The 49,760-nt window shown below is 62.9% G+C and carries 34 protein-coding genes (1 of these 34 running past the window's edge); 11 read left to right on the forward strand and 23 right to left on the reverse strand.

Annotated elements, in window-relative coordinates; genetic code table 11:
• Nucleotides 1-8, forward strand: partial view of an amino acid ABC transporter ATP-binding protein gene (locus tag ASD00_RS30470; protein WP_025425237.1) — the final stretch only. The gene continues 754 nt to the left of window position 1, outside the view; only the last 8 of its 762 coding nucleotides appear in the window; its start codon lies beyond the left edge, outside the window; its stop codon occupies nucleotides 6-8.
• A 314-nt stretch (nucleotides 9-322) separates the two neighbouring features.
• Here ASD00_RS30470 and pyc read toward each other — a convergent pair whose 3' ends face one another.
• Together pyc and ASD00_RS30480 are read right to left on the reverse strand one after the other, a co-directional pair.
• Complete coding sequence (gene pyc / locus ASD00_RS30475) at nucleotides 323-3,781, reverse strand: pyruvate carboxylase (RefSeq protein WP_057210878.1); 3,459 nt, start codon at nucleotides 3,779-3,781, stop codon at nucleotides 323-325.
• A 115-nt stretch (nucleotides 3,782-3,896) separates the two neighbouring features.
• Nucleotides 3,897-4,637: an autoinducer binding domain-containing protein gene (locus ASD00_RS30480; RefSeq protein ID WP_057210879.1), complete on the reverse strand. Its 741-nt coding sequence runs from the start codon at nucleotides 4,635-4,637 to the stop codon at nucleotides 3,897-3,899.
• 388 nt (nucleotides 4,638-5,025) lie between these two features.
• Between ASD00_RS30480 and ASD00_RS30485 the strand changes: the two genes are divergently transcribed.
• Together ASD00_RS30485 and ASD00_RS30490 are read left to right on the forward strand one after the other, a co-directional pair.
• Entirely contained in the window at nucleotides 5,026-6,783 is a 1,758-nt protein-coding gene (locus ASD00_RS30485) for a glucan ABC transporter ATP-binding protein/ permease (protein ID WP_025425240.1), read from the forward strand.
• Between the two features lie 349 nt (nucleotides 6,784-7,132).
• Complete coding sequence (locus ASD00_RS30490; protein ID WP_025425241.1) at nucleotides 7,133-7,435, forward strand: hypothetical protein; 303 nt, start codon at nucleotides 7,133-7,135, stop codon at nucleotides 7,433-7,435.
• A gap of 248 nt (nucleotides 7,436-7,683) precedes the next feature.
• Here ASD00_RS30490 and opgC read toward each other — a convergent pair whose 3' ends face one another.
• The 3 genes from opgC to ASD00_RS30505 form a co-directional block, all read right to left on the reverse strand.
• Entirely contained in the window at nucleotides 7,684-8,841 is a 1,158-nt protein-coding gene (gene opgC / locus ASD00_RS30495) for an OpgC domain-containing protein (protein ID WP_025425242.1), read from the reverse strand.
• A 212-nt stretch (nucleotides 8,842-9,053) separates the two neighbouring features.
• On the reverse strand, nucleotides 9,054-17,669 hold the full coding sequence (gene ndvB, locus ASD00_RS30500; protein ID WP_057210880.1) for a cyclic beta-(1,2)-glucan synthase: 8,616 nt from the start codon (nucleotides 17,667-17,669) through the stop codon (nucleotides 9,054-9,056).
• Between the two features lie 370 nt (nucleotides 17,670-18,039).
• Nucleotides 18,040-18,933, reverse strand: coding sequence for a LysR family transcriptional regulator (locus ASD00_RS30505; RefSeq protein ID WP_025425244.1), 894 nt, complete (start codon nucleotides 18,931-18,933; stop codon nucleotides 18,040-18,042).
• 113 nt (nucleotides 18,934-19,046) lie between these two features.
• Between ASD00_RS30505 and ASD00_RS30510 the strand changes: the two genes are divergently transcribed.
• Genes ASD00_RS30510 through ASD00_RS30525 form a run of 4 tightly spaced genes read left to right on the forward strand, consistent with a single transcriptional unit; the run spans nucleotide 19,047 to nucleotide 24,684 of the window.
• Complete coding sequence (locus ASD00_RS30510; protein ID WP_025425245.1) at nucleotides 19,047-20,447, forward strand: VOC family protein; 1,401 nt, start codon at nucleotides 19,047-19,049, stop codon at nucleotides 20,445-20,447.
• A 10-nt stretch (nucleotides 20,448-20,457) separates the two neighbouring features.
• Nucleotides 20,458-21,879, forward strand: a complete 1,422-nt coding sequence (locus tag ASD00_RS30515; protein WP_025425246.1) for an FAD-binding oxidoreductase — start codon at nucleotides 20,458-20,460, stop codon at nucleotides 21,877-21,879.
• Nucleotides 21,880-21,909: 30 nt separating this feature from the next.
• Nucleotides 21,910-23,442 (forward strand): aldehyde dehydrogenase family protein, encoded by a 1,533-nt coding sequence (locus ASD00_RS30520; protein ID WP_025425247.1) that lies wholly within the window; start codon nucleotides 21,910-21,912, stop codon nucleotides 23,440-23,442.
• Between the two features lie 9 nt (nucleotides 23,443-23,451).
• Nucleotides 23,452-24,684 (forward strand): pyridoxal phosphate-dependent aminotransferase, encoded by a 1,233-nt coding sequence (locus tag ASD00_RS30525; RefSeq protein ID WP_057210881.1) that lies wholly within the window; start codon nucleotides 23,452-23,454, stop codon nucleotides 24,682-24,684.
• A 182-nt stretch (nucleotides 24,685-24,866) separates the two neighbouring features.
• Here the strand turns inward: ASD00_RS30525 and ASD00_RS30530 are convergent, their stop codons facing one another.
• Nucleotides 24,867-25,415 (reverse strand): cupin domain-containing protein, encoded by a 549-nt coding sequence (locus tag ASD00_RS30530; protein ID WP_025425249.1) that lies wholly within the window; start codon nucleotides 25,413-25,415, stop codon nucleotides 24,867-24,869.
• Between the two features lie 149 nt (nucleotides 25,416-25,564).
• On the opposite strand from ASD00_RS30530, the gene ASD00_RS30535 reads away from it, so the two are divergent.
• On the forward strand, nucleotides 25,565-26,902 hold the full coding sequence (locus ASD00_RS30535) for an aspartate aminotransferase family protein (protein ID WP_025425250.1): 1,338 nt from the start codon (nucleotides 25,565-25,567) through the stop codon (nucleotides 26,900-26,902).
• Nucleotides 26,903-26,989: 87 nt separating this feature from the next.
• Here ASD00_RS30535 and ASD00_RS30540 read toward each other — a convergent pair whose 3' ends face one another.
• The 9 genes from ASD00_RS30540 to ASD00_RS30580 all read right to left on the reverse strand — a co-directional run bounded on the left by ASD00_RS30540 (nucleotide 26,990) and on the right by ASD00_RS30580 (nucleotide 36,941).
• A complete protein-coding gene (locus tag ASD00_RS30540) occupies nucleotides 26,990-28,261 on the reverse strand; it encodes a glycerate kinase (protein ID WP_025425251.1) in 1,272 nt (423 codons plus the stop codon).
• Nucleotides 28,262-28,266: 5 nt separating this feature from the next.
• Nucleotides 28,267-28,584 carry a Dabb family protein gene (locus ASD00_RS30545; RefSeq protein WP_025425252.1) on the reverse strand — a complete coding sequence of 106 codons (318 nt, stop codon included), beginning with the start codon at nucleotides 28,582-28,584 and terminating at the stop codon, nucleotides 28,267-28,269.
• A gap of 8 nt (nucleotides 28,585-28,592) precedes the next feature.
• The gene (locus ASD00_RS30550; protein WP_025425253.1) at nucleotides 28,593-30,248 is read right to left on the reverse strand and encodes a GMC family oxidoreductase N-terminal domain-containing protein; all 1,656 of its coding nucleotides are present in this window, start codon (nucleotides 30,246-30,248) and stop codon (nucleotides 28,593-28,595) included.
• 107 nt (nucleotides 30,249-30,355) lie between these two features.
• Nucleotides 30,356-31,135 (reverse strand): 3-ketoacyl-ACP reductase, encoded by a 780-nt coding sequence (locus tag ASD00_RS30555; RefSeq protein WP_025425254.1) that lies wholly within the window; start codon nucleotides 31,133-31,135, stop codon nucleotides 30,356-30,358.
• Nucleotides 31,132-32,631, reverse strand: a complete 1,500-nt coding sequence (locus tag ASD00_RS30560) for a GMC family oxidoreductase (protein WP_025425255.1) — start codon at nucleotides 32,629-32,631, stop codon at nucleotides 31,132-31,134. The genes ASD00_RS30555 and ASD00_RS30560 overlap by 4 nt, the downstream gene beginning before the upstream one ends.
• A gap of 6 nt (nucleotides 32,632-32,637) precedes the next feature.
• Nucleotides 32,638-33,753 carry a sn-glycerol-3-phosphate ABC transporter ATP-binding protein UgpC gene (ugpC, locus tag ASD00_RS30565; RefSeq protein WP_025425256.1) on the reverse strand — a complete coding sequence of 372 codons (1,116 nt, stop codon included), beginning with the start codon at nucleotides 33,751-33,753 and terminating at the stop codon, nucleotides 32,638-32,640.
• Between the two features lie 4 nt (nucleotides 33,754-33,757).
• Nucleotides 33,758-34,639 carry a carbohydrate ABC transporter permease gene (locus tag ASD00_RS30570; protein ID WP_025425257.1) on the reverse strand — a complete coding sequence of 294 codons (882 nt, stop codon included), beginning with the start codon at nucleotides 34,637-34,639 and terminating at the stop codon, nucleotides 33,758-33,760.
• Complete coding sequence (locus ASD00_RS30575; RefSeq protein WP_025425258.1) at nucleotides 34,636-35,517, reverse strand: sugar ABC transporter permease; 882 nt, start codon at nucleotides 35,515-35,517, stop codon at nucleotides 34,636-34,638. The genes ASD00_RS30570 and ASD00_RS30575 overlap by 4 nt, the downstream gene beginning before the upstream one ends.
• Nucleotides 35,518-35,696: 179 nt before the next feature.
• Nucleotides 35,697-36,941: an ABC transporter substrate-binding protein gene (locus ASD00_RS30580; RefSeq protein WP_025425259.1), complete on the reverse strand. Its 1,245-nt coding sequence runs from the start codon at nucleotides 36,939-36,941 to the stop codon at nucleotides 35,697-35,699.
• Between the two features lie 304 nt (nucleotides 36,942-37,245).
• On the opposite strand from ASD00_RS30580, the gene ASD00_RS30585 reads away from it, so the two are divergent.
• Nucleotides 37,246-38,310, forward strand: a complete 1,065-nt coding sequence (locus ASD00_RS30585; protein ID WP_025425260.1) for a LacI family transcriptional regulator — start codon at nucleotides 37,246-37,248, stop codon at nucleotides 38,308-38,310.
• A gap of 202 nt (nucleotides 38,311-38,512) precedes the next feature.
• Here the strand turns inward: ASD00_RS30585 and ASD00_RS30590 are convergent, their stop codons facing one another.
• Genes ASD00_RS30590 through ASD00_RS30610 form a run of 5 tightly spaced genes read right to left on the reverse strand, consistent with a single transcriptional unit; the run spans nucleotide 38,513 to nucleotide 44,458 of the window.
• The gene (locus ASD00_RS30590; protein WP_025425261.1) at nucleotides 38,513-40,021 is read right to left on the reverse strand and encodes an aldehyde dehydrogenase family protein; all 1,509 of its coding nucleotides are present in this window, start codon (nucleotides 40,019-40,021) and stop codon (nucleotides 38,513-38,515) included.
• Nucleotides 40,021-40,800, reverse strand: a complete 780-nt coding sequence (locus ASD00_RS30595; RefSeq protein ID WP_057210883.1) for an enoyl-CoA hydratase/isomerase family protein — start codon at nucleotides 40,798-40,800, stop codon at nucleotides 40,021-40,023. Before ASD00_RS30595 ends, ASD00_RS30590 begins: the two co-directional genes overlap by 1 nt.
• A complete protein-coding gene (locus ASD00_RS30600) occupies nucleotides 40,793-42,412 on the reverse strand; it encodes an acyl CoA:acetate/3-ketoacid CoA transferase (RefSeq protein WP_025425263.1) in 1,620 nt (539 codons plus the stop codon). The genes ASD00_RS30595 and ASD00_RS30600 overlap by 8 nt, the downstream gene beginning before the upstream one ends.
• Before the next feature lie 4 nt (nucleotides 42,413-42,416).
• Nucleotides 42,417-43,418: a Gfo/Idh/MocA family oxidoreductase gene (locus tag ASD00_RS30605; protein ID WP_025425264.1), complete on the reverse strand. Its 1,002-nt coding sequence runs from the start codon at nucleotides 43,416-43,418 to the stop codon at nucleotides 42,417-42,419.
• Entirely contained in the window at nucleotides 43,415-44,458 is a 1,044-nt protein-coding gene (locus ASD00_RS30610) for a LacI family DNA-binding transcriptional regulator (protein ID WP_025425265.1), read from the reverse strand. Before ASD00_RS30610 ends, ASD00_RS30605 begins: the two co-directional genes overlap by 4 nt.
• A gap of 317 nt (nucleotides 44,459-44,775) precedes the next feature.
• On the opposite strand from ASD00_RS30610, the gene ASD00_RS30615 reads away from it, so the two are divergent.
• Nucleotides 44,776-45,948, forward strand: coding sequence for a dihydrodipicolinate synthase family protein (locus ASD00_RS30615; RefSeq protein WP_025425266.1), 1,173 nt, complete (start codon nucleotides 44,776-44,778; stop codon nucleotides 45,946-45,948).
• A gap of 65 nt (nucleotides 45,949-46,013) precedes the next feature.
• Here the strand turns inward: ASD00_RS30615 and ASD00_RS40520 are convergent, their stop codons facing one another.
• The 3 genes from ASD00_RS40520 to ASD00_RS30625 form a co-directional block, all read right to left on the reverse strand.
• On the reverse strand, nucleotides 46,014-46,151 hold the full coding sequence (locus tag ASD00_RS40520; RefSeq protein WP_156408076.1) for a hypothetical protein: 138 nt from the start codon (nucleotides 46,149-46,151) through the stop codon (nucleotides 46,014-46,016).
• Between the two features lie 92 nt (nucleotides 46,152-46,243).
• Nucleotides 46,244-48,307: a M3 family metallopeptidase gene (locus tag ASD00_RS30620; RefSeq protein ID WP_025425267.1), complete on the reverse strand. Its 2,064-nt coding sequence runs from the start codon at nucleotides 48,305-48,307 to the stop codon at nucleotides 46,244-46,246.
• A 132-nt stretch (nucleotides 48,308-48,439) separates the two neighbouring features.
• Nucleotides 48,440-49,081 (reverse strand): LysE family translocator, encoded by a 642-nt coding sequence (locus tag ASD00_RS30625; protein ID WP_025425268.1) that lies wholly within the window; start codon nucleotides 49,079-49,081, stop codon nucleotides 48,440-48,442.
• Nucleotides 49,082-49,596: 515 nt separating this feature from the next.
• Between ASD00_RS30625 and ASD00_RS40525 the strand changes: the two genes are divergently transcribed.
• On the forward strand, nucleotides 49,597-49,760 hold a 164-nt coding region (locus tag ASD00_RS40525; RefSeq protein ID WP_244496172.1), incomplete at its 3' end, for an isocitrate/isopropylmalate family dehydrogenase.

Raw genomic sequence — 49,760 nt, forward strand, 5'->3', positions numbered from 1 at the left:
ACATCTGAGCGACGTTTGGGGGCCAATCGCCCGGGTGACTGATAGCGGGCCAGGGTCGGTGGAGGGCGAACTATCTCTCATTCGCCATTCTCCACCCTCTCCTCCGTCATCCTCGGGCTTGACCCGAGGATGACGGAGGAGAGGGTGGAGCTCACCGGCAAGAACTGCGTACCAAGGCGTCTTGAGGCGCGGCGGAGGGCCGTGCTTGCGGCTGGATCCTCGGGTCAAGCCCGAGGATGACGACAGGGATGGCGGCCTATCCCCTCTCACGAAAACGGCCGGACTCACGCCCGGCCGTTTCTATTTATTCTTGCCCGAAACCTCAGGCGCCGAAAACGATCAGCAGGTCCTTGGCATCGATCTGGTCGCCGGCGCGCACCAGAACTTCGGCAATCGTGCCGTCCTTCTCCGCATGCAAGGCCGTTTCCATCTTCATCGCTTCGATCGACAGCAGCACGTCGCCCGCCTTGACCGCCTGGCCCGCGTGCACCGCGACCGTCGAGATCACGCCCGGCATCGGCGCGCCGAGCTGCGTAGCGTTGCCGGCCTCCGCCTTGCGGCGGATGGCGCTGGAAGCACCGCGGTTGCGATCGGGAACCTTGATCGGGCGCGGCTGGCCGTTGAGTTCGAAGAACACCTTGACCATGCCCTTCTCGTCTATCTCGCCCTGGGTCTGGTTGAGAATGACCAGCGTCTTGCCTTTTTCAAGGTCGGCGAACAGCTCCTCGCCCGGCGCCATGCCGTAGAAATAGGCCGGCGTCGGCAGCACGCTGACGGGACCATAAGTCTCCGCCGCCAGCGCATAGTCGGTGAAGACCTTGGGATACATCAGATAGGACGCGAACTCGTAGTCGTTGACCTCGCGTTCCAGCTTCTCTTCGATCGTCTTGCGCTCGGCATCGAGATCGGCAGCTTCGAGCAGCGAGCCCGGGCGAACCACATAGGCCTTTTCGCCCTTCAGCGCCTTCTTCTGCAGGCCTTCCGGCCAGCCGCCCGGAGGCTGGCCGAGGTCGCCCTTCAGCATCGACACAACCGATTCCGGGAAGGCGATGTCCTTGGCCGGGTTCTCGACGTCGGCAACGGTCAGGTCCTGGCTGACCATCATCAGCGCCATGTCGCCGACGACCTTCGAGGACGGCGTCACCTTGACGATGTCGCCGAACATCTGGTTGGCGTCGGCATAGGCCTGCGCCACTTCGTGCCAGCGGGTTTCCAGACCGAGCGAGCGGGCCTGCTCCTTGAGGTTGGTGAACTGGCCGCCCGGCATTTCGTGCAGATAGACTTCCGATGCCGGTCCCTTGAGATCGCTTTCGAAGGCGGCGTACTGATGGCGCACCGCTTCCCAGTAGAACGAGATGCGGCGGATCCATTCCGGATCAAGGCCCGGGTCCCGTTCGGAGCCGCGCAAGGCTTCGACGATCGAGCCGAGGCAGGGCTGCGAGGTGTTGCCGGAGAGCGAATCCATCGCCGCATCGACGACATCGACGCCGGCATCGACGGCAGCCAGAACGGTCGCGGCGGCAATGCCCGACGTGTCGTGGGTGTGGAAGTGGATCGGCAGATCGGTCGCCTCACGCAGCGCCTTGAACAGCACGCGGGCTGCAGCCGGCTTCAACAGGCCAGCCATATCCTTGACCGCGATGATATGTGCACCGGCCTTTTCCAGTTCGGCGGCAAGCGCGGTGTAGTACTTGAGATCGTATTTCGGCCGGGCGGCATTGAGAATATCGCCGGTATAGCAGATCGCCGCTTCGCAGATCTTGTTCTCTTCGGCGATCGCCTCCATCGAGACGCGCATGTTGTCGACCCAGTTGAGGCAGTCGAACACGCGGAAGACGTCGATGCCGCCCCTTGCCGCCTGGCGGACGAAGTATTTGACGACGTTGTCAGGATAATTCTTGTAGCCGACGCCGTTGGCGCCGCGCAGAAGCATCTGCAGCAAGAGGTTCGGCGCATCCTCGCGGATGCGCGCCAGCCGGTCCCATGGATCTTCGGTGAGGAAGCGCATCGAGACGTCGAAGGTCGCCCCACCCCAGCATTCGAGCGAAAACAGATTCGGCAGAGCCCGCGCATAGGTGCCGGCGACACGGGCGATGTCGTAGGTGCGCATGCGAGTGGCGAGCAGCGACTGATGGCCGTCGCGCATGGTCGTGTCGGTGACGAGCACCTGCGGCTGCGCCCTGACCCATTCGGCAAATTTCTTCGGGCCGAGTTGGTCGAGCATCTGCTTGGTGCCCGGCTTGATCTCGCCGCCGATGAACGGCACGACGGGGGCGGCGATCTCATCCGACGGACGCGGACGGCCCTTGGCTTCCGGATGGCCGTTGACGGTAACGTCGGCGAGATAGGTCAGGAGCTTGGTCGCGCGGTCCTGGCGGCGCACCTGCTGGAAAAGCTCCGGCGTCGTGTCGATGAAGCGCGTGGTGTAGGTGTTGTCGTGGAATTTCGAGTGGCTAATGATCGCTTCGAGGAAGGTCAGGTTCGTGGCCACTCCGCGGATGCGGAATTCGCGCAGCGCGCGGATCATGCGCTGGATCGCCTCGTCGGGGTTCGGCGCCCAGGCCGTCACCTTTTCCAGCAGCGGATCGTAGTAGCGGGTGATGACCGCGCCCGAATAGGCGGTGCCGCCATCGAGCCGGATGCCGAAGCCGGTTGCGCCGCGATAGGCAGTGATGCGGCCATAGTCCGGAATGAAGTTCTGCTCGGGATCTTCCGTGGTGATGCGGCACTGCAGCGCGTGGCCGTTGAGGCGGATATTTTCCTGCGACGGCACGCCGGATTCCGGCGTGCCGATGGCATAACCGTCGAGGATGTGGATCTGCGCCTTGACGATATCGATGCCGGTGACCACCTCGGTCACCGTGTGCTCGACCTGGATGCGCGGATTGACTTCGATGAAGTAGAATTTGCCGCTGTCGGCATCCATCAGATACTCGACAGTACCGGCGCCGATGTAGTTAGTCGCCTCGGCAATGCGCTTGGAATAGGCGGCAAGCTCTTCGCGCTGGCTGGCGTTGAGGTAAGGCGCCGGCGCGCGCTCGACGACCTTCTGGTTGCGCCGCTGGATGGAGCAGTCGCGCTCGAACAGATGCACGACGTTGCCGTGGGTATCGCCGAGAACCTGGCTTTCGACGTGGCGGGCACGCTCGACCAGCTTTTCGAGGTAGACCTCGTCCTTGCCGAAGGCGGCCTTGGCCTCGCGCTTGGCTTCCGTCACCTCGCGGGCGAGATCCTTCGGGTCGCGGATCGCGCGCATGCCGCGCCCGCCGCCGCCCCAGGAAGCCTTCAGCATCACCGGATAGCCGATCGCCTCGGCCATCTTCGCCACTTCAGCCATGTCTTCGGGAAGCGGTTCCGTCGCCGGCACGACCGGTACACCGATCGAGATCGCCAGGTTGCGGGCGGCAACCTTGTTGCCGAGCTGGCGCATGGTTTCCGGCTTCGGGCCGATGAAGGTGATGCCGGCCTCGGCGCAGGCCTCGGCGAATTCGGGGCTTTCCGACAACAGGCCGTAGCCCGGATGAATGGCATCGGCGCCGGAAAGCTTGGCGACGCGGATCACTTCCTCGATCGACAGGTAACTCTCGATCGGCCCGAGGTCCCGCGACAGATTCGGGCCGCGGCCGACCTGATAACTTTCGTCCGCCTTGAAGCGGTGCAGCGCCAGTTTGTCCTCTTCAGCCCATATCGCGACCGTTTTCAGACCTAGTTCATTGGCCGCGCGAAACACGCGGATTGCAATTTCGGAACGGTTGGCAACAAGGATCTTCGAAATGGGCAAGTCGGACTCCTCAAGACTTGAAACGCGGGAAATGCTGCACCCGCGAAGTAAAGTATTAGCGGGTCGCGGAATGAAGCGCAATTTCAGAGTCGAGCGGAAATCCGAGAGAAATGGATCAGGAAATGAGCCCCAGCCGGAAGGCGATCGCCACGACGTGGTGACGGTTCTTGCCCTTCAGTTTCTCCTGGATGCCGTTCATGTACCAATCGACTGTGTGACTGGAAATATCGAGCACCTTGCTGATATCGTTCGAGGTCATGCCGTCGGCGAGATAGTTGAGCGCTTCCATTTCGCGCCGCGTCATCTGCACTTCGACACGCGATGCGAGTTCGGCTGAAATCTCCGGATCGGTCAGTTCCAGCAGTTTCCAGAACAGACGCTTGGCAATCTGGTCGAACAGGCTGATTTCAATAGGGCTCAAATCGACGACGCGGCCGCCGACCGTGAGATTGCCCAACAGGCCGCGGCGGCCGTGCACCGGAAAGATGTAACCGTCATAGAGGCCGTGGTTGCGGGCCTCGATCATCATGCTTTCCATGCGCTTGCGATGCGGGTCGGAACGGAAGGCAAACAGTGTGTCGCGCCAGCGGAAGCCGCGCTGGGCGTGACCGAGGTAGCGGATGGTCGGATCGATCACGACAAACTTCTTGCGGATGTAGATCTGCGGCCAGCCTTCCGGCCAGCGACCGGCGAGCAGCAGCCTCAACGGGTTTTCGTGAGGCTTCGGCTGCCTGACGACCCCGTAGAAGTCGAAGCCGCAGCGGTCGAGCAACCGTTCGAACTCCGGTACGATTTCTTCGCGCGTCTTCATCTCTTCGATCAGCGCAAGAAATTGCACAAGCAGCGTGATATTCATGGATCACCTTCCAGGTAGAACACGTGTGCGAGGGCCGGAAACCGGACATGAATGAACCGTTCAGGGGCCATTCATGTTGCACCCGCGATAATTCGACATACCACGCCCGGTCTTGTGCGAAAATCGCGAGAAATCGGAATTGGACGGAAAAGATAGCAGACTATGAATACTCTCGCCAAGCCCAACGACGGGCGAACGGAGTTTCGCTATCAAAACCGCCTCAAGCTCCTGTTTTTCCTAAAATATCGCAAATGACCGTCCCAGAGCGGCCTTGGCGGCCGGCAAATCGCGGCCTCGTGCCCGACGGCCGGAGGTGTTGAGGCGTGACGCATTTGCCGCACGAATGTTTGGTGCGGCGCAAAATCCGGTACCCGGAAGGGGTGAGACAGTGTCATTGTTCCAAGTGTATGCAAGAGCGCTTCAGTATCTTGCGGTTCACAAGTTCCGTGTCTCGGCGATCGTGCTCGCCAACGTCGTGCTCGCCGTCATCACGATTGCGGAGCCGATCCTGTTTGGTCGCATCATCGACGCCATTTCCTCCAAAGGCGCAGTAACGCCGATGCTGCTGATGTGGGCAGGCCTGGGTGTGTTCAACACCGTCGCCTTCGTCCTCGTCGCCCGCGAAGCGGATCGGCTGGCCCATGGCCGTCGCGCCACGCTGCTGACGGAAGCCTTCGGCCGCATCGTCTCGATGCCGCTCTCCTGGCACAGCCAGCGCGGTACGTCGAACGCGCTGCATACGCTGCTTCGCGCCTGTGAAACGCTGTTCGGTCTCTGGCTCGAATTCATGCGCCAGCATCTGGCAACGGCGGTAGCGCTCGTCCTGCTCATCCCGACCGCGTTTGCGATGGATGTACGCCTGTCGCTGGTGCTCGTCGTCCTCGGTGTCTCCTATGTGCTGGTCAGCAAGGCTGTCATGAACCGCACCAAGGAAGGCCAGGCCTCGGTCGAGAACCACTATCACACGGTTTTCTCCCACGTTTCCGACGCCATCAGCAACGTTTCGGTCGTTCACAGCTACAACCGCATCGAAGCCGAAACGCGCGAACTCAAGAAGTTCACCGAACGCCTGATCTCCGCCCAGTTCCCCGTGCTTGACTGGTGGGCGCTGGCAAGCGCGCTCAACCGCGTCGCTTCGACCATCTCGATGATGACGATCCTCGTCATCGGCACCGTGCTCGTCCAGCGCGGCGAACTCGGCGTCGGCGAAGTCATCGCCTTCATCGGCTTTGCCAACCTGCTGATCGGCCGTCTCGACCAGATGAAGGCTTTCGTTACGCAGATCTTCGAAGCCCGCGCCAAGCTTGAAGACTTCTTCCAGCTCGAAGATTCGGTGCGCGAACGCGAAGAGCCGGCCGGTGCGATGGACCTGGGCGCGGTCAAGGGCGAAGTGGAATTCCGCGACGTGTCCTTCGACTTCGCCAACACCACGCAGGGCGTGCGCAACGTGTCCTTCACGGCCAAGGCCGGCCAGACGATCGCGATCGTCGGCCCGACCGGCGCCGGTAAGACCACGCTCGTCAACCTGCTGCAGCGCGTTCACGAACCGCGTGACGGCCAGATCCTGATCGACGGCGTCCATATCGCCAAGGTCACGCGCAAGTCGCTGCGCCGCTCGATCGCCACCGTCTTCCAGGACGCCGGCCTGATGAACCGCTCGATCTGCGAAAACATCCGGCTTGGCCGCGACGACGCGTCGCTCGACGAAGTGATGGCTGCCGCCGAAGCGGCTGCCGCCAGCGACTTCATCGAAAGCCGCAACAATGGCTACGACACCGTCGTCGGCGAACGCGGCAACCGCCTGTCTGGCGGCGAGCGCCAGCGCGTTGCGATTGCCCGCGCCATCCTCAAGAACGCACCGATCCTGGTGCTCGACGAGGCGACCAGCGCGCTCGACGTCGAGACCGAGGCTCGGGTGAAGGATGCGATCGATGCGCTTCGCAAGGACCGCACCACCTTCATCATCGCCCACCGCCTGTCGACGGTGCGCGAGGCCGATCTGGTGATCTTCATGGATCAAGGTCGGATCGTCGAGATGGGCGGCTTCAACGAGCTCAGCCAGAGCAACGGCCGCTTCGCCGCCCTGCTTCGCGCCAGCGGCATCCTGACGGACGAAGACGTCCGCATGAGCCACACGGCGGCCTGAGCCGACGCCTTATAGATCACGCAATGCAAAAGGCCCCGGACCCTCCGGGGCTTTTTTCGTTCATGCCGCTCGCATTGACTTGGCTCTTGCAATCCCGTTCAAGTACTGCGCCGTCGTTTGCTGGACGGCACTGCATGCAGCCGCCATTGGCGTCATGGGTTCTCGGTCAGAACGGCCAGCGAATTCGGCGTTAGCGAAGGCCAGCGAACATCCTTCGGAAGGTAGGTCACGATTGACCGTTTTATTCGATGGTCGGGTCATGGCTGATTATCATCAGTTCTAGCTCGCAGACGCTTCCAACAACCTACATCTCCCATCGAACTGGACAGACGAAGACTTCAAGATCCGAATGCTTGCAGGCAACGATGCGCTGGTCGTCGTGACTGCTCGGAACAGGGATGTTGCGGTTATCGTGGAACTGCACGAACAGATGCCGAAGATCGACATCGAAAATGCGGATCATGTCGTCATCGGACGGCTCCACACGTCAGGCCAAATCGTCATAGCCGGGCTAACTGACTATCTTCAAGAGGTTCATGTTCGCGTTCCTGCGGGGCATCTGGACGCCATGGTCGTGTCGACCGGACTTCGCACCCTGAGTGACGTCGGCCTACGCCGGGCGTCTTTATTAGACGCGCAAAGGTCGCTGTAGCCCTTTGAATGGCTGCAGTTTTTGTCCTTCAATCGAATAAGATTAAAGGAAACATGCAGTAGATGGCGATGATCGGTACCGCGTGTATCTCTGGGCCCTGCGAAGCAGGCGGAATTACTGTCCTGCGCGCCAATGGCAAGACGATCGAACTCGAGGGTAGGGGCCCCCAAGTTCCGCGGCCGGCTGCCTACACATTTGAACCGGCGGCCGAGCCTTGATGCAAACCCTTGGTCGTCCTTATCGTTTCATCATGTCGCTCGCATCGGTTTCGCGCTGACGACGCCCCGCAACCATTCCAGATAGTAGCCGTAAACGAAGTGCAGGCCGATGCCGACGATCACGAAGAGCGTGCCGGCGATCGGGTTCCGGCCGGTCACGAACAACAGCACCTGACCGACCATCGCCAGGATAGTGCCGAAAATGAAGATCGGCAGGGAATGGCGGCCGACCATCGCCAGCGGGTGGTCGGCATCGAGCCGGGCGAGGCGATTGACGGCGGGAATGACGGCGACGAGATAGGCGATCGCGAGAACATGGCTTAGCCGCGTCAGTGACAGGAAGGTCTTGTCGAAACCGGTCAGCACCGCCGGAAGACCGAAGGACAGGTCGATGTTCCACCAGGAGAAGAGAACCCACAGCGCCGAAACGACGAGATAGATCGCGGCGATCGCGATCAGCAGCGGCCTGCGCGGCAGGACTGCGCCCTGGCGGATCGCGGTCATCGAGACGATGCCGATGACGAAGAGGAACTGCCAGGACCACGGATTGAGAAACCAGTAGCCCTCGTCGAGGAAGTTGGAGGGCACCAGCTTGAACACCCCGGCCACAAGCCAGAGCAGCGCGGAAAACACGAGGAGCAGCCGGCTGCTGATGCCGTTCAGCCAGAGGATGCCGGGCAGCATCAGGAACAGCACCGCATACATCGACAGGATGTTGTTATAGCCGAGTTGGTGCCCGAGCAGGACCATCGCGACGATGCCTTGCTCGGTCTGCTCGACGAAGGGTCGGATGTTTATCTCGCTGATCAGGTCCTGCCGGCCGAAATAGAGGGCGCCGCCGGCAAAGATCGCCAGTGTGACGATACTGGTCATGATATGGGCGACGTAGAGCGCCAGCGCCCGCCGCCAGATCTTGAGCGTCAGCGCCAGGCATGCGCCGGACACGAACTTGCCGCCATAGGCAAGCCCGACGGAGAGGCCAGAGATGAGCACGAAGGCCTCGGCCGAATCCGAGAAGCCGAAGTTCTTGTGGGTCAGATATTCGAGATATTGCCCGGGCACGTGGTTGACGAAGATCGTCAGAAGGCAGAGCGCCCTCAACACGTCGAGGCGCGTGTCGCGCTCCTTGGGAACCATGCGGGCGGATATCGTCGGGTTCGAGCCGCCCCCAAATGTGTTTTGCAGCATGCGGTCTAGTATCCGGGATCTGGCGCCCCTGCCCCACCCCTGTTGAAACGGGCACCGGACATGCGCTTAGCCCCAGGGGCAAGCGCACGTTCGATGCCGTCGATCGATGCACGAGCCCGTCAGGGTTCGTGCCGCCGGCAAATCAGCAAGAAAAAACCGGCCTTGCCCGTTCGGGTGCAAAGCCGGTTCCAACGTTCATTCAATACCGGCAGTTACAGCAAAATGCCTTCATGCGCGTTTTTTGTGACACTATTATTGATGCTGACGATCGGCTCGCGACTTTTTGCATCGCGCTTGACCGAAATCTTGTGCTTCGTGCCGTTCAGCGTCACTTCCGCCGAGTAGCCGTCCCAGGCCTCCGGCAACACCGGTCGGATGACCAGCTTGTCGCCATGTCGGCGGATGCCGAGAATACCCTCGACGCCGGCGCGGTAGAGCCAGCCGGCCGACCCGGTATACCAGGTCCAGCCGCCGCGTCCGGCGAGCGCGCCTTCGCCATAGATATCGGCGGCGACCACATAGGGCTCGACCCGATAGTGGTCCGCGTCTTCGCGGCTGAGGGCATGCGAGACAGGGTTCAGCATCTGGAAGACACGCCAGGCTTCCTCGGCCCTTCCCTGCTCGGCAAAGGCCAGCGCCACCCAGGTCGCCGCATGGGTATATTGGCCGCCGTTCTCCCGTACGCCAGGCGGATAGGCCTTGATATAGCCCGGGTCCTGCCTGGTTCTTTCAAGCGGCGGCGTGAACAGCCGGACAATGCGGCGATCCGGATCGACGAGTTCGGCCATGACCGCATCCATCGCATTCTGCGATCGCTGCTCGTCACCCTCGCCTGAAAGCACGCTCCAAGACTGGCCGATCGAATCGATCCGGCATTCGTCGCTTTCGCTCGATCCGAGCGGCGCGCCATCGTCGTAGTAGCCGCGACGATAGTAGTCACCATCCCAGCCGGCTTCGTCGAGCACCTTTTTCAAGGTGGCGAGATGCGCTTCCCAATGGCTGACACGCGCCTTGTCCTTGCGCTCGCGGGCAAAGGGCAGGAAGCCGCGCAGCGTGCCCGCCAGGAACCAGCCGAGCCAGACGCTGGTGCCGCGGCCGGCAATGCCGACGCGGTTCATGCCGTCGTTCCAGTCGCCGCCGAGAATGAGCGGCAGGCCATTTTCGCCGCTGCGCTTGATCGCGAGATCGAGTGCGCGGGCGCAATGCTCGTAGACGTCGGCGATCTCGTCCGAGATCTCCGGCTTGTAGAAGCTGTCGTGCTGCCCTTCCTCGAGCGCCGGTCCGGTGATGAAGGCGATCTTCTCACCGAGAATGTCGGCGTTCCCCGTCACTTCGCAGTAGTGCGTGACGGCATGGGCAAGCCAGACGACATCGTCCGAGATCATTGTTCGCACGCCGGCGCCGGTGCCCGGCAGCCACCAATGCTGCACGTCACCCTCGACGAACTGCCGCGCGGCCGCGTTGAGGATCTGTGCCCGTGCCAGTTCCGGCCGATGGATCAGGAACGCCAGCGTATCCTGCAGCTGGTCGCGGAAGCCGAAGGCGCCGCTCGCCTGGTAGAAGGCCGAGCGTGCCATGATCCGGCAACCAAGGCTCTGATAGGGCAGCCAGTTGTTGATCATGGTGTTGAAGGCCGCATCCGGCGTTTCCACCTTCACGATGTCGGTGAACTCGGTCCAGAAGGACTTGGCGGCGTCCATGACGGTGTCGAACGCAGTCTGGCGCAACTCGCCGAGAACCGAGCGCATCTGCTCGTCGTTGTCGGCGTCGCCGAGGATGAAGGTGAGCTGCTTTTCGGCACCGGGCTCGATCACCAGATCGGTCGCCAACGCCGCACAGGCGTCGCCATCCACATCGATCGAGCCGGAAAGCTCGGCGCCAGCGAAAACGGCCTGCGGCACCAGAATGCCGCCGACCCGCCCGAGGAACTCGCGACGGCTTGCCGTATGGCTCACACCTTCACCGCCATCGACAGCAAAGAAGGCCGAACGACCGGCATAGTCGATGCTGTAGGGGTTGGTTGCAACCAGCGCATCGGAGGCTTCGTCCCAGGTCGACAGAACGAAGGGCGCCATGCGGGCCCGGTTGTTGCCGAGCACCCATTCGGCAAAGCCGTAGACCTTCAGCTGGCGGGCAGCCGTGGAGCGGTTGCGGATCGAGATGCGGACCAGCTTGGCCGGCAAGGTCCGGTGCACCGTGTGGGCTGCCTCGATATCGAGATCGTCCTGTGTGCTGCGGAATGTCGAATAGCCAAGTCCGTGGCGCGTCTCGAAGACGACCGACCGGCTGCGCGACAGGGCAGCGTATGGCGTCAGCACTGCGCCGCTCGCCATGTCGCGGATGAAGACCGCTTCGCCCGGCCGGTTGACGACCACATCGTTGGCCCACGGCGTCAGCTGGTAGTCGCGCGAGTTGCGGCTCCAGGTGAAGGCGGCCCCTTCGGCCGAAACGTGGAAGCCGAACTGCTCGTTGGAGATGACGTTGATCCACGGCTGCGGTGTCGCCTCGCCGCCGCGCAGGCGCACGACATATTCGCGCCCACCTTCGGCAAAGCCGCCGTAGCCGTTCCAGAAATCGAGACCGTCACCGACAATCTCCGCATCGACGGCGTCGGCCGGCTGCTGCGGGGCGGCGAGCAGAGCGAAGTTGCTTTCGCTGCCCTTCACCGGTGGCGTCGAATAGAGCGAATTGGCGCGGGCGATCTGGTCGGAGATCGTGCCGTTGCGGGCATGGAAGACGGCGCGGGAAGCCGACAAGAGCGTCGACCAGGTCTCCGCCTCCATCAGGTCGCGGCGCACCGAGAAGATGTGCTGGCGCGGACCGTCGGAGAGGCCGCGAAGCCTCAGGTTCTCGCACATCGAATCGAGCGCGTGCTGCATGTCCTGGGCATAGGACGAGGCCCGCTCGTTGATGATCACCAGATCGGCGGTAATGCCGCGCGCGCGCAGATATTCCTGTGCCCTGAGGGCCTCACGAGCGATGCCGAGGTCACCGTCATCGTTGATGCGCAGGCAGAAGATCGGGAAGTCGCCCGAGATTGCCAGCGGCCAGAGCGTTGACTGCGACGCGAGCCCCGCCTGAACCGTTGCGGTATCGGCGCGCAGGTGCATGTCGGGGTAGACGAGGTAGCGTCCGAGCATCTGGAAGCTTGCGGCCTCCTGCGAGGTGACGCCGACATGGCGCATCTGCACCTGACTGCGCGTCCAGGCATGGATCAGCTCGTGATTGAAGGTTTCCGTGTGCCTGTAGCGATCGATGGCGCGGTCGACGGCCTCGCGGTTCGGGGCCGCGATCGTCCAGAAGACGACGCTGACCTTCTTGCCGGCCGGAACCCGAACGACACGTCGAAGCGACATGATCGGGTCGAGCGTAAAGCCATCGGTTCCCGAAAGCACCGCGTCGGTGTCGAAGGCGGCGGCCTCGGCAAGGGTGCGCCCCTGGCCGATGAAGCGGCGACGGTCGGTCTCCGCCTCGGTCGGACGGTCGCTGCCGGCATTATCGGTGACGAGATGCGCCACTTCCATATCCGGATCGCCTGAGCTGCGCTTGTTGCGGCTGACATGGATGACGTCGCCGCGCCGGCTGATCTCCGTGCGCAGGAACATCTTGGAGAAGGCGGGATGCGCGCTGTCGGCCTCGTCGGTCGACAGCACCGGTTCGGCATAGGACGTCACCTCGATGAAGCGGTCCTGCGTTCCGGTGTTGAGCAGGATGACGCGGCGGCCTTCGGCATCGTGCTCGGTGGCAACGATGCACTCGACTTCGCTGGTGAGGTCGCCGACGGTCTTGACGAATTCGGCCTTGTCGTCACCGAACCGCGTCAGGAGCTTTTCGCCGACGGCGCGCCGGGGCTCGGCGGTGGCCGACCACCAGTCGCCCGTCGTCGTGTCGCGCAGGAAAATGAAGGTGCCCGTGCGGTCCTCGACCGGGTCCGGCTTCCAGCGGGTGACCGACTGGCCGTTCCAGCGGGCATAACCGGCACCGGTTGCCGTCAGCATGACGGCGTAGTGGCCGTTGGACAGGAACACGGTTTCGCGGTCCTGGGCGAGCGGGTTTTCGATGACCCGAACCTCCGGACGCAACAGATCGTCCTGGCCCTTGCCGAGCGATTCCGGCTCGCGCTTGGCGTTCATGATCGGAATATCGCGCGGCGCCTTTTCCTGCAGCAGCAGTTCGGCCGCCTCGATTACCGGATCGGCGTGGAACCATTCGCGCAGCCTGCCGGTGAATACGACGTTGGCGACAGCGGCGATCGACATGCCATGGTGGTGGGCATAGTAGTTGCGCACGACGGCGCATTTCTGCCCCTCGGGCACGCGCGTCGGCGTGAAGTCGACGGCATCGTGGAAGCCGTAAACGCCGAGCGCCCCGACTTCGCGCAGTCGACCGAGATTGGCGAGCGCCGCCTTCGGATCGTACATGCAGGCGAGAATGGAGGCGTAGGGCGCGATGACGGCGTTCTGCCCGAGGCCACGCTTGAGGCCAAGCGTCGGCACACCGAAGTTGGTGTACTGGTAGGTCAGCTCGTGGTCGCGCGCATTGAAGGCCGCTTCGGAGATGCCCCACGGCGTGCCGAGACGGCGGCCGTGATTGATCTGCTCCTTGACCACCAGATTGTTGGTCTGGTTGAGGATACCGCCCTGCCGCTCCTGCATCACCAGCGGCGGCATCAGATATTCGAACATCGAACCGGACCAGGAGATCAGCGCGCCACGCGCGCCGATCGGCACGATCGGACGGCCGAGCTTGTACCAGTGCTCGGTCGGCAGGTCGCCCTTGGCGATCGCGAACAGGCTGGTCAGACGGGCCTCGGACGCCAGAAGATCGTAGCAGGCCTCGTCGAGCTCATTGGCGTTGACGCGGAAGCCGATTGACAGCAGGCGACGCTCGGGCCGGAACAGGAAGCCGAAATCCATCGAGAAGGCGATGTCGCGAGCACGATCCTTTAGAACCGCCAAGCGCTGGCGCAGCGCTTCGATGGCGCCAAGATCGAACACGCCGTCGGCAATATGCGCTTCGCAGGTGGTGACCAGCGCGTTCGCCCACTTCGTCACTTCGCTGCTCTGGGCCGTGCGAACCTCATGGTCGAGGTTGACGGTCAGCTTGTGCATGTCGCGCGCCAGAACGGCGAGATTGATCACGCGGATCGATGCGAATTCATGCTCGCGCTTGACGGCAGCCAGAGCATTCTGGAAGCCGACGATGCGCTCCTCGATCAGGCGGCGCAGCGGGCGAACGGTCTTGCGGTCGTCAGGCAGGTCGTTCAGCACCTCGGCAAGAATGGCGACGACGTCGCCAATGCCGTCAAGGCTGCCCTGGACATGCGCCGACGGCGCTTCCGCCCATTCCCGACACATGGACGACACGGCGATCAGGTGGCCGGCAAGATTGCCGCTGTCGACCGACGAGATGTAGCGCGGCTCCATCGTTTCGAGCGTGTTGGTGCGGTACCAGTTGAACAGGTGGCCGCGATATTTCGGCATCCGGTCGATGGTCGCAATCGTCTGCTCCAGGCGGTTGATCGTTTCTTCGAAGCCGATCCAGCCGAAGTCGCGTGCCGACATGACCGAGAGTAGGTAGACGCCGATATTGGTCGGCGAGGTGCGCTCGGCCAGCACCGGCTGCGGCGTTTCCTGGAAGTTGTCCGGCGGCAGAAAATTCTGCTCGGCGGTCACGAAGGTCTCGAAATAGCGCCAGGTGCGCCGCGCGATCAGGCGCATTTCCTCGATCGCCTCGTCGGAAACGACCAGCTGGTCCTCGGTTTCGGCCGATTGGCTGACGAACCACGCGACAGCGGGAGAAAGCGCCCAGAGCAGGGCAAAGGGAATGCCGATGAAGGGCAGGCCGGTATCGGAAATCGCCGCAAGCGCCAGCGACAGAACCGACAGCGCCGGTGCGATCCACATCGCCTTGTAATAATCACCGATGCTTCCATGCCCGGCACTTTGCACCTGGGCAGCGGTGCGCCATTCCAGCATCAGCTTGCGGCTGACGAAGGTGCGGTAGAGCGAACGCACGATCGCGTCGCCCATCATCGCCGCGCCATGGGCGATGAAGACGATGCGAAGGGCGACCTGGGCATTGGCGGCACGAACTTCGGTCAGCACAGCATGGAGGTGGGCACGGGCGACGATGTCGTTGCGGCGCGGCAGGAGGCCATTGATCAGCGACAGCGTCGGGGCGACGAACAAGCTGAAGATCAGCACGATCTGCCAGATCAGCGCCTCGGTCGGCTGCATGTAGTACCAGCCCATGACAGAGGCGACGAGCCAGGCGCAGGGGATCAGCGAACGGCGCAAATTGTCGTACATCTTCCACCGGCCGAGCATCGACAGGCCGTTCGACGGGTTGAAGATATAGGGCAGCAGCTGCCAGTCGCCGCGGGCCCAGCGATGCTGGCGCGACATCTCTACCTCGTAGCGGGTCGGGAAATCCTCGACGAGTTCGACGTCCGTCACCAGCGCGCAGCGCACAAACGAGCCTTCGAGCAGGTCGTGGCTGAGAACGGCATTTTCCTCGATCCGCCCCTTGAGCGCGGCCTCGAAAGCATCGACGTGATAGAGGCCCTTGCCGGTGAAGCTGCCTTCGCCAGCGATGTCCTGGTAGACGTCGGAAACGGTGAAGACATAGGGGTCGATGCCACGATTGGCCGAGAAGATGCGCTGGAAGGCCGAGGCTTCGCTTCCAGTCGTCAGCGACGGCGTCACGCGCGGCTGTAGCAGGCTGTAGCCGGCAATCACCTTCTGTGTTTCCGGGTCGACGATCGGGCGGTTGATCGGGTGGTACATCTTGCCGACGAGCTTCGTCACCGCGTCGCGCATCAGGCGCGTATCGGCGTCGAGCGTCATGACATATTGAACGTTCTCCGGCACGGTATTGGCGCCCTGGAGGAACGAGGTGTCGCGATCGCCGCGCAGCAGCATGTTCAGCTCATGCAGCTTGCCGCGCTTGCGCTCCCAACCCATCCATACGCCTTCCGCCTCGTTGAAGAGGCGGCGGCGGTGCAGCAGGAAGAAACGCGTCCTGCCGTCATAGGCATAACGCGCCGAAAGCTCGGCAACCTCGCGCCGGGCATAGTCGAGAACATCGGTATCGGCCGGGGTTTCCTCGAACTTGCTGTCGATCCAGTCGCTGAGCAGCGCGAAAGAGATCTCGCCGCGCGGATTGGCGAGGTAGTGAACCTCGAGATTGCGCACGAGTTCGTCGACATGGTCGCGCTTGGAGATCAGGCAGGGCACGACGACGAGCGTGCGGGCATATTCCGGAACGCCATCGAGGAACTCATAGCCGACCAGGCGCGACGGTTTGACGAACAGCGTGACGAGCGTGTTGAACAGACCCATCGCACCTTCGGACGCCGGCAGCGCAAACAGCAGAAGCATGATCAGCTTCGCGCCGTTCGGAATATCCATCGGGCTGACGAAGGCATAGACGGCGACCATCGCCAGGATCGTCAGGAGAATGTTCGGTCCGGCGATCGCAAACCAGTCGAGCTTGCGGCTGAGGCGAATGATGCTCTGCAGCACCGACGGCCGGTAGCCGATCTTCTGCTCGAGCGCCTTGCGCTGCTTGCCGACAAGGAAGGAGCCAACGTTCGGCTCATGAAGCTGCGGCTCGACTGCAGCCACCGCTTCCGCTTCCTTCACCATCTCGATGGCGATCTGGGTGACTTCGTATTCGCTGTGGCCGGAGCGGCGCGCCAGCTTTTCGATCGTATCGCGGTATTTGTTGCGCGAGCCGAATTCGAGCGCGGCGTAATCGGAACCATCGCGCAGCGCCGCATCGATCTTGCTGACGCTTTCGAACCAGACGGCCCAGTCGGTATCGTCGATCTCGCGCAGGCTGCGGATGATGTTGCTCATCGTCGCATTGCCTGACGACAGGCGGTTCTGCTCGGCGACCAGCGCGTCCTCGACGTCGCTGCCGCGCTTCTCGAGCTGTTCCTCGATCCAGGCGATCACCGAGCCGGAGGTCTGCGAGCCATCGCGCATGCGGTAGAGCAGCTGGGCGACGAAGGTATTGTCCGCCGCAAGCGCCTCGGATTCGGCCAGCAGCGCTCGCAACTTTTCCGGGTCGTTGTGACGGATGATCTGGTCGGCGATGTCGTTGGCCTTGCGCCGCATGCCGCGCGAACGCTCGACGCGGATGGCGATGCGCCGCAGGTTCTCGATGAGAACGAAGCGCAGGATCGAGGGCAAGGCCCACAATTCGCCGATCTTGAACGTGTCGTGCTTCTGGAAGCCCTCGACCATCGCGGTAATGCTTTCCCGCGAGACCGTGCTGTGCGTATGGGCGACATAGAGCCAGGCGAGCGCCATCGTGCGCGGAATGACTGTTCCGGAGACGGACAGCGTGGGCAGCTGGCGATAGAACTTGCGCGGGAAGTCGCGGCGGACTTCCTGGATCGCTTCCTCGACCACGTGGTGGTTGTCGAGCAGCCATTCGGCGGCCGGCGTGATCGACGCCCCCGCTTCGACATCAGCCGCTGTTGCCCGATACACCCTCAGGATTTCGTTTTCATTCTCGCGGTGGCGCGGGCGGAATTCGAACGGGAAGAAGCCCGGCAGGGACGGTGCGCCCTTGAGCGCAAGGGTCTCGCCGCTTTGCCGCAGATCCTCCATCGAGAAAAAGGTCGAGCGGATCGAATCGTTGTAATCGATCTGTTTCGCTTCCGGTTCGCGAGAAGAGGAGGTCGGCGTGTTGTGAAGGGGCATGGGTGCTGGTTCTGAATCCAACCGGGGTTGATCGGCCCGGCTCTCGTTGTTCTGCCGGGTTGGCTGCGGTCCTGAAGTTCCAGGCTTGGCCGGCGCGTTGCTAGACACGGTCATGTGTCCTCCCATCCGCCGTCATTTTCCGGCAAACCGGAAACTGGCGGAAACTGGCGCCGCCCTTGAACTGGGCATCAGAGAAAGCAAAGCCGGCGGCGCATTGGTTTTCAAGGCCGCGTGATGCATGAAAGTGGCATTTTTTAGCCGTGGTGCCAACAGCTTGCAAGGATCGGCGGCGCAAGTTTGGACGAATTGCGCACACTCTCATCGGGCGAAAACGCAATAGTCCGCGCTCGCCTATGGCAACCTCAAATCTATGTATCAATTTTGCCCCTTCCCGGCGCATCTCTGGGTAGCAGTCCGTCGCGAAACGCCGACGGCGTCAGGAAGGTTCCGGCCATCGGTCGAAACATGTTCGAGGATGGGAAACCTACCCGACCTGTTCAGTGATCCATTCGCGGAAGGCGAGACTGATCGGGTTTTCGAGTTTGCCTTCCGGAACCGCGAGATAATAACTGTTCTCCGTCTGCATCGGCCGGTCGAGAACGATGCGCAATGTTCCCGCTGCCAGCTCCTGTTCGATCAGATAGCGGGGCAGCAAGGCGAAACCGAGACCGGCCGTGGCCGCCTCGATCACCATCGAGAACTGATCGAAGCGGTTACCGCGATAGGCACCCCTTCCATCCATGCCGTTGGCCTCGAACCATTGCGCCCAGAGTTTGGGTCGCGTCGCCAGGTGCAGCAGCGGACCGCCGACGATATCCTCCAGCGTCGCCACCGGATTGGCCGCAAGCAGGGTCGGGCTTGCCGCCGGCACGATGATCTCGCTGCAGAGATAGCTGCAGGTGGCATGCGCCCAAACCGGCTGGCCGTAGTGGATGGCGATGTCGAAGTTCTGCTCGTCGAAATCGAAGGGTGCCGACCGCGACGCGATATTGACCACGGTATCGGGGTGCTGGCGAAGAAAATCCGGCAGGCGCGGCACCAGCCAACGGCTGCCGAAGGTCGGCAGCGACGCGATCGACAATGTCGAGTCGGCGCGCGCCGAGGCCATTGCCCGCACCATCAGCTCTTCGGTCTGGTTGAGCAGGCGGCGAACCTCGGGCAGGAACTTCTGCCCGGCCTCGGAGAGAATGACGCGCTGGCGCACCCGCTCAAACAGGAGAACGCCGAGCTGGTTCTCCAGATCCTTGATCTGACGGCTGACGGCACTCTGGGTCAGATTGAGTTCGGCGGCTGCCTGCGTGAAGCTGCCGTGCCGTGCCGCGCATTCGAAAGCCTGCAGCGTCGTAACATCAGGAACCAGTCTGCGGCTTAACTTCATTCCAGCCTCGCATCAACATAGTCACAAGCAGCGCGATCAATGGCCGCTTCCTTTGGATATGATCCGAAATGAGAATGACCTTGTCCTTCACCCATAGCGCGAGGCGAGCCCCAGTGAAAGAGAATAGTTTCGTATCCGCCGATGATATCCGTTCGGCCTTTTCCGCAGCCATGTCGGTCATGTACCGCGAGGAAGTGCCTGCTTACGGCACGCTGATGGAACTGGTTGCCAAGGTCAACGACGATACGCTCAATGCCGACCCGGCGCTGAAAGAGCGCCTCGATGCGACGGATTCGCTTGATCGCATTTCCGAGGAGCGCCACGGCGCAATCCGTCTCGGCACGCCTGCTGAACTCTCGATGATGCGTCGCGTCTTTGCTGTCATGGGCATGTACCCGGTCGGCTACTACGATCTTTCGACCGCCGGTGTACCGGTGCACTCGACCGCCTTCCGCCCGGTTGGCGAAACCGCTCTGAAGCGCAATCCCTTCCGTGTCTTCACCTCGCTTCTTCGCCTTGACCTGATTGCGGACGAGAGTCTGCGCGCCGCATCCGAGGCGATCCTGGCCGAGCGTCGGATCTTTACGCCTGTTGCCATCGAACTCGCCGAAAAGGCCGAGCGTGATGGCGGCCTCGACAAGGCCGACGCCGAGCGTTTCGTCTCCGAAGTGCTGGAGACCTTCCGCTGGCACGACAGGGCCAATGTCAGCGCCGACATGTACAAGCGCCTGCATGACGCCCACCGGCTGATCGCCGACGTCGTGTCGTTCAAGGGCCCGCATATCAACCACCTGACGCCGCGCACGCTGGATATCGACCAGGTCCAGGCGCTGATGCCCGAATTCGGCATCGCGCCGAAGGCCGTCGTCGAAGGTCCGCCGACCCGCAAATGCCCAATCCTGCTTCGCCAGACCTCGTTCAAGGCGCTGGAAGAGGCCGTTTCCTTCCGTGATGGCGGCGGCGACTGGAAAGCCGGCTCGCACACCGCCCGCTTCGGCGAGATCGAGCAGCGCGGCATTGCGCTCACTCCCAAGGGCCGTGCGCTCTACGACGAGCTTCTGGAAGCCTCGCGCAAGATCGTGCGCCCGGCAGCCGACGGCTCCAACGCCCGCGACTATGAAGCCGCGCTTGCCAAAGCCTTCGAAAGCTTCCCCGACACCTGGGCAGGCATTCGCGAAGCCGGCCTTGGCTATTTCAGCTATTCACTGACCGAGAAGGGCTTGAAGACCCGGATTTCCGACCGCCGCGATATCAACACGCTGATCGCCGACGGCCTCGTGCAGTTCGACGCCATCGTCTACGAAGACTTCCTGCCGGTCAGCGCCGCAGGCATCTTCCAGTCCAATCTCGGCGACGGCGCGCAGCAGGCTTTTGTCGCAAGCCCGAACCAGAAGCGCTTCGAGATTGACCTCGGCGCCACAGTGCTCAACGAGTTCGATCACTATGCCGGCATCGAAGAGGCATCGATCGAAAGCTGCCTGCGGGCCTTGACCGCAGCCATGGCTGCGGAATGATGCGTTCACGATGATTGAACAGGTACACATAGACGCGCTGACCGGCATCCTTGGCGACAAGGGTGTGGTCACGCGTGCTGAAGACATGGAAGCCTACGAGACCGGCGCGCGCTACGATCGTGGCCGGGCTTCGGTCGTTCTGCGGCCGGCGACAACAGTGGAAACCTCGGCAACCGTTGCCTATTGCGTGCGTCATGGCATCGCCCTGATCCCGCAATCGGGCAATACCGGACTGGTCTCGGGCTCGACCCCTGATAGTTCCGGCAACGAAGCGATCCTCAGCCTCGACCGCCTCACCAAAGCGTTCGAACTCGATCTCGACAATCGTTCGGTGCGCGTCGATGCCGGGTTCAGGCTTTCCGATCTCAACCGCCGGCTGGAAGAACATGGCCTGTTTTTCCCGATCGATCTCGGCGCCGATCCGCGCATCGGCGGCATGATCGCCACCAACACCGGCGGCTCGCGTTTCCTGAAATACGGCGACGTGCGCCGCAACACGCTGGGCCTCACCGTGGTTCTCGCCGATGAAGACGGCACCGTGCTCGATCTTCAATGCGACCTGCGCAAGAACAACACCGGCGTCGACTGGAAGCAGGTCTTCGTCGGCACGTCGGGCGCCTTCGGCATCATCACGGAATGCGTGCTCAATCTGGAGCGCCTGCCGCAGCAGACGGCGACCGCATTGCTGGTGCCGGCAAGCGGCGCCCATGTGCTGCCGCTGCTGCGCGCCATGGAAGAGCGGCTCGGCGCCTACCTCTCGGCCTTCGAGGGCATGTCGAGCAACGCCGTCAAGGCGGCGTTCGCGCATGTGCCTTCGCTGAAGAACCCGTTCCAGGGCGGACACGTCCCTGAATACGTCATTCTCGCGGAAATCAGCCGCACCTGGGCCCCACGCGAAGGCGAGCAATCGCTCGACGCCGTGCTTGAAACGGTGCTGGCCGAGATCTGGGAGATGGAGACGGCACCGCTCGCCGACGCGTTCGTCGGCCCGCCGCATGAGGTCTGGGCGCTGCGCCACGCACTTTCGGAAGGTGTGAAACACCTGGGCAAGCTGATCGCCTTCGACGTCTCCTTCCGCAGGGGTGACATCATGGCCTTCTGCGACCATATGAAGGCCGAAATGCCGACGAGGTTTCCTGATGTCACCGTCTGCGACTTCGGCCATATCGGCGATGGTGGTGTACACTTCAATCTCGTGGTGCCGAAGGACAGCGCGCTGCTCAGCGATCCGACATTCGAGCAGCGTTTGAGAGAATGGGTTTTCGCCGTGGCGGTCGAGGAGTATCACGGCAGTTTCAGCGCGGAACATGCGATAGGCCGCCGCAACCAGGCCTACTACGACGTTTATACAACCGACAAACTCAAGGACATGGCCGCGGGCCTGAAGACGCTCACCTCGCCGGGGAAACTCGGCAGCGTGCGCTTCGGATAGGCCAGGGCAGGAAAACGGGAGTCAGACCAGATGAACATTGCAACGAAGAAGATCGACGTCACCAAGGAGGCAGCAGCCCTCCTCGAGAAGATGGGCGTCGCCAAGGAACTCTACACCGGCGGCGACATGCCGTCGTTCAGCCCGGTCACGGGCGAACAGATCGCCAGCCTGAAGACGGTTTCGGCCACGGAGGCTGCCGCCAAGATCGACAAGGCGCATGAAGCCTTCAAGGCCTGGCGCCTCGTTCCGGCACCGAAGCGCGGCGAATTGATCCGCCTGCTCGGCGAAGAGCTACGCGCCTTCAAGGCCGACCTCGGCCGCCTCGTTTCGATCGAAGCCGGCAAGATCACCTCCGAGGGCCTCGGCGAAGTTCAGGAAATGATCGACATCTGCGATTTCGCAGTCGGCCTTTCCCGCCAGCTCTACGGTCTGACGATCGCCACGGAGCGTCCCGGCCACCGCATGATGGAAACCTGGCATCCGCTCGGCGTCGTCGGCGTCATCTCCGCCTTCAACTTCCCGGTCGCCGTCTGGTCGTGGAACACGGCGCTGGCGCTCGTCTGCGGCAACTCCGTCGTCTGGAAGCCGTCGGAAAAGACCCCGCTCACGGCGCTTGCATCGCAGGCTATCTTCGAACGCGCGCTTGCCCGCTTCGGCGACGCCCCGGAAGGCCTGTCGCAGGTTCTGATCGGCGACCGCGCCGTCGGTGAAGTCCTCGTCGACAACCCGAAGGTTCCGTTGGTCTCGGCCACCGGCTCGACCCGCATGGGCCGCGACGTCGGCCCGCGTCTTGCCAAGCGCTTCGCCCGCGCCATCCTCGAACTCGGCGGCAACAATGCCGGTATCGTCTGCCCATCGGCCGATCTCGACATGGCGCTGCGCGCCATCGCCTTCGGCGCCATGGGCACCGCCGGCCAGCGCTGCACGACCATGCGCCGCCTGTTCGTGCATGAAAGCGTCTACGACCAGCTCGTTCCCCGCCTGAAGAAGGCCTATGGCTCGGTCTCGGTCGGCAATCCGCTGGAAACCACCGCACTCGTCGGCCCGCTGGTCGACAAGGCCGCTTTCGACGGCATGCAGAAGGCAATCGACGAAGCCAAGGCCCATGGCGGCGCCGTCACCGGCGGCGAACGCGTCGAGCTCGGTTATGCCAACGGCTACTACGCCAAGCCCGCCCTGGTCGAAATGCCTGAGCAGGCAGGCCCGGTCCTCGAAGAAACCTTCGCGCCGATCCTCTACGTCATGAAGTACAGCGACTTCGACGCAGTCGTTGCCGACCACAATGCGGTTGCAGCCGGCCTGTCCTCGTCGATCTTCACCCGCGACATGCAGGAATCCGAACGGTTCCTGGCCGTCGACGGCTCGGATTGCGGCATCGCCAACGTCAACATCGGCACCTCAGGTGCGGAAATCGGCGGCGCCTTCGGCGGTGAAAAGGAAACCGGCGGCGGCCGCGAATCGGGCTCCGATTCGTGGAAGGCCTACATGCGTCGCGCCACCAACACGGTGAACTACTCGAAGGCCCTGCCACTGGCACAGGGCGTCTCCTTCGATATCGAGTAGGACCAAGCGATGACCATCAACGCAACGGTCAAGGAGGCGGGCTTCAAGCCCGCCTCGCGGATCTCTTCGATCGGAGTATCCGAAATCCTCAAGATCGGCGCGCGCGCGCAAGCGATGAAGCGCGAGGGCAAGCCGGTCATTATTCTCGGCGCAGGCGAGCCGGATTTCGACACGCCTGACTACGTCAAGCAGGCCGCCTGCGAGGCGATCCAGCGCGGCGAAACCAAATACACCGCACTCGACGGCACGCCGGAACTGAAGAAGGCGATCCGTGAAAAGTTCCAGCGCGAGAACGGCCTCGCCTACGAACAGGACGAGATCACCATTGCCACCGGCGCCAAGCAGATCCTGTTCAACGCCATGATGGCGACGATCGACGCCGGCGACGAAGTTGTCATTCCGACGCCGTACTGGACCTCCTATTCGGATATCGTCCAGATCTGCGAAGGCAAGCCGGTGCTGATCCCCTGCGACGCGGCCTCCGGTTTCCGGCTCACCGCCGACAAGCTCGAAGCGGCGATCACGCCGAAGACGCGCTGGGTGCTTCTCAACTCACCCTCCAACCCTTCGGGTGCCGCCTACAGCGCTGACGACTACCGGCCGCTGCTCGACGTGCTCTTGAGGCATCCGCATGTGTGGCTGCTGGTCGACGACATGTACGAGCACATCGTCTATGACGGCTTCCGCTTCGTCACCCCGGCCCAACTGGAGCCTCGGCTCAAGGACCGCACCCTGACGGTCAACGGTGTCTCCAAGGCCTATGCCATGACCGGCTGGCGCATCGGCTATGCCGGTGGTCCGCGCGAGCTGATCAAGGCGATGGCTGTCGTCCAGAGCCAGGCGACCTCCTGCCCGTCTTCGGTCAGCCAGGCCGCTTCGGTGGCAGCCCTGACCGGCCCGCAGGATTTCCTGAAGGAACGCACGGCCAGCTTCCAGCACCGCCGCAATCTCGTCGTCAACGGCCTCAACGCCATCGACGGTCTCGACTGCCGCGTTCCGGAAGGCGCCTTCTACACCTTCTCCGGCTGCGCCGGCATGCTCGGCAAGGTGACGCCTTCGGGCAAGACGATCGAGACGGACACGGACTTCTGCGCCTACCTGCTCGACGACGCCCATGTCGCCGTTGTCCCCGGCTCGGCCTTCGGCCTCTCGCCGTTCTTCCGCATCTCCTATGCGACGTCGGAAGCGGAACTGAAGGAAGCGCTCATGCGCATCGCCGACGCCTGCGCTCGGCTTTCGTAACTCGGAAGTAGCCCCTCACCCTAGCCCTCTCCCCGCTTGCGGGGAGAGGGGACGGTCGCGCAAACAGCTGCCTCTCTACTCCTGTTCGCAAAGAGAGTATGAGGCGCTGGCGGCATATCCCTTCTCCCCGCAGGCGGGGAGAAGGTCGCGGCAGCGGGATGAGGGGCGCCCGCTCCCTTCCTTCAAAACGTCGGCGGCGTGCAGGCGCTGATCACCTCGCAAGGTACCGGCCCGACGCAACGAAATCGGTGCGGTCGCCGGCTTTCGAAATAGTACGCATCCCCAGGCCCGAGAATCCGCCGCTCGTCGTCGACGGTGACCTCAATGCGCCCCGACAGCACGATGCCGCCCTCCTCGCCTTCATGCACCAGCGGCACTTTTCCAGTGTCCGCGCCCGGCTGATAACATTCCTTCAGGATCTGCAGGCTGCGGCCAAAGAGATTGTCGCCGATCTGGCGATAGGAGATCGGCCCTTTGCCGATCTCGACCAGTTCCTCTGCGGCGTAGAATGCCTTGCGCGGCCGTTCAGGCTCGAACGAAAAGAACTCCGCAAGTCCGATCGGTATGCCGTCGAGGATGCGCTTCAGTGCGCCGACCGACGGATTGGACGCATTCGACTCGATCAGCGAGATCGTCGAGTTGGTCACGCCCGCTCGCTTGGCAAGTTCGCGCTGCGAAAGATTGTGCATCAGCCGGAGGTGGCGAAGCCGGTTTCCAATGTCGACGCTCATGGGTGTCCATCTCGGTGTTCAGGTTGTTCGAAATATCGCAATTTCGCAAACCTCGTTGTATAAAATTCAATGGCTTGAATGACAACAGAAAAGGACTTGTTTGGCAATTCAAATCATGGCGTCAATCCCCTGATCTTCAGGAGGATGCCATGAACCAGCACACCAAACCCAACGCCCCCGTACTCGACAGCTACTGGATGCCCTTTACCGCCAACCGGCAGTTCAAGGCGGCACCGCGCTTGCTCGCCTCCGCCGAGGGCATGCACTACACCAGCACCGATGGCCGCACGATCCTCGACGGCACCGCCGGTCTCTGGTGCGTCAACGCCGGCCACGGCCGCCGCCAGATCGCGTCAGCCGTCGAACGCCAGCTGTCGACGATGGATTTCGCCCCCTCCTTCCAGATGGGCCACCCGATCGCCTTCGATTTTGCCGAACGCCTTGCCGAAATCGCGCCGGGGCCGGAAGGCCAGAAGCTCGACCGCGTGTTCTTCACCGGCTCGGGCTCGGAATCGGTTGACACGGCGCTGAAGATGGCCATCGCCTATCAGCGCGCGATCGGCCAGGGCACTCGCACGCGGCTGATCGGGCGCGAGCGCGGCTACCACGGCGTCGGCTTCGGCGGCATTTCGGTGGGCGGCATCCTCAACAACCGCCGCGTCTTCCCGCAGCTTCCCGGTTCCGACCATCTGCGCCACACCCACGACCTTGCCAAGAATGCCTTCGTCAAGGGCCAGCCCGAGCACGGCGCCGAACTTGCCGACGATCTCGAACGGCTGGTGGCGCTACACGGCGCCGAAACCATCGCCGCCTGCATCGTCGAGCCGGTTGCCGGTTCGACGGGCGTGCTCATCCCGCCGAAGGGCTATCTCGAGCGGCTGCGCGCGATCTGCGACAAACACGGCATCCTGTTGATCTTCGACGAAGTCATCACCGGCTTCGGTCGCCTTGGCGCTGCGTTCGCCACCGACTTCTTCGGCGTCACCCCGGACCTGGTGACGGCGGCGAAGGGGCTCACCAACGGCGCCATCCCAATGGGCGCGGTCTTTGCCAGCCGCAAGGTGCACGACGCATTGATGCACGGCCCGGAAAACCAGATCGAGCTCTTCCACGGCTACACCTATTCCGGCCACCCGGCCGCCTGCGCCGCGGGTATCGCCACGCTCGACATCTATCGCGATGAGGGCCTGATGACCCGCGCCACCGAGCTGCAGGACGCCTGGCATGATGCCATGCATTCGCTGAACGGCCTGCCGCATGTCATCGACATCCGCACCATCGGCCTCATCGCCGGCATCGAGCTGCAGTCACGCGAGGGTGCTGTCGGCGCCCGCGCCTATGAGGTCTTCGTCGATTGCTTCGAAAAGGGGCTGCTGATCCGCGTGACCGGCGACATCATCGCCTTCTCGCCGCCGCTGATCGCCGACGAAAATCACTTCGGCGAAATCGTCTCGATCCTCGGCGATGCCTTGAAGCGCGCCAAGTAAAAACAAGAGATCATGGTCGCCGCCGAAACGTTTGGCGGCGACCATGACACGCAGATTTTCTGTTCTGCCTTGAGCCGGAGAATCCGGCTAACGGATTAGCATCGCCCTGAAGTCATTGACATTGGTTCCAGTCGGACCGGGCGCGAAAAGATCGCCACTCACTGAGAATGCCGACCAGGCATCGTGGCGCGCCAGATGCGCCCGCGGATCAGCACCGGCAGTACGCATGCGACTGACGCTGCCGCCATCGGCAAAGGCGCCGGCATTGTCCTCAGACCCGTCGATGCCGTCCGTATCCGCCGCCAGGGCATCGATCCCGTCGAGCCCCTCGATGTCGAGCGCCAGCGACAGCAACAGCTCGCTGTTGCGGCCGCCTTTGCCGTAATCCTTGCCCGATATCGTCACAGTCGTTTCGCCGCCGGAAAGCAGCACGACCGGCTTTTCGAAAGGTTGATTGCGCTGGGCGACTTCACGCGCCAGCGCCGCATGCATGCGGCCGATATCGCGCGCCTCGCCTTCAATCGCATCAGAAAGAATGCGCGCCTCTACACCCAATTCCTGCGCCGTCCTTGCTGCAGCCTCCAGCGAGACACGCGCCGACGCAATCACGTGGCATTCGTGCCGACGGAAAACCGGTTCGGACGGATCAGGTGCCCGCGCGGCACCGGATCGCAAGTGGGCCACCACGCCATCGGGAAGAGCCATGCGATAGCGGCCGACGATCTCCAGCGCCTCCTCCACCGTCGACCCGTCAGGCACTGTCGGGCCCGAGGCAACGAAAGCGGGGTTGTCGCCGGGAACGTCGGAAACGACGAGGCTGACGACACGCGCCGGCCCAGCGGCCGCCGCAAGACGGCCTCCCTTGATGCGCGACACATGTTTGCGCACGACGTTCATCGCGGAAATCGGTGCGCCGGAGGCAAGCAGCGCCCGGTTGACGGCGATCTCGTCGGCAAGCATCAAACCCTCCGGCGGCGCCGGCAGCAAGGACGATCCACCACCCGAAATCAGAGCGACAACCAGATCGTCAGCGGTCAGGCCTTCCACCAGCTTCAGCAGCTCTTCCGACGCCCGAAGGCCAGCCTCATCCGGCACCGGATGGGCGGATTGCAACACGCGAATGCGCTCGCAGCGTTCAATCGGCCCGTGGCGCGCAACGACGGCGCCGGTCAGCGGGTGATCCCACAGCTTTTCGAAAGCTGCGGCCATCTGGCTTGCGGCCTTGCCCGCGCCGACAACGATCGTTCGTCCCTTCGGCTTTTCCGGCAGATGCGCGCGGATCGCCTCATAGGGATCGGCGGCGCGGACGGCCGCGTCGAAAAGGGCGGTGAGAAAGGGACGCGCTTCGAAGGCCGCCATCGTCTTCAGCCCGCGATTTCGAGATCGTAGACGAAAATGCCGTCGATGCCGCCTTGCGCCGCCGCGACGATCTTTGCACCGGTCTGCCGATGCTCCGGATCGTCGAGATAGGCGTCACGCGCGGCTGCGTCGGAGAAATCGACGATGAAACCCTCGGCATACCCTTTGTCCATGCCCACTTCCGGGCTGACATTGGCGCCGGCATAGGTCGCGAGAAGGCCGGGAAGCCGGCTTTTTAGCGCCGCGATCTCGGCGAAGATCGACGCTTTCTCATCCGCCGAAACGTCTGGACGAAAGCGAATGAAGACACAGTGGCGGATCATGGTTTTCCTCAACGGATATCGGCGCGGGCACGTGGCCGGGCATCGTTTCGTTCATGGGCGAAGATCTCCGGCGGCAAGGGCTGGCGCTCGCGAATGATGTCGGCGCCCTTTTCGCCCATCATGATCGTCGGCCCGTTGGTGTTGCAAGAGGGAACGCGCGGCATGACCGAACTGTCGCAGACGCGAAGGCCCTCCAGCCCACGCACTTTCAGATCGAGTCCGACCACGGCCATGGCGTCGGTGCCCATCTTGCAGGTGCCGACCGGGTGGTGGTCGGTCTTGGCATTGGCGCAGCCATAGTCGAAGAACTGCTCGTCGGAGACGACAGTGTTGCCCGGCAAACGTTCCGCCAGCACGAAAGGCTTGAGGGCGGCCTGCTGCATGATCTCGCGGGCTATCTTCAGCCCCTCGATCGACATCTTGCGGTCGTGCGGATCTTCCCAGTAATTCGGATCGATCAGCGGCGCTGCGGCCGGATCAGCGTCGGAAAGCCTGACGGTGCCGCGTGAGCGCGGATGCAGATAGGCGGAATTGAGCGTCACGCCGGCGTTCTTCAGTCGCGCGACGCCAGCCTCGATGCCGGAGCCGAGGCCGAGATGGAACTGGATATCCGGCGAGCGGGCATCCGGGTCGGCGTACCAGAAGCCGCCGGTCTCAAACAGGCTCGATGCCACCGGGCCGGAGCGGAAAAGCACGTATTGCAGGCCGGCCCAGAGCGTCCGGTGCAGCTTCGCGACGTTGTCATAGGTGTGATCGCCGGTGCATTCGGAAATGACGAACAGATCGAGGTGGTCCTGCAGATTGCCACCGACGCCGGGTAGGTCGTGCTTTACCGGCACGCCCACCGACTTCAGGTGATCCGCCGGGCCGATACCGGATTGAAGGAGCAGCTTCGGCGAACCGATGGCGCCCGACGTGACCAGAACTTCCCGCTCCGCCCGGATCGTCTCGCTTCCCTTCGCCGTCACCACCTCGACGCCGACGGCGCGCGTACCCTCGAGCACGATCCGGGCGACGCGCGTTCCGGTGCGAACGGTAAGGTTCCGGCGGTCCTTGATCGGTGAGAGATAGGCAAGCGACGCGCTCGAACGCCGGCGATTGCGCTGCGTCAGTTGGTAGAAGCCGACGCCGGCCTGCTGACGGCCGTTGAAATCGTGATTGTAGGGAATGCCGAGTTCCTGGCCGGCGCGGATGTAGGCATCGCAGATCGGCAAGGTAGAAACCGGCATCGAGACGCCGAGCGGACCGCCATAGGCATGATAGTCGTCGGCGAAGCGCTGGTTGTCTTCGGCGCGCTTGAAATAGGGAAGAACGCTGCGATAGTCCCAGCCGGCACAGCCGTCCTCGGACGCCCAGAGGTCATAGTCGGCCGCATTGCCGCGGGTGTAGAGCTGGGCATTGATCGACGAACCGCCGCCGATGACCTTGGCCTGGGTGTAGCGCAGCACCCTGCCCTTCATGTGTTTCTGTGGCACGGTCTCCCAGCCCCAACTTGCAACTCCCTTGGTCATCTTGGCAAAACCGGCCGGCATGTGAAACAGCGGGTTCCAGTCGCCGCCACCCGCCTCCAGCAACAGGACGCGGACCGACGGATCCTCAGAGAGACGGTTGGCGAGAACGCAGCCGGCAGGGCCGGCACCGGTGATGATATAGTCGTATGTCATTGCCTGTCTTCCTCCACGGCACGGCATTTGGAACGTTCCAAATTTCCGACGTGTTAAACTCGAAACCTGCTCGCCGTTGCGAGCCCCGGACTGCCCTGCACTATTTTCTAGAGTCGACCGATCGACAGGCCGCCATCGGCCTGGATGACTGAGCCGGTCGCAAAGCCGAATTTGCCGCTGGCAAGCCCTGCGGCGATGTTGCCGATGTCTTCTGGCTCGCCCCAGCGTTTCATCGGCACCAGTCCGCCGTCGATCAGGGCGTCGTATTTCGCCGAGACGCCAGCGGTCATGTCAGACCGGATGACCCCGGGCCGGATTTCGAAGACGGAGATGCCTGTGTCGGCCAGCCGCAAGGCGAGCCCCTGGCTGAAGGCGGCAAGGCCGGCCTTGGTCATGCAATAGTCGAGCCGCTCGGGCGAACTCATGGTCGCGGAAACCGATGTGATGTTGATGATTGAACGTGGCGCCGCACCTGGCGGCTCGGTGAGCATCGAGAGCAACACGGCCTGGGTGAAGAACACTGTGCCGCGCAAGTTGGTGGCGACGATCGTGTCGAAATTCTCCGGCAGAAGGTCGAGAAAGTCGCCGCGCACGACGGAGGCGATGCCGGCGTTGTTGACGAGGCAGCGGATCGGGCCCAGTTCCTGGCGGATGCAGGCGACGGTGGCGGCATGCGCGCCGATATCGGCGAGATTGGCCTCGAGGTAGATGGCGCGACCGCCTTGCGCCGATAGCTCGGAGAGCGTGGCTTGCGTCGCTTGATCCGCCGCACCGAGCCCCGTCAGCGCTATGTCGAAGCCGTCGCGCGCCAGTGCCCGGGCCACGCCGAGTCCGATTCCGCGCCGGCCACCGGTGACAACAGCCACGGGACGCGTCGATGTCGTCATGCTCTCAGCTCCTTCGCAACGATATGGTCGGCAACGCGCAGCGCCTGTGCCGCCACCGTCAGCGCCGGGTTGACCGCAGCGGACGTTGGCAGGAAGCCGGCATCGACGACAAAGAGGTTCGGATGATCGAAGGCGCGGCAATAAACGTCGAGCGGCGCCTGACCGGGATCGGTGCCCATCCGGATCGTGCCGCACTGGTGCGACGGCGTGCGCTTGTCGAAGGCCTGGGAGAGCACGATCGGATAGCCTGCAGCTTTGAAGTGGGCGCGCATCTTCGCTTCGAGCCCGGAAAGCGCCTCCATGTTCGAGCGCCGCCACTGCATGATGATGCCCTTGCCGTCGACCATGATGCGGCTTTCCGGGTTCGGCAGGTCCTCCGTCATCATGTACCAGTCGACCGCATGACCGGCCATGAAATCCAATGCGAAGCGCGGCGCCCAGACCGGCGCATTGGCCTTGAGGATGTCACCGTTGATCTTGCCGAGCAGCTGGACATTGCCGAGTGGCAAACCGTCCCTGCCGCCGGTCAGGTAATAATCGTTCAGCATCAGCGTCTTCTGGTAGATGCTGTCATTGCGCCTGAACGGATTGATCGCCAGCATGGCGCTGCAATTGTGGTTCATGAAGTTGCGGCCGACCTGGCCGGAGGCGTTGGCGAGCCCCTTGCCATCGCCGGAGCGCAGCAAGATGGCGGCCGAGTTGATCGCGCCCGCCGACAGGATCACCAACTTGGGCGACAGGCGCTTCTTCTCGCCCCTATGGGTGTAATGGACCGCCTCGATCCGGCCGCCCCGACCTTTCTCCAGCGTGTCGACATGCGCGGAGGTGATCAGCTCGATGTTGGGGTCATTCAGCGCGGAGGCGAGCGATGCGGTCTCGGCATCCTTCTTGCCCTTGCCGGTGTTGGGAAACCCGTCCCATGGCGTGCGCCCGCCTGCCAGCCACGTCTCGATGTCGACGCCAAGCGGCAGCGTCGCCGGATTGAGCCCCTGCGCCTTCAACTCGGCGCGCGCGCGAGCAATTGCCGGCTCGTCCGGTACCGGGCCATAAGGGTAGGGCGAGGCGTGGAACGGCTCCGTAGGGTCCTGACCCAATTCGCCACGCACCTCGAACAGTTGCTCGGCTTTGCCGTACCACGGCTCCAGCTCTTCATAGAGAAAGGGCCATGCCGGCGAAACGCCGCCAAGATGCTGCATCTCGGTGAAATCCTCTGCACGGTAGCGCAAGAGCACCGCACCGAAGAGTTTGGAATTGCCGCCAACGAAATAGAAATTGCCCGGATTGAACTCCGTGCCGTCGGCTTCGCGCCACATCTCCTTGGGCCGGAAATGGCCCTTGACGAAGATCGAACTATAGCTGCGCGCTTCCGGTGTGTCGGGCAGGCGCTCGCCGCGCTCGAGTATGGCTATGCGCGCCCCGGAGCCGGCGAGCCCCGCCGCAACGGTGGAGCCGCCGATGCCCGACCCGATGATGACGATATCCGGCTGCTGCTCCATCGGCCGTTACGCGATCCGTTGCTGCGTCTGAGGATCGAAGAACACCGCCTTGTCGAGATTGAAGGCGAGCTGCGACGTCTGGCCGGGTGCGATGCGCGCATCGGCACGCAGGCGGGCGACGACCTCCTTGCCGCCAAGGCGGGTCACCGCAAAGGTGTCCGAACCGGCGGGCTCGACCACCTCGATCAGGCATTCGCCTTCGACGATCGCCTTGGCATTGCGGTCGGCACCGTCAGGGTCGGTCAGTGCTTCCGGGCGGATGCCGAAGACGACGTCCTTGCCGGCATAGGTAGAGAGTGCGCCGCTGGCATGCGGAACGGTGAGCTTCATCGGCTCGGCGTTCGGGCGCGCGAGCGTGACGGCAACATCGGCGCCGTTCCTTTCGATCCGGGCCGTCAGCAGGTTCATGGCCGGCGAACCCATGAAGTCGGCGACGAACATGTTGGCCGGATTGTTGTAGATTTCGGCCGGCGTCCCGAATTGCTGCAGCACGCCATCCTTCAATACCGCGATCTTGGTCGCCAGCGTCATCGCCTCGATCTGGTCGTGGGTGACGTAGACGATGGTTGTCTTCATCCGGTGGTGGAGACGCTTGATCTCGGTGCGCATGTCGACGCGCAGCTTGGCGTCCAGGTTCGACAGCGGTTCGTCGAAGAGAAAGACCTGCGGCTTGCGCACAAGGGCGCGGCCCATGGCGACACGCTGGCGCTGGCCGCCGGAAAGCTGGCTCGGCTTGCGATCGAGCAGATGGCCGATCTGCAGCATGTCGGCGACCTGCTTGATCGCCTTCTCGCGTTCGTCCTTCGGCACGCCGCGGATTTCCATGCCGAAGGCGATGTTGCCCGCAACCGTCATGTTCGGATAGAGCGCGTAGGACTGGAACACCATGGCGATGTCGCGCTTGGACGGGTGCAGATCGGCGACCGACCGGCCGTTGATGGCGATCTCGCCCGAGGTGATTGGCTCCAGCCCGGCAATGGTGTTGAGCAGGGTGGACTTGCCGCAGCCGGACGGGCCGACGAGCACGAGGAAGCCGCCTTCGTCGATCTCCAGATTGATGTCCTTCAGGATCTCGAGCGAGCCGTAGGATTTGCGCAGGTTGCTGATTTTGAGGAACGACATGAGCTTATCCTTTCACGGCGCCGGACATCAGCCCGCGCACGAAGTAGCGGCCGGACACGATGTAGACGATGAGCGTTGGCAGGGCGGCGAGGATCGCGCCCGCGAAATGAACGTTGTATTCCTTGACCCCGGTCGACGAGCTGACGAGGTTGTTGAGCGCCACCGTCATCGGCGTCGAAGAGGCGCCGGAGAAGGATGCCCCGAACAGGAAGTCGTTCCAGATATTGGTGAACTGCCAGATGACCGAGACGACGATGATCGGACCGGACGACGGCAGCAGGATCCGCCAGAAGATCTGGAAGAAGCTGGCGCCATCGATCTGCGCCGCACGCACGAGTTCCGTCGGGAAGGCTTCGTAGTAGTTGCGGAAATAGAGCGTGGTGAAGCCGAGGCCGTAGATCACGTGGACGAAGATCAGGCCCCAGATCGATCCGGCAAGGCCGATGATGCCAAGCACGCGCGCCATCGGGATCAGCACGATCTGGAACGGGATGAAGCACGACAGGAGCAGCATGCCGAAGAAGATGTTGGCACCGGGAAAGCGCCACTTGGTCAGGACGTAGCCATTGAGCGCGCCGATCATCGTCGAGATCGCGACGGCCGGCACCACCATCAGGATCGAGTTGATGAAGAACGGCTTCAGGCCTGTCGGCTGAACTCCGATCTGCGCCGTCGACCAGGCCGAAAGCCAGGGTTCCAGTGTCAGGGTCTGCGGTAGGTTGAGCATGCCGCCCTGGCGGATCTCGTCGAGCGGTTTCAGCGAGTTGACCAGCATGACATAGAGCGGCAGCAGCGAATAGAGCGCAAAGACGATGAGTACCGTGTAGATCAGGGCACGCGTCAGGCGGTTGTGCGAGATGACATTGTCTGGGCTGGGGGCGCTCATGGGCGTTTTCCTCCGCGGATTTCGGAGTAGAGATAGGGAACGATGATCGAGAAGATCATCACCAGCATGATGATGGCCGACGAGGCGCCGATGCCCATCTGGTTGCGGGTGAAGGTGTAGGAATACATGAAAGTCGCCGGCAATTCGGTCGCCTGGCCCGGCCCGCCGCCGGTGAGCGCGATGATCAGGTCGTAGGCCTTGATCGCCAGATGGGCGAGAACGACGAAGGCGGAGAGGAAGACCGGCCGCATCAAGGGAATGATGATCCGCCGGTAGATCGTCGATGTCGGTGCGCCATCGATCTGCGCCGCCTTGATGATCTCGTTGTCGACGCCGCGCAGACCGGCAAGGAACATCGCCATGATGAAGCCGGTCGATTGCCAGACGGCGGCGATCACCACGCAATAGATCGCGTAGTTGCGGTCCTTGATCCAGTTGAACGAAAAGCTCTCCCAGCCCCAGAGGTGCATGGTGTTTTCAAGCCCGATGCCGGGATCGAGGAACCACTTCCAGGCCGTGCCGGTCACGATGAACGACAGCGCCATCGGATAGAGGTAGATCGGCCGTAGGAAGCCTTCCGCCCGGATCTTCTGGTCGAGCAGGATCGCAAGTCCAAGCCCCAGCACCGAGCAGATGGCGATATAGAGCGAAGCGAAGATCGCCAGATTGCTCACCGCCCGCCACCAGTGCGGCAGGGCCCAGAGCTTCTGATAATTGCTGAAACCGACGAAATTGTAGGACGGCAGCATCTTGCTGTCCGTCATCGACAGGAAGCCGGTATAGGCGATGAAGCCATAAACAAAGATCAGGACGATAACGAAGCTCGGGGCAAGGACCAGCTTCGGTATCAGGTCCTGCAGTCGACTGCGGTTATCCATGAACGTTCACCACTTCTGGCGCTCTGCCGTCGGGAAACTCCCTGGTATCGGCATCCGCGCAGGTTCTTTGTATCAAACCGCTCCCCTGCGTCCGCGATGGACGCGACGCTTCGAAGACGCTTGCATGTCAGAATGAGTGTCCGGGACGCTTGCTCGCGTCCCGGACCGGGCCTCGCCCGTTACTTCGCAGCCGCGACGGCGGCGACGAGTTCCTTGACCGCCTCATCGGAGGTCAATTCACCGTTGAACTCGCGCGTCACGACGTCGTAGATCGCGTTCTTGACGGCAGCTGGGTTGGCATGGCCATGGGCCATGGAACCGAACAGCGTGCCGTTGGTGTTGGCTTCGGCGAGATCCTTGATGCCCTTCTTGCCGCAAGCGTCGAAGTCCGTATCCGGAACGTCGGTGCGTGCAGGAACCGAACCCTTGACGACGTTGAAGGCCGACTGGAAGGTCGGGCTTTCGATCGCCGAGGCCATCTGCAGCTGTGCCGGGATCTTGTCGTCAGCAACCTTGAACATCGCGAACTGGTCGGAGTTGAAGGTGACGGACCCTTGCGTACCCGGGAAGCGCATGCAGACGAAATCGGTGCCTGGCACCTTCTTCGCCTTCAGGAACTCGCCCTTGGCCCAGTCGCCCATGAACTGCAGGCCGGCCTTGTTCTCGATCACCATTGCCGAAGCGAGGTTCCAGTCGCGGCCGGAGAAGTTGTCGTCGACATAGGAGCGCAGCTTCGTCATGCGGTCGAAGGCTTCCTTCATCTTGTCGCCACCGAGCGCTGCCGGATCGAGATCGATGAAGGCCTGCTTGTAGAAATCATTGCCGAGCGAGAGCACGACGGCGTCGAAGATCGTCGCGTCCTGCCACGGCTGGCCGCCATGGGCGATCGGCGTGATGCCCTGAGCCTTGAAGTTGTCGAGAAGGACGATGAGCTCGTCCCAGTTCGCCGGCTCCTTGCCGCCGGCCTTGTCGAGGGCAGCCTTGTTGATCCAGACCCAGTTGGTCGAGTGGACGTTGACCGGAGCGGCGATCCAGTGGCCGTCATACTTCGAGAACTGCTGCAGGGCCGTCGGGATGACCTTGTCCCAGCCTTCCTTGGAAGCGGTATCGTCAAGGTTGCCGAGTGCGCCTTCCTTGGCCCAGTCGAGAATATCGAAACCGAGCATCTGCACTGCGGTCGGAGCGTTGCCCGAGGTGACGCGGGCGCGAAGCACGGTCATGGCTTCCGTGCCGCCGCCGCCGGCGACCGGCATATCGGTCCAGGAAATACCCTTGCTTTCGAGGTCCTTCTTCAGAACGTCGAGCGCAGCAGCCTCACCGCCGGAAGTCCACCAGTGCAGCACTTCCACGTTTTCTGCTGCGCGCGCGGCGGTGGCCGCCATCATCAGCGCCACAACAGCCGTCGTCGTCATCAACTTGCGCATCGTTATCCTCCCGTTTGCAAGTTATCGAAGCGGAACCTCCTCCCGCCTCGGATATCGCACCGCCTAAGGCAGCGGCTGGCCAATTTAAAACGTTATAAATTCAGCAAGTCAAGCATTCCGCACGCGTGCACTTCCTCACCTCACGAAGCAATTGAATTTGCTGAATTATATACAACAGTTTGCGTTTCGCAGTGCAGCAATTCATGCCGCGTCGCGAGATTTAAAACGTTTTCATGATTCGATTGCCTAAGCGTTCGTGCCACGTTACAAAAGCCGCTCTTGACCGCCTTGAGGATGACTAGCATTGGCCGATTCCCCCAAGCCCGCCCGTTCCGAAGACATTGGTTCGCCCGCCAGACGGGGCAAGCCGACCCTTCGCACGATCGCCGAGATCACCGGGCTTGCGGTCACCACCGTTTCGCGCGCCCTCGCCGAAGCGCCGCAAATCTCCGCCGACACCCGCAAGCGGGTTCGCGAGGTGGCGATCGAAATCGGCTATTCGCCCGATCGCGCCGCCCAGCGCCTGAAGACCGGCCGCACCAACGTCATCGCCGTCCTGCTCGACCCACACGAGGAAATCCTCGGCTATGGCACCTCGATCATGAGCGGCATCGCCAAGGCGCTGCAGGGCACGTCCTATCACCTGATCGTCATGCCGAACTTCCTCAACACGACCAATGTCGAGGCGGTGAACTACATCACCCGCAACAGCATGGCTGATGGTCTGATCTTCTCGCGCACCGAACCGCTCGATCCGCGCGTCATGTTGCTTTCGGAGATCGGCTTTCCGTTCGTCACCCACGGACGCACCGAGCTTTCGACCCCGCACGCCTATGTCGACTACGACAACTTCACCTTCTCCTACCAGGCCACCCGCCGGCTGATCGCCAAGGGGCGCCGCAAGCCGGCACTGATCAGCGGCCCAACCGACTTCACCTTCGGCGGCCACCTGCAGCACGGCTTCATGACCGCCGTGCGCGAGGCGGGCTGCGCCTACGAAATTCTCTCCGGTATCGATCTCGACAGCCCGGCCGGCGACATCCGCGACCGTGTTCGCCAGCGTTACGCCGAGCCCGACCCGCCTGATAGTTTCATGTGCGGTGGCGAAGTCTGTGCTCTCGCCACCATTACCGGCATGAGCGATTGCGGCCTGACGCTCGGCAACGAATACGACATTGTCGCCAAGCAGACGTCGCACCTCCTGGGCGCGATCCAGCCCCAGGTGGAAACGATCTATGAGGATCTGACGGCTACGGGCGAGGACATGGGCCGCGTGCTGCTCCAGCGCATCGGCGGCGAAACCGACGTCAACAAACTGCAGCTTCTGCTCTCTCCGCAGATCCCCGCCAACTGGTCGGCATCGAACTGAACCGCGCGACAACGACAGGCCGGCGGCGTGCCATGACGCCCCTGCCCGTTTCGTTGCTGCGATCCCTGCCGACATCATCCGTCTCCCCTTGTCCCCTAGAGCGTTTCCGGTTTAAACGGAGTCACGGCGACGCTCTATCTCTTTGTTTTTACGTATTTCCTGACGGAAAACCGCTTCGCACTTTTCCTGGAAATGCTCTAAGTTAGCGCGGCATCCACCAGCCGGTGCGGGCGCCGATATGCATGTTGAGCGTTTTGGTTTCGGTATAATCCTCGACCGCATGCCGACCGAGTTCGCGGCCGAGGCCGGACTGGCGATAACCGCCGAACGGCAGCTCGGAAGCCCCATCCATGAAGGTGTTCATCCAGACCGTGCCGGCGCGCACGCGGCGGCCGATCGTCAGGCAGGTGTCGAAATCGCGGCTCCAGACACCGGCCGACAGACCGTAGTCGATGGAGTTGGCGATGCGGATTGCCTCGTCGGTGGTCTCGAAGGTCAGCACCGACAGCACCGGCCCGAAAACCTCCTCGCGGGCAACAGCCATGTCGGGTCGCACCTGTGAAAGAATGGTTGGCGCCATGAACTGTCCCATGCCGAGATCGAGTGCAGCGCCGCCATGAGCGACAGCGGCACCATCCTTCGATGCGGCAGAAACATAGCCGGCAATCTTTTCCAGATGCTGCGGCGTGATGATCGCGCCGACCTGGGTTTCCGGATCGAGCGGATCGCCGACCTTGACCTTGGCCGCGAGTGCGGCGATGCGCGCCGTCACCTCCTCGGCAATGTCGCGGTGAAGGATCAGCCGCGAGCCGGCATTGCAGCATTCGCCGGCGTTGAAGTAGGCGCCGAACACGGCCGCATCGATGAACTCGTCGAGGTTGGCGTCGGGGAAGACAATCTGCGGGTTCTTGCCGCCGAGTTCGAGCGATACCTTCTTCAACGTCTGCGCCGCATTGGCCATCGTCAGACGGCCGACGCCGGTGGAGCCGGTGAAGGAGATCATGTCGACATCCGCGTGCGTCGTCATCGGCGCGCCGACCTCGGGACCCGTGCCGGTGAGAATGTTGACGACACCGGCCGGTACGCCGGCCGCTTCGAGAATTTCGCCAAGCACGAGCGTCGAGGCTGAGGTCAGTTCGGAAGGCTTGACCACTGTCGTGCAGCCGGCGGCAAGCGCAAAAGGCAGCTTCTGGCTGACGATCAGGAACGGGAAGTTCCACGGCGTGATGATCGAAACGACGCCGATCGCTTCGCGCAGAACCACACCGAGCGTGCCGTCTCCCAGCGTATTGTAGCTTTCGCCGTGAAGATCACGGGCAAGAGCAGCAGCATAACGCCAGATATCGGCAGCGCCACCCAGTTCGCCCTTGGCCTGGCTGATCGGCTTTCCCGATTCGATGGCGTCGAGGAAAGCAAGCTCGTCGGCGCGCGCGGCAATCATGTCGGCCGCCTTGAGCAGGATCAGAGACCGCTCGGACGCCGTCATGCGCGGCCAGGGGCCATCGTCGAAGGCGCGACGGGCAGCAGAGATCGCCCGCTCGGCATCGCCGCTCGCTGCTGCCTGATAGCGGCTGACGACGACGCCGTGGCCGGGGGCGACGCGCTCGATCGTGCGTCCGTCGGCGCTGTCGACCCATTTGCCGTCGATCAGCATCTGGAACGTGCGCACCTTGTGATCGCTAAGTGCCTTGGGCCTCACCAGAACCGTCATTACCATTCTCCCTTGAACTGGGCTTCGCGCTTTTCGGAAAAGGCAGCGACCCCTTCCCTGAGGTCGCCTGTCTTGGCGACGAGGATGGACCCCAGCGCTTCGACCGCGGCACCATTGTCCTCGCCGTTCGCCGAGGCGATCATCAGTTTTGAAATCTCGAGCGCGGCCGGGCCGCGCTTTGCCACGCGGGCTGCGTAGTCGCGCGCCGCCTGCATCACTGTTCCGGTCTCGACGACCCCATCGACAAGGCCTTCGGCCTTCGCCGTCTCTGCCGTAAACATCTCACCGCCGAGTACCATGCGCCGCACGATCTGCGCGCCGAAACGGACGACGAGACGTTGCGTGCCCGACCAGCCGGGAACCATGCCGAGGCTCGTTTCCGGCAGGCCGACCTTGATCTGGCTTTCGGCGATCCGGATGTCAGCCGCCGCGGCTAGTTCCAGGCCGCCGCCGAGGGCATGGCCGTTGAGCGCTGCGATGACGGGCATTCTCAACGTCGCCAGCCGCTCGAAGACGCGATGGCCAAAGCGCACCCAATCATGACCGAAGGCTGCGGCATCCATGCCGCCCCAGGCCTTGATGTCGCCACCGGCGGAGAAGGCCTTGCCCTCACCCGTCAGGATCAGCACGCGCACGTCGCGCATCACTTCCACCGTATCGCAGGCGGCAGCGAGCGCCTTCAGCATGTCGATGTCGAAGGCATTGAGCTTGTCCGGACGCGCGACAGTCATCGTCGCGATCGGGCCGTCGACTGCGATCTGGATGCGCTCCTCAGACACGGGCGCCTCCCGCAAGCGTACGGGCAGCCTTGACCGGCAGTTTCAGGCCGATCGGCGCCTCGTGGAAAAGTGCCGCATCCATGGTCTTCAATCGATCGGATACAAGGAGCGGAAATTCGGACTGGTCGAGAATATGTGCCTGCAGGTCGACACCCGGCGCGATCTCGGTCAGCATCACGCCTTCGGGCGTCAGCTTCATCACGCAGCGCTCGGTGACATAGGTGATGTCCTGCCCCTGCTCGACGCCGCGGCGGCCCGAGAAGGTGACGTGTTCGACCTCGTTGACGAGCTTCTTCAGCTTGCCTTCCTTCTCGATCACCAGCTTGCCATCGGCGACGGCAAGCTTCGCGCCGGCGTTGAACATGCCGGAAAAGACGATCTTCTTGGCTCGAGCAGTAATGTCGACGAAGCCGCCGGCGCCGGCCGTCACATGCGGCCGGAAGGAGAGCTTCGAGACATTAACCGAACCGTTGCGGTCGATTTCGAGGAAGGAGAGCAGCGAGGCATCGAAGCCCGCGCCCTGGAAATAGGTGAACTGGTAGGGCGAAGGCATGAAGGCGTCAGCGTTCGACGCGCAGCCGAAGGCGAAATCCAGGAGCGGTACGCCGCCGACAGCCCCCTGTTCGATCACCCAGGTGACGGCGCCATGCAGGCCCTCCTCGAGCAGGATGCGCGGCACGTTGGCCGAAATGCCGAAGCCGAGGTTGACGGCGCTGCCCGTTTGCAACTCCTGCGCCACCCGGCGGGCAATCACCTTCTGGATGTTGAATTCCGGCACGCGGAAACTGTCGAGCGGACGGAAGATCTCGCCGGAGATGGCCGGATCGTAGAGCGTCTGCGTCGTCTGCTTCTGGTCGGGATCGACGACGACATAGTCGACGAGCACGCCCGGCACACGCACGTCGTGCGGCTTCAACGAGCCTTCCTTGGTGATGCGCTTGACCTGGGCAATGACGATGCCGCCATTGTTGCGGGCGGCCAGCGCCTGATCGAGACCACCGAGATAGGCACCCTCGTGCTCATAGGTAAGATTGCCGCGCTCGTCCGCAGTCGTCGCGCGAATAATCGCCACCTGCGGTGCGATCGCCTTGAAATAGAGCCAGTCCTCGCCCTCAAAGGCGACCTTTTTGACCACCGGCTCGACTGACGCCGAGGCATTCATGGCGCAGCCTTCGCGCGACGGATCGACGAAGGTGTCGAGCCCGACCTTGGTCATAACGCCAGGGCGCTTGGCGGCGGCCTCGCGGTGCATGTCGAAGAGAACGCCGGAGGGGATATTGTAGGCTGCAACCTCGTCGGCGCCGATCATCTGCCAGATCAGGGGCGGTTCGGCACTCGACGGACCCGAGGGATAGGAGCCGCCGATGATCCTCTTCAAAAGTCCCTTCTTGGCGATGTAATCGACACCCTTGATGCCGCTCATGTCGCCGGCGGCGATCGGGTGCAGCGTCGTCAGGTCGCGAGGATGGCCGGTTGCGTCAAAACGCTCGCCGATCGCCTTCAGCATCAGATCGGGGCAGCCAAGACCACTCGACGACGAGACCGAAACGACGGCACCATCCGGGATCAGCGCGGCGGCCTCAGTGGGTGAAATATGCTTGTTCATCGACATCAACTCAAAGTCCCGTTTCGATCGCAGCCGCCTGACCGGTCGCTGCCGCCTTGACGACCGCAAGGCCGGTTGCCAGCGACCAGACACCGTCCTCGCCGGTTGCCGAGGGCTGGCCATGGCCTTCGATCGCTGAATGAAACGCCGCAAGGGCGGTTTCATAAAGATTGGCCGGATCGAGCGGCAGTTGGCTTTCGCCCTCGGCATTACGCAAGGTGACGGTGCCGACCGGCTTCTGCGTCATGACGTTGCGGCCAATCAGCGACCCCTCCGTGCCGTGGACTTCGAACCCGGTCTCGGCAAACTTGGTGGTGAAAGCATCGTGGAACTGGGCGATGACGCCCGACTGGAAGCGCAGCACCCCCATGACGCCGTCCTCCACCCCCTCCTTGCCCATGCCGGCGCTATGGCTGATGGCAACGGCTTCGGCCGGATCGTCGTTAAGGACGAAGCGCAAGGTGTCGGCATCGTGCACGGTAATGTCGAGAATGACGCCGCCACCGGCTTCCGGCCGCTCCAGCCGCCAGCCCTGCAGATGCGGCGGCAGATAGACCGCATGGAAGACCCGTGCCGCGATCGGCCGGCCGATCCGCCCTTCGGCGATGGCATCCCGCATCGCCCGGTGGGCAGCGGCGTTGCGCAGGTGATGGTTGGTGCCAAGCACCACGCCGGCTTCGCGTGCGGCGACAACCATTTCGCGCGCATCCTCCAGCGTCATCGCCAAGGGCTTTTCACATAGCACGTGCTTGCCGGCCCGAATTGCCGCCAGCGTCTGCTCGCGGTGCAGCTCGTTGGTGGTCGAGACGTAGACGGCATCAACATCGGGATCACCGACCAGTTCCTCGACCGACGTCACCGACTTGCCGATGCCATTTTCCGTGGCATAGGCAGCACCGCGCTCAGCGCTGGTGCTCATCACCGAAACCACTTCGCCACCGGTGGCGCGAATTGCGCCAATGACCCATTCGCGCGCGATCGTGCTCGCGCCGATCAGACCCCATCTGTTCATGACAATGCCTCCCTCGTTCTGCGCTCGATCGCAGCACCGCAGCTCTGGCGAACGACGAGACGCACCGAACCGATAATCGCTTCGGCCTCCGCCTTGCCCGCATTGATCTGCTTCAGCAGCAATTCCGCCGCCCTCTGCCCCATGCCTTGCGGATCGACGGACACGGTCGTCAGTGCCGGCACCGCCGTCTTCGCCTCGATCACATCGTCGAAGCCGATCACAGCAAAGTCGGCGCCCGGCTCCAGCCGCCGCGCCCGCAGGCCGTCGCAGACACCGAATGCGACCGCGTCGTTGAAGCAGAGCGCGGCCGTTGGCCGGTCGGAAAGCATCATCGCCTGCTCGATGGCCGTGACACCGCCGGCGCGCGATGGCGCCGAGCCGATGACAAGCGCCTCGGCCGCATCAAGTCCCGCCTCGAGCAAAGCTTCGCGGTAGCCGCGCATGCGCGCCTCGAATACGGCGGTGTCGTGGAAACCACCGAGGAACGCGATGCGCCGATGACCCCGCTCGATCAGGTGGCGCACCGCCGCCATGGCGCCGGCATGATTGTCAGACGTCAGCGATGAAACGCCCGCGTCGGCGATATCGCGAACGACGAGCACGACGGGGATGCCGCTATCGACCAGAGGCGCCAGATCGGCAGCCTCGGTGCCGCGCGCCGGGGAGATGATCAGCCCGGAGACCCCATGCTCGCGCATGGACGCCACGACCTCGCGTTGCCGCTCGATCTTTTCATTCGTGTTGGCGAGAAACTGGACGAAGCCGGCTGACTGCACCACGGTATCGACGCCAACCGCCAGTTCGGCAAAGAAGCTGTTGGTCAGGTCGTTGACGACGATGCCGATGATCTTCGACTTCGATTGGCGCAGGTTGGCAGCGCTGCGATTGTAGACGTAACCAAGCTCGCGAATGGTCGCGTTGACCTTGGCGCGCGTCACCTCGTTGACCAGCGAGCTGCCCTGAAGGACGAGCGACACGGTCGACTTCGACACGCCGGCTGCGTGTGCGATATCCACCACCGTTACCCGTTCCTTGACCAAAGCACCCTCCCAAACCCGCCTTATTTTTCACATTCATAATTGGAACGTTCCAAATTCGTCAAGAGGTGGAGGATCACTTTTTTGGTTTCCGTACTATTCTATGGCCATCTCAGTCCCAGCGATACAGGTAATAGATCCACGGCATCACCGTTGTAATTGTTTATAAATATCCTTGTTTACAATGGCTTATGCCATATTTTTCTTTTCATTCCGGAGCCTTGGCACCTCGATTGGCATCGGATGCCAGATTTCCCACTTGAAATTTGGAACGATCTAAATTATTCGAATGCAACGATCCGAGGAGGAGAAGAAAGCCGATGACAAGCCTGACGCTGCCACGCCATGACGGTTCACTTGAGCGATACAGTCTGGCGGGCATCCCGATCGAGCGGCCAAGCGCCGCCCCAACCTTCAATCGCATTGCCTATGCCGCCGCTCATGTTGTGTCGGATCCGTTTCGCGATGCCGATCCCTGGGGCAATGCCGCCATCGACTGGGAGCGGACGATGGCCTTCCGCCATCATCTCTGGGGCCTGGGCTTCAAGATCGCCGAGGCGATGGACACCGCCCAGCGCGGCATGGGCCTCGCCTGGCCGGGCGCGCAGGAACTGATCCGCCGCTCCCTCACCGAGGCGCGAAGCGTGCCGGGCGCTGACCTTGCCTGCGGTGCGGGCACCGATCACCTGGCGCCCACTGAGGCACGCTCGCTCGACGACGTGATTGCCGCCTACGAGGAACAAATCGGATTCGTCGAGGGTGAGGGCGGCCGCGCCATCATGATGGCAAGCCGCGCGCTTGCCCGCGTCGCCCGCTCGCCCGACGATTATCGCCACGTCTACGGTCACATTCTGCGCCAGACAAAAAACAAGGTCGTGCTGCATTGGCTCGGCGACATGTTCGATCCGCAGCTCAAGGGTTACTGGGGCTCTGACGATTTCAATGAGGCACTCGACGCGGTGCTGTCGATCATCCAGGCCAACCGCGACAAGGTTGAAGGCATCAAGATCTCCCTGCTCGACAACGCCAAAGAAGTCGCCTTGCGCAACCGACTGCCGGAGGGCGTACTTTGCTTCACCGGCGATGACTTCAACTATGCGGAGCTCATCGAGGGCGACGGCGCGAAATACAGTCACGCACTTCTCGGCATTTTCGATGCGGTGGCACCTTCCGCCTCCAAGGCGCTTGCGGCATTGGCCAAGGGCGATGTGGCCACTTTCCGTGGCGTCATCGAGCCGACCGTGCCGCTGTCGCGCAAGATCTTCGAGACGCCGACACAGTACTACAAGGCCGGCGTCGTTTTCCTCGCCTGGCTGAACGGCCACCAGGGCCATTTCACCATGCCGGCAGGCATGCAGTCGGCGCGTGGCCTGCTGCACTACTCCGACATCTTCCGGCTTGCCGACAAGGCCAACGTGCTTGATCGACCCGAGTTGGCGGCAAAGCGGATGCAGAGCTTTGTTACGACCCTCGGCGTCGAACAGGCCGGCTGACAACGAAAAACGGCGCCCGCAACGGGCGCCGTCGATGACCGGGGCAGCGACCCCGGCGGATGGCCTCAGAACGTTGTCGTCAGGCTCATCCAGAAACGGCGGCCCTCCATCACCGTGTTGAAATCCGTCTGCTCGACCTTCTTGTCCAGGAGATTGTAGACGGCGGCACTGAGGGTCAGGCCTTCGCCGAGCAGTCTCGGCAACGCCTCCGACTTCGAGGCGGCGCGCAACACGGCGCGCGCACTGTGGTCGGGCCGATCGCGCCAGATGGCGCGGTAGGACCGACAATCATGCCTCAGGCCGCCAGGCCCTTCTTGGCCAACATGGCATCGGGGCTCGGCAGCTTGCCGCGGAACCCCTTGTAGGCGTCTTCCGGATCGATGGAGCCGCCGACCGAATAGACGTTGTCCCTGAGCTTGCGCGCCATGACGGGATCGAAAGGATTGCCCGTCTCTTCGAAGGCGGCAAACGCATCCGCATCGAGCACTTCCGACCACATGTAGGAATAGTACCCCGCAGAGTAGCCGTCCCCGGAGAAGACATGCAGGAAATGCGGGCTGCGATGCCGCATGACGATCGACTTCGGCATGCCGATCTTTTCCAGTGTCGCCGTTTCGAGCGCCATCGGCTCACCCTGCGTTTCCGCCGTGTGATAGGCCATGTCGACCAAGGCGGACGAGGTGAACTCGACCGTGGCGAAGCCGGAGTTGAAGGTGCGTGCGGCCAGCACCTTGTCGAGCAGCGCCTCGGGCATCGGCTCGCCGGTCTGGTAGTGCACCGCATAGCGCTTGAGGATATCCGGCACCGTCAGCCAGTGTTCGTAGAGCTGCGAAGGCAGTTCGACGAAATCTCGCGACACGCCCGTACCGGATACGGAGGGGTAGGTGACGTTGGATAGCATGCCATGCAACGCATGCCCGAACTCGTGGAAGAGGGTGCGCGCGTCGTCGAGCGACAGGAGCGCCGGCTTGCCTTCAGCGGGTTTGGCAAAGTTGCAGACGTTGTAGATGATCGGCAGTTCGCCGACGGTGCCGTTCTTGAGCGTCAGCTTGTGCTGAGACTGGAACGAACTCATCCAGGCGCCGGAGCGCTTCGACGAACGCGCGAAGTAATCGCCGAGGAACAGCGCCACAAGCTTGCCGGCGGCGTCGCGGATCTCGAAGACGCGCACATCCGGATGATAGCCGGCCATGCCCTTCTTTTCCGTCGCGGTGATGCCGAACAGGCGCTGGGCGACATCGAAGCAGGCGTAGATGATCTTTTCGAGCTGCAGATAGGGCTTCAGCTCGCCTTCCGAGAAATTGAACTTTTCGGCACGCAGCTTTTCCGCATAGTGGCGCCAGTCCCACGGCATGACGTCGTGATTGCGGCCTTCGGCTGCGATCAGCTTGGCAAGATCGGCCTCTTCCTCGCGGGCACGGGAGACCGCCTTTTCCCAGACCTGCATCAACAGGCCGTTCACGGCTGCCGGTGTCTTGGCCATGGTGTTGTCGAGCTTCAGCGCCGCGTAATTGGCATAGCCGAGCAGCCTGGCCTTCTCGGCCCGCAGAGCCAGCGTTTCGGCGATGAGGCCGCGATTGTCGGTCTCGCCGCCATTCTCACCGCGGGCGATCCAGGCCCGGAAGGCCTGCTCCCTCAGCTCGCGATTGTCGGAGAAGGTCAGAAACGGCTCGATGATCGAACGCGACAGCGTCACCGCATATTTGCTCTTTTCGCCGCGGTCGCTGGCGGCAGCCGCCATGGCGTCGCGCAGGAAGTCCGGCACCCCGGCCAGATCCTCGTCGCTCTCAAGGAAGAGGGCCCAGTTCTTTTCGTCGGCAAGCACGTTCTGACCGAACTTGGCGCCGAGGCCGGCAAGCGTCTCGTTGATCGCCGCCAGCCGCTCCTGCTCATCCTTCGCCAGCTTCGCGCCGGATTTGACGAAACCCTTCCAGTGCCGCTCCAGGACCCGCGTCGCCTCAAGGTCGAGACCGAGGGTTTCGCGGTTTTCCCACAGCGTGTCGATCCGCTTGAACAGCGCTGCATTCGTGCCGATCCTGGAATAGTGCCGGGACATTTTCGGCGCGATGTCGCGTTCCAGCGCCTGGATGGTTTCGTTGGTGTCGGCGCCGGCCTTGTTCCAGAAGAGCGAGGAGATGCGCGACAGCTCATCGCCGGCAATCTCAAGCGCGATCACGGTGTTGTCGAAGGTCGGCGCATCAGTGCTTCCGGCGATTTCGTCGATCTCCGCTTCATGCACCTTGAAGGCCGCCTCGAAGGCGGGCGCGAAATCCGTGTCCTTCACCAGGTCGAAGCGGGGCAAGCCCTCATGTCCGGTCCAGGTCGTCAGGGCAGGATTGAGCGGGGTGCTGGCGGTCATGAAGGATCCTTTCGCATGCGGATGCCGGCTAATGGCCGGGGAGGGGAGCGCCCACGCAGCTGGAGACAACGTCGGGCGGAAGAGCTTGAGGTGGTTGCTGGCGGCCCCAGCGTCAAGACTTGGGCTTGGGTTTCAGGGCTTGCGCAGACCGAGAAGGCCGGGGGCGGCGTGCCACACGGCCTGGACGGCAAAGCCGATGAACAGCAGCCCTGAGAGCCGAACGATCGCCAGCTCATGGTGGCGATAGAAACGCCGAACGACCGACGCGCCGATGATTACGATCAGGATCAGGTCGGCAACGAGAAAGCCGATAAGCGAGACGCCGAGCAGCATCGGCAGGGCGTCGAATTCAAGCGCGTTGGCGGAGCCGGCGAGCAGGGCGGTGAAGGTCGCGAGCGCCACCGGATACCCCTTCGGGTTTGTCAGGCCGAAGATAAGCCCGCGCCGGAGCGGTCGCTCCACCGTGATCAGCGCCCTGTTTTCGCCCGTCGGCCGGGCGCGCAGCGCGGTCCAGCCGATCCAGCCGAGATAGAGGCCACAGAAGAGGCCGAGAATGTCGAAGATCGTCGTGCCGACCGAACGCGCGCCGACGATCGCAACCAGCGCCAAGCCCGACCAGAGGATATCGCCGGCGAGATGGCCGCCCATGAACAGGGCGCCTGCCTTGCGGCCCTGGCCGGCACCGATGCCGAGCAAGGCCAGAAAAGCCGGCCCGGGAATGAGCGTATAGGAAAGGGCGGCGAGAAAGGCACCGATCAGCAGCGTCTCGGACATGGCGGGTCCCCGGTTGTGTCAGCGGCCATTCGATCCCCAGCCAACGATTCCGTCAAGCGGAAAGGCTGCTCCGAGAGAATGTCGAAACGGGAACTGCAAAAACGCTCCAGGATTTCCAGGCGCACGGTCGCTTCGCGAAAATCGGTAGGCGCGAACGGCAAGACAGACCTCCACCGAAGAGTGGCGGCATGCAGTGACACGAAGAACTGTGTTCTAGCGACGGGAACCGCTGGCTCGACGGTTGCCGAAGACAAGGGCATTGACGCTGGCGCCGAGAAGCGTCGTGATCTCGTGAGTGAAATTGCGCATGATCTCGATCCTTTTCCGTGTGTGTGCGGGCGTTGCGGCTTCGGGCCGCGGATGTGAGAATTCCACCCTTTCGGCGTGCACGCTGTTTCTCCGGTAACCGGCGCGGGGCCGGGATGTTGGCGCACAATTCTTTCGTCGCGATCATTTCCCTCGATACGAAGTTGCGCTAAGACGCGCGCGAGTTTTCCCCGCGAGAAGGACTTTCCATGACAGTGCGCAATCTCTTCCTTCTGCCCGGCGACGGCATCGGCCCGGAAGCCATGGCGGAAGTCCGCAAAATCATCGCCTACATGAATGCCGAGCTTGGCGCCGGCTTCGTGACGGACGAAGGCCTCGTCGGCGGTTCTGCCTATGACGCCCACGGCCAGGC

Source organism: Ensifer sp. Root31 (genome assembly GCF_001424825.1).
GTDB lineage: Bacteria > Pseudomonadota > Alphaproteobacteria > Rhizobiales > Rhizobiaceae > Ensifer > Ensifer canadensis.

Excerpts from the sequence above, each read along its gene's own strand:
- ndvB (WP_057210880.1), bottom strand. The coding sequence starts at position 17,669 with ATGACCGTGTCTAGCAACGCGCCGGCCAAGCCTGGAACTTCAGGACCG.
- ASD00_RS30490 (WP_025425241.1), top strand. The coding sequence starts at position 7,133 with ATGCTTGCAGGCAACGATGCGCTGGTCGTCGTGACTGCTCGGAACAGG.
- ASD00_RS30625 (WP_025425268.1), bottom strand. The coding sequence starts at position 49,081 with ATGTCCGAGACGCTGCTGATCGGTGCCTTTCTCGCCGCCCTTTCCTAT.
- opgC (WP_025425242.1), bottom strand. The coding sequence starts at position 8,841 with ATGCTGCAAAACACATTTGGGGGCGGCTCGAACCCGACGATATCCGCC.
- ASD00_RS30505 (WP_025425244.1), bottom strand. The coding sequence starts at position 18,933 with ATGAAGTTAAGCCGCAGACTGGTTCCTGATGTTACGACGCTGCAGGCT.
- ASD00_RS30550 (WP_025425253.1), bottom strand. The coding sequence starts at position 30,248 with ATGACATACGACTATATCATCACCGGTGCCGGCCCTGCCGGCTGCGTT.
- ASD00_RS30575 (WP_025425258.1), bottom strand. The coding sequence starts at position 35,517 with ATGGATAACCGCAGTCGACTGCAGGACCTGATACCGAAGCTGGTCCTT.
- ASD00_RS30540 (WP_025425251.1), bottom strand. The coding sequence starts at position 28,261 with ATGGCGGCCTTCGAAGCGCGTCCCTTTCTCACCGCCCTTTTCGACGCG.
- ASD00_RS30620 (WP_025425267.1), bottom strand. The coding sequence starts at position 48,307 with ATGACCGCCAGCACCCCGCTCAATCCTGCCCTGACGACCTGGACCGGA.
- ASD00_RS30580 (WP_025425259.1), bottom strand. The coding sequence starts at position 36,941 with ATGCGCAAGTTGATGACGACGACGGCTGTTGTGGCGCTGATGATGGCG.
- ASD00_RS30520 (WP_025425247.1), top strand. The coding sequence starts at position 21,910 with ATGAACATTGCAACGAAGAAGATCGACGTCACCAAGGAGGCAGCAGCC.
- ASD00_RS30570 (WP_025425257.1), bottom strand. The coding sequence starts at position 34,639 with ATGAGCGCCCCCAGCCCAGACAATGTCATCTCGCACAACCGCCTGACG.
- ASD00_RS30515 (WP_025425246.1), top strand. The coding sequence starts at position 20,458 with ATGATTGAACAGGTACACATAGACGCGCTGACCGGCATCCTTGGCGAC.
- ASD00_RS30535 (WP_025425250.1), top strand. The coding sequence starts at position 25,565 with ATGAACCAGCACACCAAACCCAACGCCCCCGTACTCGACAGCTACTGG.
- ASD00_RS30600 (WP_025425263.1), bottom strand. The coding sequence starts at position 42,412 with ATGTCGATGAACAAGCATATTTCACCCACTGAGGCCGCCGCGCTGATC.
- ASD00_RS30545 (WP_025425252.1), bottom strand. The coding sequence starts at position 28,584 with ATGATCCGCCACTGTGTCTTCATTCGCTTTCGTCCAGACGTTTCGGCG.
- ASD00_RS30530 (WP_025425249.1), bottom strand. The coding sequence starts at position 25,415 with ATGAGCGTCGACATTGGAAACCGGCTTCGCCACCTCCGGCTGATGCAC.
- ASD00_RS30525 (WP_057210881.1), top strand. The coding sequence starts at position 23,452 with ATGACCATCAACGCAACGGTCAAGGAGGCGGGCTTCAAGCCCGCCTCG.
- ASD00_RS30480 (WP_057210879.1), bottom strand. The coding sequence starts at position 4,637 with ATGAATATCACGCTGCTTGTGCAATTTCTTGCGCTGATCGAAGAGATG.
- ASD00_RS30615 (WP_025425266.1), top strand. The coding sequence starts at position 44,776 with ATGACAAGCCTGACGCTGCCACGCCATGACGGTTCACTTGAGCGATAC.
- ASD00_RS30560 (WP_025425255.1), bottom strand. The coding sequence starts at position 32,631 with ATGGAGCAGCAGCCGGATATCGTCATCATCGGGTCGGGCATCGGCGGC.
- ASD00_RS30555 (WP_025425254.1), bottom strand. The coding sequence starts at position 31,135 with ATGACGACATCGACGCGTCCCGTGGCTGTTGTCACCGGTGGCCGGCGC.
- ASD00_RS30605 (WP_025425264.1), bottom strand. The coding sequence starts at position 43,418 with ATGAACAGATGGGGTCTGATCGGCGCGAGCACGATCGCGCGCGAATGG.
- ugpC (WP_025425256.1), bottom strand. The coding sequence starts at position 33,753 with ATGTCGTTCCTCAAAATCAGCAACCTGCGCAAATCCTACGGCTCGCTC.
- ASD00_RS30590 (WP_025425261.1), bottom strand. The coding sequence starts at position 40,021 with ATGACGGTTCTGGTGAGGCCCAAGGCACTTAGCGATCACAAGGTGCGC.